Source organism: Cupriavidus pauculus, from assembly GCF_022179805.1.
Taxonomy (GTDB): Bacteria; Pseudomonadota; Gammaproteobacteria; order Burkholderiales; family Burkholderiaceae; genus Cupriavidus; species Cupriavidus pauculus_E.
The window spans coordinates 1-54245 of the sequence record NZ_BPUO01000018.1; the positions used below are offsets into that span (position 1 = coordinate 1).

The 54245-nt window shown below is 66.4% G+C and carries 60 protein-coding genes and 1 tRNA gene (1 of these 61 running past the window's edge); 27 read left to right on the forward strand and 34 right to left on the reverse strand.

Annotated elements, in window-relative coordinates:
• Nucleotides 1-147: 147 nt before the first annotated feature.
• The 5 genes from MFF62_RS26405 to MFF62_RS26425 all read left to right on the forward strand — a co-directional run bounded on the left by MFF62_RS26405 (nucleotide 148) and on the right by MFF62_RS26425 (nucleotide 3951).
• Nucleotides 148-567: a GNAT family acetyltransferase gene (locus MFF62_RS26405; RefSeq protein ID WP_238266103.1), complete on the forward strand. Its 420-nt coding sequence runs from the start codon at nucleotides 148-150 to the stop codon at nucleotides 565-567.
• An 18-nt stretch (nucleotides 568-585) separates the two neighbouring features.
• Nucleotides 586-936 carry a GFA family protein gene (locus MFF62_RS26410; RefSeq protein WP_238266104.1) on the forward strand — a complete coding sequence of 117 codons (351 nt, stop codon included), beginning with the start codon at nucleotides 586-588 and terminating at the stop codon, nucleotides 934-936.
• A 2-nt stretch (nucleotides 937-938) separates the two neighbouring features.
• A complete protein-coding gene (locus tag MFF62_RS26415; protein WP_238266105.1) occupies nucleotides 939-1349 on the forward strand; it encodes a VOC family protein in 411 nt (136 codons plus the stop codon).
• Between the two features lie 92 nt (nucleotides 1350-1441).
• On the forward strand, nucleotides 1442-2689 hold the full coding sequence (locus MFF62_RS26420; RefSeq protein WP_238266106.1) for an MFS transporter: 1248 nt from the start codon (nucleotides 1442-1444) through the stop codon (nucleotides 2687-2689).
• Nucleotides 2690-2838: 149 nt separating this feature from the next.
• Complete coding sequence (locus MFF62_RS26425; protein ID WP_238266272.1) at nucleotides 2839-3951, forward strand: MFS transporter; 1113 nt, start codon at nucleotides 2839-2841, stop codon at nucleotides 3949-3951.
• A 12-nt stretch (nucleotides 3952-3963) separates the two neighbouring features.
• Here the strand turns inward: MFF62_RS26425 and MFF62_RS26430 are convergent, their stop codons facing one another.
• Nucleotides 3964-4854 carry a DODA-type extradiol aromatic ring-opening family dioxygenase gene (locus MFF62_RS26430; protein WP_238266107.1) on the reverse strand — a complete coding sequence of 297 codons (891 nt, stop codon included), beginning with the start codon at nucleotides 4852-4854 and terminating at the stop codon, nucleotides 3964-3966.
• A 293-nt stretch (nucleotides 4855-5147) separates the two neighbouring features.
• Here MFF62_RS26430 and MFF62_RS26435 point away from each other — a divergent pair, with 293 nt between their 5' ends.
• The 4 genes from MFF62_RS26435 to MFF62_RS26450 all read left to right on the forward strand — a co-directional run bounded on the left by MFF62_RS26435 (nucleotide 5148) and on the right by MFF62_RS26450 (nucleotide 8753).
• On the forward strand, nucleotides 5148-5444 hold the full coding sequence (locus MFF62_RS26435) for a hypothetical protein (RefSeq protein WP_404990841.1): 297 nt from the start codon (nucleotides 5148-5150) through the stop codon (nucleotides 5442-5444).
• Nucleotides 5445-5620: 176 nt separating this feature from the next.
• A complete protein-coding gene (locus tag MFF62_RS26440; protein ID WP_238266109.1) occupies nucleotides 5621-6931 on the forward strand; it encodes an MFS transporter in 1311 nt (436 codons plus the stop codon).
• Between the two features lie 179 nt (nucleotides 6932-7110).
• Nucleotides 7111-7734 (forward strand): DNA-3-methyladenine glycosylase I, encoded by a 624-nt coding sequence (locus MFF62_RS26445; protein ID WP_238266110.1) that lies wholly within the window; start codon nucleotides 7111-7113, stop codon nucleotides 7732-7734.
• Nucleotides 7735-8123: 389 nt separating this feature from the next.
• Entirely contained in the window at nucleotides 8124-8753 is a 630-nt protein-coding gene (locus tag MFF62_RS26450; RefSeq protein WP_238266111.1) for a LysE family translocator, read from the forward strand.
• On the opposite strand, the gene MFF62_RS26455 is transcribed toward MFF62_RS26450, so the two are convergent.
• The 15 genes from MFF62_RS26455 to MFF62_RS26525 form a co-directional block, all read right to left on the reverse strand.
• Nucleotides 8745-9695, reverse strand: a complete 951-nt coding sequence (locus MFF62_RS26455) for a cation diffusion facilitator family transporter (RefSeq protein ID WP_238266112.1) — start codon at nucleotides 9693-9695, stop codon at nucleotides 8745-8747. The genes MFF62_RS26450 and MFF62_RS26455 overlap by 9 nt on opposite strands.
• Nucleotides 9696-9922: 227 nt before the next feature.
• A tRNA-Ala gene (locus MFF62_RS26460) sits at nucleotides 9923-9998 on the reverse strand.
• A gap of 71 nt (nucleotides 9999-10069) precedes the next feature.
• Nucleotides 10070-11794: a thiosulfohydrolase SoxB gene (soxB, locus tag MFF62_RS26465; RefSeq protein WP_238266113.1), complete on the reverse strand. Its 1725-nt coding sequence runs from the start codon at nucleotides 11792-11794 to the stop codon at nucleotides 10070-10072.
• A 110-nt stretch (nucleotides 11795-11904) separates the two neighbouring features.
• Nucleotides 11905-12552: a sulfur oxidation c-type cytochrome SoxX gene (gene soxX, locus MFF62_RS26470; protein WP_238266114.1), complete on the reverse strand. Its 648-nt coding sequence runs from the start codon at nucleotides 12550-12552 to the stop codon at nucleotides 11905-11907.
• A gap of 16 nt (nucleotides 12553-12568) precedes the next feature.
• Nucleotides 12569-13423: a sulfur oxidation c-type cytochrome SoxA gene (soxA, locus tag MFF62_RS26475; protein WP_238266115.1), complete on the reverse strand. Its 855-nt coding sequence runs from the start codon at nucleotides 13421-13423 to the stop codon at nucleotides 12569-12571.
• A gap of 127 nt (nucleotides 13424-13550) precedes the next feature.
• Nucleotides 13551-14006, reverse strand: a complete 456-nt coding sequence (locus MFF62_RS26480) for a DsrE family protein (RefSeq protein WP_238266116.1) — start codon at nucleotides 14004-14006, stop codon at nucleotides 13551-13553.
• Nucleotides 14007-14034: 28 nt separating this feature from the next.
• On the reverse strand, nucleotides 14035-14346 hold the full coding sequence (soxZ, locus tag MFF62_RS26485) for a thiosulfate oxidation carrier complex protein SoxZ (RefSeq protein ID WP_238266117.1): 312 nt from the start codon (nucleotides 14344-14346) through the stop codon (nucleotides 14035-14037).
• A gap of 63 nt (nucleotides 14347-14409) precedes the next feature.
• Nucleotides 14410-14865, reverse strand: a complete 456-nt coding sequence (gene soxY, locus MFF62_RS26490; RefSeq protein ID WP_238266118.1) for a thiosulfate oxidation carrier protein SoxY — start codon at nucleotides 14863-14865, stop codon at nucleotides 14410-14412.
• A 138-nt stretch (nucleotides 14866-15003) separates the two neighbouring features.
• Complete coding sequence (locus MFF62_RS26495) at nucleotides 15004-15333, reverse strand: c-type cytochrome (protein ID WP_238266119.1); 330 nt, start codon at nucleotides 15331-15333, stop codon at nucleotides 15004-15006.
• A gap of 309 nt (nucleotides 15334-15642) precedes the next feature.
• Nucleotides 15643-16536 carry an EamA family transporter gene (locus tag MFF62_RS26500; protein WP_238266120.1) on the reverse strand — a complete coding sequence of 298 codons (894 nt, stop codon included), beginning with the start codon at nucleotides 16534-16536 and terminating at the stop codon, nucleotides 15643-15645.
• 125 nt (nucleotides 16537-16661) lie between these two features.
• Nucleotides 16662-17927 (reverse strand): NAD(P)/FAD-dependent oxidoreductase, encoded by a 1266-nt coding sequence (locus MFF62_RS26505; protein ID WP_238266121.1) that lies wholly within the window; start codon nucleotides 17925-17927, stop codon nucleotides 16662-16664.
• Nucleotides 17928-17930: 3 nt separating this feature from the next.
• Nucleotides 17931-18329, reverse strand: coding sequence for a c-type cytochrome (locus MFF62_RS26510; RefSeq protein WP_238266122.1), 399 nt, complete (start codon nucleotides 18327-18329; stop codon nucleotides 17931-17933).
• Between the two features lie 30 nt (nucleotides 18330-18359).
• Nucleotides 18360-19205 (reverse strand): BON domain-containing protein, encoded by an 846-nt coding sequence (locus MFF62_RS26515; RefSeq protein ID WP_238266123.1) that lies wholly within the window; start codon nucleotides 19203-19205, stop codon nucleotides 18360-18362.
• 186 nt (nucleotides 19206-19391) lie between these two features.
• Nucleotides 19392-19979: a phosphoheptose isomerase gene (locus MFF62_RS26520; protein WP_238266124.1), complete on the reverse strand. Its 588-nt coding sequence runs from the start codon at nucleotides 19977-19979 to the stop codon at nucleotides 19392-19394.
• Between the two features lie 30 nt (nucleotides 19980-20009).
• Nucleotides 20010-20426: a YraN family protein gene (locus MFF62_RS26525; RefSeq protein ID WP_238266125.1), complete on the reverse strand. Its 417-nt coding sequence runs from the start codon at nucleotides 20424-20426 to the stop codon at nucleotides 20010-20012.
• Between the two features lie 15 nt (nucleotides 20427-20441).
• Between MFF62_RS26525 and rsmI the strand changes: the two genes are divergently transcribed.
• The gene (gene rsmI, locus MFF62_RS26530; protein WP_238266126.1) at nucleotides 20442-21377 is read left to right on the forward strand and encodes a 16S rRNA (cytidine(1402)-2'-O)-methyltransferase; all 936 of its coding nucleotides are present in this window, start codon (nucleotides 20442-20444) and stop codon (nucleotides 21375-21377) included.
• Nucleotides 21378-21495: 118 nt separating this feature from the next.
• Here rsmI and MFF62_RS26535 read toward each other — a convergent pair whose 3' ends face one another.
• Complete coding sequence (locus tag MFF62_RS26535; RefSeq protein WP_238266127.1) at nucleotides 21496-22257, reverse strand: septal ring lytic transglycosylase RlpA family protein; 762 nt, start codon at nucleotides 22255-22257, stop codon at nucleotides 21496-21498.
• A gap of 286 nt (nucleotides 22258-22543) precedes the next feature.
• Between MFF62_RS26535 and MFF62_RS26540 the strand changes: the two genes are divergently transcribed.
• From MFF62_RS26540 to MFF62_RS26550, 3 genes are all read left to right on the forward strand, one after another.
• Complete coding sequence (locus tag MFF62_RS26540) at nucleotides 22544-23194, forward strand: MBL fold metallo-hydrolase (RefSeq protein WP_238266128.1); 651 nt, start codon at nucleotides 22544-22546, stop codon at nucleotides 23192-23194.
• Nucleotides 23195-23197: 3 nt separating this feature from the next.
• A complete protein-coding gene (locus tag MFF62_RS26545; RefSeq protein ID WP_238266129.1) occupies nucleotides 23198-23893 on the forward strand; it encodes a 3'-5' exonuclease family protein in 696 nt (231 codons plus the stop codon).
• 134 nt (nucleotides 23894-24027) lie between these two features.
• Nucleotides 24028-24258, forward strand: a complete 231-nt coding sequence (locus tag MFF62_RS26550) for a hypothetical protein (RefSeq protein WP_238266130.1) — start codon at nucleotides 24028-24030, stop codon at nucleotides 24256-24258.
• A 95-nt stretch (nucleotides 24259-24353) separates the two neighbouring features.
• Here the strand turns inward: MFF62_RS26550 and arsC are convergent, their stop codons facing one another.
• The gene (gene arsC / locus MFF62_RS26555) at nucleotides 24354-24713 is read right to left on the reverse strand and encodes an arsenate reductase (glutaredoxin) (protein WP_238266131.1); all 360 of its coding nucleotides are present in this window, start codon (nucleotides 24711-24713) and stop codon (nucleotides 24354-24356) included.
• 186 nt (nucleotides 24714-24899) lie between these two features.
• Between arsC and MFF62_RS26560 the strand changes: the two genes are divergently transcribed.
• Nucleotides 24900-25481: a GNAT family N-acetyltransferase gene (locus MFF62_RS26560; protein ID WP_238266132.1), complete on the forward strand. Its 582-nt coding sequence runs from the start codon at nucleotides 24900-24902 to the stop codon at nucleotides 25479-25481.
• Nucleotides 25482-25487: 6 nt separating this feature from the next.
• On the opposite strand, the gene MFF62_RS26565 is transcribed toward MFF62_RS26560, so the two are convergent.
• Genes MFF62_RS26565 through MFF62_RS26575 form a run of 3 tightly spaced genes read right to left on the reverse strand, consistent with a single transcriptional unit; the run spans nucleotide 25488 to nucleotide 27041 of the window.
• The gene (locus tag MFF62_RS26565; protein WP_238266133.1) at nucleotides 25488-26111 is read right to left on the reverse strand and encodes an FMN-dependent NADH-azoreductase; all 624 of its coding nucleotides are present in this window, start codon (nucleotides 26109-26111) and stop codon (nucleotides 25488-25490) included.
• A gap of 7 nt (nucleotides 26112-26118) precedes the next feature.
• Nucleotides 26119-26583, reverse strand: a complete 465-nt coding sequence (locus MFF62_RS26570; RefSeq protein ID WP_238266134.1) for a GNAT family N-acetyltransferase — start codon at nucleotides 26581-26583, stop codon at nucleotides 26119-26121.
• On the reverse strand, nucleotides 26580-27041 hold the full coding sequence (locus MFF62_RS26575) for a carboxymuconolactone decarboxylase family protein (RefSeq protein ID WP_238266135.1): 462 nt from the start codon (nucleotides 27039-27041) through the stop codon (nucleotides 26580-26582). Before MFF62_RS26575 ends, MFF62_RS26570 begins: the two co-directional genes overlap by 4 nt.
• A gap of 58 nt (nucleotides 27042-27099) precedes the next feature.
• On the opposite strand from MFF62_RS26575, the gene MFF62_RS26580 reads away from it, so the two are divergent.
• Entirely contained in the window at nucleotides 27100-27627 is a 528-nt protein-coding gene (locus MFF62_RS26580; protein WP_238266136.1) for a MarR family winged helix-turn-helix transcriptional regulator, read from the forward strand.
• An 87-nt stretch (nucleotides 27628-27714) separates the two neighbouring features.
• On the opposite strand, the gene MFF62_RS26585 is transcribed toward MFF62_RS26580, so the two are convergent.
• Both MFF62_RS26585 and MFF62_RS26590 read right to left on the reverse strand, forming a co-directional pair.
• Entirely contained in the window at nucleotides 27715-28965 is a 1251-nt protein-coding gene (locus MFF62_RS26585; RefSeq protein WP_238266137.1) for a M20/M25/M40 family metallo-hydrolase, read from the reverse strand.
• Nucleotides 28966-29022: 57 nt separating this feature from the next.
• The gene (locus tag MFF62_RS26590) at nucleotides 29023-30279 is read right to left on the reverse strand and encodes an allantoate amidohydrolase (protein ID WP_238266138.1); all 1257 of its coding nucleotides are present in this window, start codon (nucleotides 30277-30279) and stop codon (nucleotides 29023-29025) included.
• A gap of 392 nt (nucleotides 30280-30671) precedes the next feature.
• Here MFF62_RS26590 and MFF62_RS26595 point away from each other — a divergent pair, with 392 nt between their 5' ends.
• Both MFF62_RS26595 and MFF62_RS26600 read left to right on the forward strand, forming a co-directional pair.
• Entirely contained in the window at nucleotides 30672-32075 is a 1404-nt protein-coding gene (locus tag MFF62_RS26595; protein ID WP_238266139.1) for a C4-dicarboxylate transporter DctA, read from the forward strand.
• Nucleotides 32076-32126: 51 nt separating this feature from the next.
• Nucleotides 32127-32819, forward strand: a complete 693-nt coding sequence (locus MFF62_RS26600; protein WP_238266140.1) for a GntR family transcriptional regulator — start codon at nucleotides 32127-32129, stop codon at nucleotides 32817-32819.
• Between the two features lie 326 nt (nucleotides 32820-33145).
• Here the strand turns inward: MFF62_RS26600 and MFF62_RS26605 are convergent, their stop codons facing one another.
• Together MFF62_RS26605 and MFF62_RS26610 are read right to left on the reverse strand one after the other, a co-directional pair.
• Nucleotides 33146-34060 carry a LysR family transcriptional regulator gene (locus MFF62_RS26605; protein WP_238266141.1) on the reverse strand — a complete coding sequence of 305 codons (915 nt, stop codon included), beginning with the start codon at nucleotides 34058-34060 and terminating at the stop codon, nucleotides 33146-33148.
• A gap of 113 nt (nucleotides 34061-34173) precedes the next feature.
• Nucleotides 34174-34842 (reverse strand): hypothetical protein, encoded by a 669-nt coding sequence (locus MFF62_RS26610; protein ID WP_238266142.1) that lies wholly within the window; start codon nucleotides 34840-34842, stop codon nucleotides 34174-34176.
• A gap of 285 nt (nucleotides 34843-35127) precedes the next feature.
• Between MFF62_RS26610 and gcl the strand changes: the two genes are divergently transcribed.
• The 6 genes from gcl to ypfJ all read left to right on the forward strand — a co-directional run bounded on the left by gcl (nucleotide 35128) and on the right by ypfJ (nucleotide 42955).
• On the forward strand, nucleotides 35128-36912 hold the full coding sequence (gene gcl, locus MFF62_RS26615) for a glyoxylate carboligase (protein ID WP_238266143.1): 1785 nt from the start codon (nucleotides 35128-35130) through the stop codon (nucleotides 36910-36912).
• 114 nt (nucleotides 36913-37026) lie between these two features.
• A complete protein-coding gene (gene hyi / locus MFF62_RS26620; RefSeq protein ID WP_238266144.1) occupies nucleotides 37027-37806 on the forward strand; it encodes a hydroxypyruvate isomerase in 780 nt (259 codons plus the stop codon).
• A 195-nt stretch (nucleotides 37807-38001) separates the two neighbouring features.
• On the forward strand, nucleotides 38002-38925 hold the full coding sequence (gene glxR / locus MFF62_RS26625) for a 2-hydroxy-3-oxopropionate reductase (protein ID WP_238266145.1): 924 nt from the start codon (nucleotides 38002-38004) through the stop codon (nucleotides 38923-38925).
• Nucleotides 38926-39016: 91 nt separating this feature from the next.
• Entirely contained in the window at nucleotides 39017-40339 is a 1323-nt protein-coding gene (locus MFF62_RS26630; RefSeq protein ID WP_238266146.1) for a glycerate kinase type-2 family protein, read from the forward strand.
• A gap of 44 nt (nucleotides 40340-40383) precedes the next feature.
• Complete coding sequence (gene pyk, locus MFF62_RS26635) at nucleotides 40384-41850, forward strand: pyruvate kinase (protein ID WP_238266147.1); 1467 nt, start codon at nucleotides 40384-40386, stop codon at nucleotides 41848-41850.
• Between the two features lie 217 nt (nucleotides 41851-42067).
• On the forward strand, nucleotides 42068-42955 hold the full coding sequence (gene ypfJ, locus MFF62_RS26640) for a KPN_02809 family neutral zinc metallopeptidase (RefSeq protein ID WP_238266148.1): 888 nt from the start codon (nucleotides 42068-42070) through the stop codon (nucleotides 42953-42955).
• A gap of 176 nt (nucleotides 42956-43131) precedes the next feature.
• Here the strand turns inward: ypfJ and MFF62_RS26645 are convergent, their stop codons facing one another.
• From MFF62_RS26645 to MFF62_RS26680, 8 genes are all read right to left on the reverse strand, one after another.
• Nucleotides 43132-43479 (reverse strand): hypothetical protein, encoded by a 348-nt coding sequence (locus MFF62_RS26645; protein ID WP_238266149.1) that lies wholly within the window; start codon nucleotides 43477-43479, stop codon nucleotides 43132-43134.
• A gap of 348 nt (nucleotides 43480-43827) precedes the next feature.
• Complete coding sequence (rnk, locus tag MFF62_RS26650) at nucleotides 43828-44241, reverse strand: nucleoside diphosphate kinase regulator (RefSeq protein WP_238266150.1); 414 nt, start codon at nucleotides 44239-44241, stop codon at nucleotides 43828-43830.
• A 420-nt stretch (nucleotides 44242-44661) separates the two neighbouring features.
• On the reverse strand, nucleotides 44662-45096 hold the full coding sequence (locus tag MFF62_RS26655) for a Cd(II)/Pb(II)-responsive transcriptional regulator (protein ID WP_238266151.1): 435 nt from the start codon (nucleotides 45094-45096) through the stop codon (nucleotides 44662-44664).
• A 71-nt stretch (nucleotides 45097-45167) separates the two neighbouring features.
• The gene (gene speD, locus MFF62_RS26660) at nucleotides 45168-45539 is read right to left on the reverse strand and encodes an adenosylmethionine decarboxylase (RefSeq protein ID WP_238266152.1); all 372 of its coding nucleotides are present in this window, start codon (nucleotides 45537-45539) and stop codon (nucleotides 45168-45170) included.
• 3 nt (nucleotides 45540-45542) lie between these two features.
• Nucleotides 45543-45689 carry a hypothetical protein gene (locus MFF62_RS26665; protein ID WP_238266153.1) on the reverse strand — a complete coding sequence of 49 codons (147 nt, stop codon included), beginning with the start codon at nucleotides 45687-45689 and terminating at the stop codon, nucleotides 45543-45545.
• A 13-nt stretch (nucleotides 45690-45702) separates the two neighbouring features.
• Entirely contained in the window at nucleotides 45703-47298 is a 1596-nt protein-coding gene (locus MFF62_RS26670; RefSeq protein ID WP_238266154.1) for a DUF4178 domain-containing protein, read from the reverse strand.
• 6 nt (nucleotides 47299-47304) lie between these two features.
• Nucleotides 47305-48339 (reverse strand): SPFH domain-containing protein, encoded by a 1035-nt coding sequence (locus MFF62_RS26675; protein ID WP_238266155.1) that lies wholly within the window; start codon nucleotides 48337-48339, stop codon nucleotides 47305-47307.
• A gap of 40 nt (nucleotides 48340-48379) precedes the next feature.
• Complete coding sequence (locus MFF62_RS26680) at nucleotides 48380-48766, reverse strand: DUF350 domain-containing protein (RefSeq protein WP_238266156.1); 387 nt, start codon at nucleotides 48764-48766, stop codon at nucleotides 48380-48382.
• A 172-nt stretch (nucleotides 48767-48938) separates the two neighbouring features.
• Between MFF62_RS26680 and MFF62_RS26685 the strand changes: the two genes are divergently transcribed.
• From MFF62_RS26685 to htpX, 4 genes are all read left to right on the forward strand, one after another.
• Nucleotides 48939-50450: a polyamine aminopropyltransferase gene (locus MFF62_RS26685; RefSeq protein WP_238266157.1), complete on the forward strand. Its 1512-nt coding sequence runs from the start codon at nucleotides 48939-48941 to the stop codon at nucleotides 50448-50450.
• A 12-nt stretch (nucleotides 50451-50462) separates the two neighbouring features.
• Nucleotides 50463-52130, forward strand: a complete 1668-nt coding sequence (locus MFF62_RS26690) for an FAD-dependent oxidoreductase (protein ID WP_238266158.1) — start codon at nucleotides 50463-50465, stop codon at nucleotides 52128-52130.
• Complete coding sequence (locus MFF62_RS26695) at nucleotides 52127-52594, forward strand: hypothetical protein (protein ID WP_238266159.1); 468 nt, start codon at nucleotides 52127-52129, stop codon at nucleotides 52592-52594. The genes MFF62_RS26690 and MFF62_RS26695 overlap by 4 nt, the downstream gene beginning before the upstream one ends.
• A 113-nt stretch (nucleotides 52595-52707) precedes the next feature.
• Nucleotides 52708-53586, forward strand: coding sequence for a protease HtpX (gene htpX / locus MFF62_RS26700; protein WP_238266160.1), 879 nt, complete (start codon nucleotides 52708-52710; stop codon nucleotides 53584-53586).
• Between the two features lie 28 nt (nucleotides 53587-53614).
• On the opposite strand, the gene MFF62_RS26705 is transcribed toward htpX, so the two are convergent.
• A protein-coding gene (locus MFF62_RS26705; RefSeq protein WP_238266161.1) for a GlxA family transcriptional regulator crosses the window boundary here: on the reverse strand, nucleotides 53615-54245 show its 3' portion. 425 nt of this gene lie beyond the right edge of the window; 631 of the gene's 1056 nt are visible here — the last part of the coding sequence; its start codon lies beyond the right edge, outside the window — the gene reads right to left on this strand; it ends in the stop codon at nucleotides 53615-53617.

Sequence of the window (54245 nt, forward strand, 5' to 3'; positions counted from 1 at the left end):
CGATCAGATCTTCGGGAATGGTCGGCAGCTCACGATCGGCGGCCTGGCTCGTCTTGGTTCTACGTGGCATGACATGCTCCTTGGCGACATGTTATGCCCTAAACACAAAATTTCTGACGGGCCCGGCCCTCCCCACAAGCCGTAGCCATGCAACTCCGCCCCTACCACCCCACCGACGAATCCATTGTTGTCGATCTCTGGCAAGCCTGCGGGCTGACCCGTCCGTGGAACGATCCGCGCAAGGACATCGCGCGCAAGATGACCACGCAGCCTGAGATGTTCCTCGTCGGCGAAGTCGATGGCCAACTCATGGCCACGGCGATGATCGGCTATGACGGCCACCGTGGCTGGGTCTACTACCTCGCCGTGCATCCGCAGTTTCAAGGGCGGGGCTACGGGCGTATGCTGATGGCTCGCGCCGAAGCCCTGCTGATCGAGCGCGGCTGCCCCAAGATCAATCTGCTCGTGCGCGACACCAATGACGCCGTGCTGGCGTTCTATGACCGGCTTGGCTACGGACGAGACGCGGCGGTCAGCCTGGGCAAGCGTCTGATCCCCGATCAATGACTCCAATCAGGAGACCCCATGACCACCTACCAGGGAAGCTGTCACTGCGGGCGCGTCGCCTTCGAGGCCGACGGCGAGATCACGCAGGTGCTGCAGTGCAATTGCACGATGTGCCGCCGTCGCGGCCATCTGCTCTGGTTCGTGCCGATGGCCAACTTCCGGCTGAAGACGCCTGACGCCAACGCCTCCACGTACCGCTTCAACACGATGAAGATCGCCCACCGGTTCTGCCCCACGTGCGGGGTCGGGCCGTACTCTGAGGCCAAGGACCCGCAGGGCAATCCCACCGCCGCCGTGAACGTGCGCTGCATCGAGAGCGTCGATCTGGCCAGCCTCAAGGTCATCGACTACGACGGTCTGCACAAGTAGCCATGCTGAAGATCCGGGGCATCGATCATCTGGTCCTGCGCACCGCCGACGTGGCGCGGATGGTGCGTTTCTACGTCGACGTCCTGGGCTGCACGCTCGAAAAAGAGCAGCCGGCCTTTGGCCTGACCCAGTTGCGCGCCGGCAGCGGGCTGATCGACCTGGTGTCGCTCGACGGCCCGCTGGGGCGTGCCGGTGGCGCCGGACCGGGCGCGGAGGGGCGCAATCTCGACCATTTCTGCCTGAGAATCGATAGCTTCGATATCGAAGCGATAAATCAGCATCTGCAAATTCATGCCGCGCATGGTAGTCCGGTGGAGCAGCGTTACGGTGCCGAAGGCACGGGTCCGTCGCTGTACGTGCAGGACCCCGACGGCAACACCGTCGAACTGAAGGGTCCGCCCACCCCCCCCTGACGTGCGCCTTCCCTCACTGAGGGTCACGCCGATACAATTTCCGCTTCACTGACCGCACCGCCACCGGCGCCCCCCATTGCGTCGGGCGCGCCATGACCGCTTCCACCGCCCCCGAGCCAATCGCTGCGTCCCGCGCCGCGCTATCGCCCCGCCAGATCGTCTGGACGCTTGGCATCACCGAGGTCATCAGCTGGGGCACGCTGTACTTCACCTTCACCGTCTTCATCGGGCCGATGCACGATGCGCTGGGCTTCAGCAAGCCGTTCCTGGCCGGTGGCTTCTCGCTGGGGCTGCTGGTCTGGGCGATGTGCTCGTTCGCGGTGGGTCGCCTGCTGGACCGCGTGCCGGCGCGCAAGGTCATGGGCATCGGGTCGGTGCTGGCAGCCATCGGGCTGGTGCTCTGGGCCTGGTGCCCATCTCCGGCGATGTTCCTGCTGATGTGGATTCCGCTGGGGCTGGCGATGGCGTCCACGCTCTACGAGCCGGCCTTCGTGGTGCTGCGGCAGGCGTTTGGCGACGGCTACCAGAAGCCCATCGTCCAGGTGACGCTGTTCGCCGGCTTTGCCAGCACGATCTTCATTCCGGTTGGCCAGTGGCTAGTGCTGCATCTGGGCTGGCGCGAGACGCTGCTGATCTTTGCGGCGCTGAACCTGTGCATCTGCGCGCCGCTCCACGCCAGGCTGCGCTACGCGCTGCACCCCACCTATTCGCACACCAGCGCCCCGCTGGCCGGCGCCACATCGCCCGGCATTGCCCGCGCCACGCTGCGCCAACCCGTGTTCTGGGCCGTGGTGCTGGCCTTCACCGCCACGGCCGTCATCGCGTCGCTGCTGGGCGCCCACCTGATTCCGATGCTGACCGAAAAGGGCCTGCCCGTGGCCCAGCAGCTGATCGTGGCGGCGCTGATCGGCCCGGCCCAGGTGGCGGGCCGGCTGGCCATGGCGCGGCTGCCCATTGACCAGCCGGTGCGGCTGTCAATGCCGGTCTACATCGTCATGAGCCTGGGCCTGCTGTGCCTGACGCTGGGCGATGGCTACTGGCTGATGTTCGCGGCAATCTGCTACGGTTGCGCCAACGGCGTGAACACCATGCTGCGCGCGATGGCCATGCCCGAACTGATCTCGCGTCATCACTATGCAACGCTGAACGGGTTAATGATGACCCCGGTGCTGCTGATGCAGGCCGCCGCGCCGTGGATCGGCGCCCTGCTCTGGCGCGTGGCCGGCGGCTACTGGCTCATGCTGTGGGTCATGGTGGCGCTGGCCGTGGGCGCGCTGGGCGCGTTTGCCTATGCGCTGCACCAGCGCGGCCTGCTGCGCCCCGGCGCGGCGCCCGCCTGAGCCTTTTATCCAGCCTCGGCACGCCAATCAGGCGTGCCCGGCCGTACCAGTCGTCCCCGATGTCCGATTATTCGTTCGAAACCGCTGCACCCTCCGCTCCCCCCCCTGCCGTATCCCAGTCGGCCGTGTCCCGCGCCACGCGCGGCACCATGGCGCTGTTCTTTGCCAACGGCGCCACGTTTGCCACTTGGGGTGTCCACATTCCCACCATCAAGGAACGCTTCGGCCTGTCCGACGCCATGCTGTCGCTGGCCATGCTGGCCGTGGCGGGCGGCGCCATCCTGATCATGGGGCCGGTGGGCCGCTGGGTGGGCAGGATGGGCAGCGCGCGCGCGTCGATGCTGGGCGGCGTGGCGTTTGCCTGCATGACGCTGGCCATCCTGGCCATGCCCAGCTTTGCGCTGCTGCTGCCCACGCTGCTGGTCTTCGGCATGGCCAACGCGCTGTTCGACGTCGGCATGAACGCGCAGGCCGCGACGGTGGAAGCCAGCCGCACCCGTCCCATCATGTCGGCGCTGCACGGTATGTTTAGCCTGGGCGGCATGGTGGGCGCGGCATTCGGTGGGTTGATGCTGAGCTTGGACGTGCCGCCGGTGGCCCACACGGCGATGATCGCGGCGCTGACCGCCGCCGTGGCACTTGGAAGCCATCGCGGGTTGCTGGCTGACCATCCGGTGCTGCCCAGCGCAGAGCATCACCGCGAGCATGCGTCACGCGCGCTGTGGCTGCTGGGCCTGATGGCATTCCTGGGACTGGTTGGCGAAGGCGCGATGTACGACTGGACCACCGTCTACATGCGCGAGGTGGCCATGGCGCCGCTGGCCTGGATCAGCTTCGGCTACGCGGCGTTCTCGGGCGGCATGGCCTGCGGCCGCTTTGGCGGCGACCGCCTGCGTGCGCGTTTTGGCGATGCTCGGACGCTGACCGGCAGCGCCTGGCTGGGCTTTGCCGGCATCGCGCTGGCCATCGCCGTGCCGTGGCCGCTGGCCGCGCTGGTCGGCTTCAGCCTGATGGGACTGGGCGCGGCCAACATGGTGCCGATCTTCTTCGTGGCCGCGTCGCGCCTGCCGGGCGTGAGCGCTGCCGAAGCCATCGCGCGCGTGGCGCGCTTTGCCTACGTGGGTCTGCTGATCGGCCCGGTGCTGATTGGCGGTGTGGCCCACCTGACCACGCTGCGCGTGGGCATCGCCGTGGTGGCGCTGACGATGGGCTACATCGCGCTGTTCGGCGCACGGGCCGTGCGCCGTTATCTGAAAACCTGACGCGGCGCCCGCTCAGGCGGCTTTCGGCAGCGGCGCGTGGCCAGTGCCCAGGCCGTCGAACACGAACGTATCCATCGCCAGCACGCCGTAGGTAACCTCGTCGGCCACGCGCGTCACGCTGGCATCGCTGCCCGCCGCGTTGTCCGCCCCCATCGCGGCGCCCAGCGTCACGTAGAACGGCAACAGGTGCTCGTCGGTGGGATGCGCGCGGCGTGCGAACGGCGCCTGGGTACGGTAGTCGGCAATCCGGCTCACGTCGCCAGTGGCCAGCGCCTCGTTCAGCGCGTCGGTCATCCAGCCACGGAAGGCATCGACGTACGGCTCGGTCTCGGGCCCGTGCTGGACCTTGCGGCCGCCACCGCCAAACACTTCCTGCAGGTTGTGGGTGAAGCTGCCCGAGCCGATCACCAGCACGCCTTCCTGGCGCAGCGGCGCCAGCGCGCGGCCGATCTCGATCTGCGTGGCCGGGCTCAGGTACGGGTTGAACGCCAGTTGCACGACGGGTACGTCGGCATCGGGGAAGAAATGGCGCAGCGGCATCCACGCGCCGTGGTCGAGCGGGCGCTCTTCGTCCTCGGCCACGAAGCCGGCGCCCTGAATGGTGGCCGCCTCGATCAGCTGCTTCACGCGGGCCGCCAGCTCCGGCGACCCCGGCGCGTCGTAGCGCAGCGCATACAGTTCGCGCGGAAAGCCGCCGAAGTCGTGCCAGGCTTCCTGCCGGGTGCGGGTGCTCACTGCCAGCGTGCTGTAGATCCAGTGTGCGGATATCACCAGCACGGCCTTGGGCTTCAGCGCGCGCAGGCGGGTGCCCAGCGCGTCGAACGCGGCGCCGGTGGGGCCGGGATCGATCGCCAGCATTGGCGAACCGTGGGACACATAGATGGCGGGGAGCGTGGTGGTCATGGCAATAAGCCGTATGGCGGATATCTCGATGCCTGCAGTCTGGCAAAGATGTCATGGCGTGACGCATGGCATTTGCGGACAAGTCCTGCAAAAAACTTGAAGGTTCGAGGCCGCCTGCATGCTGCGCGTTGGATACCGCACACAGCAGTGAGGTTTTCCCGTAACACCGACTGCAGCCGCAATATGAACGGCCTATGATGTGCTCAGAGATGCCACCGAGTGTTCGACAAGGCATCCGCCGGAGAAAGCCCGTGTCAAAGCGTTTCGATCCCCTGCACGCCCTGCCCCACGCGCTGTGGTGGCAGCCCGGCGTTTACGGCAGCGGCCCCGCCGTGCTGCTGTGGATCATCGCGCGCCTGCCCGCCGATCTGCTGACCGACGTGATCGGCACCCCCTACGCATCCGTCCTGCTCAACCACGCCGGCGACACCGTGTTCGTGGTGGGCTGGCTGGCCAGCGCCGCGTGGCTGTGGTTCACGCGCAAGCGGCCCGAGCCGGCCATGGCCCCGGCACGGCCCCCCGTCGTGCCAGACCTGACCGCACCCACCCAGACCTCTCCGACCAGCCGGCACGGCCACGGCGCCGGCTGAGCGCCAGCGTCTCATCGGACACTTTCGCCCCCGTTTTGCGTGACGCTGGCATAACCCGCCTGCCACCCGGCCATTACAGCCCGATGTAAGGAATCGCTTAAGATGTCGGCTTGCGCCATCGCCTGGGCACACGGGCGAGGGCATCCACCGGTTCATTCATCGTTGTAGCAAGCCACATGTCCGTTACCGCAACATCTGCCAACGAGCTGTCCAAAGCCACCCGACGCCGCGCGATCATCGCCGCCACCATCGGCAACGGCCTGGAATGGTTCGACTTCACCGTCTACAGCTTCTTCGCCGTCATCATCGCCAAGCTGTTCTTTCCCACTGGCAATGACCTGACGTCGTTCCTGCTCACCGTGGCCACGTTTGGCGTGGGCTTCTTCATGCGTCCGGTTGGAGCCATCGTGCTCGGCGTCTACGCCGACCGCGTGGGCCGCAAGGCGGCGCTGACGCTGACCATCCTGATGATGGCGCTGGGCACGGCCATCATCGGCCTGGCACCGACCTACGAATCGATCGGCCTCTGGGCACCGGCGCTGATCGTGCTGGCCCGCCTGATCCAGGGCTTCTCGGCCGGCGGCGAGGTAGGTGGCGCCACGGCGTTCCTGATCGAACATGCCCCGGACGAGGAGCGCGGCATGTACGCGAGCTGGCAGCAGGCCAGCCAGGGCATTTCGTTCATGCTCGGCGCCGCCATGGGCGCGCTGGTCACGAACGGCCTGGACCAGGCCCAGATCGATGCCTGGGGCTGGCGCATTCCGTTCCTGTTCGGCCTGCTGATCGGCCCGGTGGGCATGTACATCCGCTCGCACCTGGAAGAGCCGCCCGAGTTCGAGCAGCGCCAGGCCGAGCGCCGCGCCAAGAACGTCAAGTTCTCGCCGCTGTCGCAGGTGCTGCGCGACCATCCGCGTGAAGTGCTGGCCGGCCTGGGCGTGACCATCCTGTGGACGGTCTGCACCTACGTGCTGGTGTTCTACATGCCGTCGTACGCCAAGCAGCAGCTTGGCCTGCCGCTGGGCGCGACGTTCCAGTCGACGGCCATCTGCGGCGCCATCATCCTGGTGCTGTGCCCGCTGATGGGCATGCTGTCCGACCGCGTGGGCCGCAAGCGCATGCTGAGCGTGGTGGCCGTGGCCATCCTGGCGCTGGCGTACCCGCTGTTCCACTGGCTCAACGTGTCGCCCACCACCTCCACGCTGCTGCAGGTGCAGATCGTGCTGGGCATTCTGCTGGCCGCGTTCACGGGCCCGGCGCCTGCCGTGCTGGCCGAGCAGTTCCCGACCGAAGTGCGCTCCACCGGCCTGTCGCTGGCGTACAACTTCGCCGTGACGATCTTCGGCGGCTTCGCCCCGCTGATCGTGACGTGGCTGATCGAGTCGACGCAGAACAAGCTGGCCCCGGCCTACTACGTGATTGCCGCCGCGGCCATCAGCCTGGTCGCGCTGACGTTCATGCACGACCGCACGGGCAAGAAACTGGCCTGACCGGCACCTTCGAACCGCATCGCCAAGCCAACCTTCGGGTTGGCTTTTTTACGTCCGTCGCGTGCGGCTTTTGTCAGTTGGATGTCCGGATCCAGCCGGTTCCGGTCTTTACGCGGCTGGCGGCCGGGCGCATGATCGCTGCGGCGCAGCGCGCGCCATCGACAAAGGAGCGAATTGGAATGACGACGAAGCCCGTGCCGCAGACCCAGGTACGCTGCGGCTGGTGTGGCGATCTGGAGGACTACTGCCACTATCACGACAACGAATGGGGTTTTCCGGTGGACGACGACCGGCGCCTGTTCGAGAAACTGTGCCTGGAGGGATTCCAGTCCGGCCTGAGCTGGCTGACCATCCTGCGCAAGCGCGAAGCGTTCCGCAAGGCTTTCGCCAATTTCGAGATCGACAAGGTGGCCCGCTTCACCGAACGCGACGTGGAGCGCCTGCTTGGCGACGCCGGCATCGTGCGCCATCGCGGCAAGATCGAGGCGGCCATCCATAACGCCAGGTGCGCGCAGGAACTGCTGAAGACCGAGCCGTCGCTGGCCGCCTACTTCTGGAAGTTCGAACCCGATCCCAAGACCCGCCCAAAAAAGCTGACCCCCGAAGTGCTGCGCACGATGGCCATCAGCCCGGAATCCACGGCCTTGTCGAAGGATCTCAAGAAGCGCGGCTGGAAGTTTGTCGGCCCCACCACGATGTACGCGCTGATGCAGGCCATGGGGCTGGTCAACGACCATATGGACGGCTGCACGACCCGCCAGTCCGTGCTGCATGCCCGCAAATCGTTCAAGGTGCCGCGCTAGTTTGCTGTCCCGACAATGATCCGTTTACGTATACCGACATTGTTTACGTATACATGAATAGTAGTAGTAATGGTTAACACCGATGCCTGGCGGTGGATAACCCTACTTTCTCCTTTTGGATCAGGGAGTTGCAGAACAGATAACCGTATGGGCAAGCATGCGGCGCGGTCGTGGATGGGACTGGATAATCCGCGCGCCGCCGGGAGTCGGCCACGTATACGTCCCGAGTTATACGTATACATCCCACAGGCCGCCCCCAGCAGGGCCACAGGCTTGTTCACGCAGTTGTCCCCAGCCTTGGCGCAAGATGTCCACAGGAAGCGCGTGCATCCCCGGCCGAATCGGCTCACACTGGCGCCTCGCCTTTGCCGAACCCGCTGGAGCGTTCGATGGACAGCACGACCCTGTTTCTCTACCTGGTTGCCGTGGCCGCGGTCATGGTCACCCCTGGCCCGACGATGCTGCTGGCCCTGAGCAACGGCGCCACTCGCCCGATGCGCGTGGCCGCCTGCGGCATTGCCGGCGCGGCGCTGGCCGACCTGATCCTGATCGGCGCCGTCGGCTGCGGGCTTGGCGCGCTGCTGCAGGCGTCGGAACACCTGTTCACCGCCATCAAGTGGATCGGCGCGGCCTACCTGCTGTACCTGGCTGTCTCGATGTGGCGCGCGCCCACCCAGGCCCTGGTCGCCACGACCGACGCGACGTCATCCAGCGGCCGCGCCGCGTTCCTGCGCGCGCTGTTCGTGGCGCTGTCGAACCCCAAGACCATCCTGTTTACGTCGGCCTTCGTGCCGCAGTTCGTGCACGCGGACAAGCCCATTGCCATCCAGTACGTGATCCTGGCCGTGGTGGCTGCGGTGATGGATATCGTGATGATGGCGATCTACGCGTTCGGCGGCCGCCATGCCATGCGCACGCTGTCGGCGCGCGCCGTGCAATGGATCAATCGCGGCTGCGCCGGCATGCTGGCGTTCCTGGCGGTCGGCCTGAGCCTGTATCGCCGCAGCGACCTACGCTGATTCTGCCGCCGCCGGTTGCGAGCGTGGGACCCTGACCGGGTCCACGTGAGTCATCACGTTCAGGACGTCGTCGCGCTCCATCGCCCGGCGTCGCGCCTCGGTGGCAATCGCATGCCCCTGCTCGACGGTCAGGTCGGCCTGGATTTCCAAATGCACGTCGACCAGGATCATGTCGCCCATCTTGCGCGTCTTCAGATCATGCAGACCCAGCACGCCGGGCGTGTCCAGCATCGCCGCGCGCAACCCGGTCACCACCTCTTCGTCGGCGGCGCGATCCATCAGGTCGTTCATCGCATCCCAGCCAAATCGCAGCCCCATCCGCGACACCATCAACCCCACCACGATGGCTGCCACCGGATCCAGCACGTGATACCCCAGCAGGTTGCCGCCGATACCCAGCGCCACCACCAGTGACGACGCCGCATCGGACCGCGCGTGCCACGCGTTGGCCACCAGCATGCTCGACCTGACCCGCTCCGCCACCCGCAACATGTAGCGGAACAACGCCTCCTTGGCCGCCAGCGCGCCCAGCGCCACCCACAGCGCCACCGCCTGCACCGGCTGCGCCCCCTCCGGATGCTGGATCTTGCCAACCGCCGCCCACAACATCCCCACCCCCACCGACAACAACAACGCCCCCAACGCCAGCGACGCCGCCGTCTCGAACCGCTGATGCCCGTACGGATGATCGATGTCAGCCCCCTTGCGGCTGTGATGGCCAGCAAACAGCACCACGAAATCGGACACGAGATCGGAAAGGGAATGCAACGAATCGGCAACCAGCGCCTGGGAACCAGCGATGACGCCAATCACCCCCTGGGCAATTGTTAGGAAGATGTTGACGAAGACGCTGACGAGTGTGGAACGCCGACCGGCCTGGTGGCGGGCTTCGGCGTCGGGGGTGTCAGTGCCAACGGCGGGGGCGACTTGCGGTTCGCGCATGAGAGCTTTGGGTGGCGGGAGATAGGTGGAACGGTAACACTAAGACGCTGCATGTTCGGGGTCATCGCGTTCCGAGTAGGAGCCTGCCGCTGTACGCGTTCCGGCTTCCTCTACGCGACCGGATCAGACGAGCGCCAAGGGGCCGGCAACGTGTCGAATCCATCCCCCCAAAGCAAAACAACGCACCACATCTCTCGACGTAGTGCGTTGTTTCACAAGGAAAATCCTGGTGGACCGAAGGAGGATCGAACTCCCGACCTCTGCATTGCGAACGCAGCGCTCTCCCAGCTGAGCTATCGGCCCTTCGCGGACGATTCTAGCCGAACTTTGTGCGGCCTTTCAATCGCTTGGAGCCAACACTTATTCGATCCGGCTCAAGCGTTTGCCATGCCCGGGTTGCCGTCCATGCCGCGTACCGTGGGCAGGTTCAGTGGGCGGGCGCTGACTTCCTTGCTGGACCGCAGCCACTGGGCCATCACATCCCAGATCGGGGCGCCGCCGGTCTGGCGCGCTTCTTCTGAGACGGGGGCCCAGCCGGCTACCTTGTAGGTTTTGGCGGCATCGATGGGCTGTCCGGCCAGGCGCATGTCGGTGATGCGTTTGCCGATGGGCTGGGTCGGGTCGATCGTGTATTGCAGGCCGCCCACGCGCACCATGTCACCGCCTTGCTGGTAGTACGGGTCGGGGTTGAACAGGTTGTCGGCCACGTCTTCGAGGATGGTCTTGATCGTCTCGCCCGGCATCGCGGTCACGGTGGTGTAGGGATAGGTGATGGCGGTCTGGTCCATCAGCGCTTCCATCGTGATGTTCTCGCCCGGCAGCAGCGTGGTGCCCCAGCGGAAGCCTGGCGAAAATGCGATCTGGGCGTCTTGCACGGCCATCAGGCCGTCCAAGATCAGCTGGTCGAAGGTGCCGTTGAAGTTGCCCCGGCGATACAGCAGGCCGCGGTTCACGGCCAGCACTTCGCTGAGCTTGCTTTCGTACGGCGCGCGGACCTTCTTGATCAGCGCGCCCATATTCGGATCGGCGGGCAGGTAGTTGGCAAGGACCGGCAGCAGCTTGTACCGGAAATCGGTCACCTTGCCGTTGCGCACGTCGAAGTCCAGCACGCCCAGGAACTTGCCGTTGGACCCCGCGTTGGTCACCAGCGTCACGCCGCCGGCGTTCTTCACGGGCACCGGCACGGGCACGCCGTCGTGCGTGTGGCCGCCCAGGATGGCGTCGAGGCCGCGCACGCGCGATGCCAACTTCAGGTCGACGTCCATGCCGTTGTGCGACAGCAGCACCACTACCTTGGCGCCCTTCGTGCGCACCTCGTCGATCACCTGCTGCAGGCTCTCTTCCTGGATGCCGAAGGTCCAGTCGGGCACCAGGTAGCGCGGGTTGGCGATGGGCGTGTACGGAAATGCCTGGCCGATGATGGCCACGGGTACGCCGTTCATCTCGCGCATCACGTAGGGGTCGAAGACCGGGTCGCCGAAGTCGTTTGTCTTGACGTTCTGCGCCAGGAACGACACCTTGCCCTTGAAGTCGTTGTCGACGATCTGCTTCACGCGCTCGGCGCCGAGCGTCATTTCCCAGTGCGGCGTCATGACGTCGACGCCCAACTGCAGCGCGGCGTCGACCATGTCTTGCCCCTTGGTCCACAACGCGGTGGCCGATCCCTGCCACGTGTCACCACCATCGAGCAGCAGCGCGCCGGGACGGCTGGCCTTCATGCGCTGGACCAGCGTCGACAGATGGGCAAACCCGCCCACCTTGCCGTAGCGGCGCGCGGCTTCCGTGAAATCGAGATAGGTGAATGCATGCGCCGTGGCGCTGCCGGGGGCAATGCCATATTGGCGCAGGAACGCGTCGCCCACCAGGTGCGGCGGCTTGCCGGCCCACTCGGCCACGCCCAAGTTCACGCTGGGTTCGCGGAAGTGCACGGGCTTGAGCTGCGCGTGGCAATCGGTGAAGTGCAGCAGATGGACGTTGCCGAAGCGCGGCACGTCGTAGAGACGCGCGCTGGCCTGTGCGGCCTGGGCATCGCCAGTTGGGAATGTCATGCCTCCGGCGCCGGCTACGGCCAGCACCTGCAGGAACTCGCGTCGGTTCATGCTGTTATCCGTTTGGAGTTGTCGCCAGGTGATGGCATGCATCCATGCCGGGGAAGGCTCCCCTCTCCCGCCGTGCGGGAGAGGGGAGCAAACATACAGGGCTGGATGAGTTACTCGTTCACCGGAGACGCCGGGTCCAGCAGCAATGCCATCACGTCGCGGATCTGTTGTTCGGTCAGGATGCCCTTGTGGCCGAAGCGCGGCATGTTCGAGCAGGCGCTGTACGCGTTCGAATCCCAGATCTTGCCCCACGTGTAGCGCACCACGTCCGGCGAGTTGCCGCGCAGTTTTCCGTAGTTGTAGAGCGATGGGCCGATATTGCCGAACGAGATCTCGGCCTTGGTCAGCTGGTGGCAGGCGTAGCAGTTGGCGCCGTTCGGCGTGCCGACCTGGTCGGAGAACTGCATGCCGCGGCCGTTTTGCGCGATCTTCTCGCCTTCCTTCCAGTCGCCCAGGAAGTTGTTGTCGGCCGGGTACTTCACCTGCTTCAGTTCGGCCGCTTCCACCTTCTTGGCCACGGCCGCCGGCACATGCAGGCGGTCCGGGTACTGGCTGCAGGCCTTCTGCGTGGCGTCCTGGTTGATCACGCCCTCGACCGTTGCCGGGCCTTTCGACGTGAACGACGATTCAATCATCTGGCGCACGTCGGCGTCGGTGACGCGCGTGGTCTTGCCGGCTTTTGCGGCGGTCTGGGCGGATGCGCCCGAGGCGGCCAGCAGCACCAGCGATGCCAGCGCCATCTTGTGGAGTGTCTTCATGTTCTTGTCCCCCTGCTCAGCGCTTCATGTTCGGGCCGTCGTACGTGCCACCGTTGGCATTCTTCGCCAGGAACATCGTCAGCGCGGTGATCACGTCGGAGCCGTAGGCCGGTTCGGGAAAGCGCTGCTGGCGCAGGCAGTCGTACAGGCGGTGCTGCATCGTGCGGACCTCGCCCTGCGACACGCGATAGGCCGGCCACGTGGTGTACGCGGCCTGGGCGCCCTTCTGCGTCATCAGGTTCGGCAGGTCCTGCAGGCGGATGCGCTGGCCGTCCACGGCATGGCACGTGGCGCAAGCAAAGTCGTAGGCGCCGCCGCGATAGAAGAACATCTTCTGGCCCAGCGCGTAGACGCGCTTTTCCTCGGGGTGGGCCAGTTGGACGTTCATCTTCACGCCGCGCGATTCGCCGGTGACAAAGGCGGCCAGGCGCTCGATGTCAGACGGCTTGCCCTGCGACGAGAACGGGTTCTTCATCGCCTCTTCCTGCGTCAGGCCCTGCAGCGTCACGCGGCAGTACGCCAGGCGCTGTTCCAGGTCCATGACCTTGTTGGCGTCCTTGAAGTAGCGTGGCAGCTCGGCATAGGCGCCCTTGGTCACGCCCGGGCCCTTGCCCAGGTCGCACTGTTCGAGCGATGCGTTCTTCGGACCGGCCGGCTTCTTCCACATTTCCTCGCCGGCGGCTTCCCACAGCTCGGCGGGATTGCCCTCGGCCAGCATCTGGCGGTACTTGGCGATTTCCTCGGCGGTCTTGTCCTGTGCCAGCGCGGGGCCGGACAGCGTGGCGGTGGCGGCGGCAGCCACGGCGCCCAGCGCCACGAGCGCGGGGGCCACGGTGCGGCGCAGACGGCGGATGTTGCGCACGGTAACCATTGGGGGATTCTCCTCGCCATCGCGCCGCATGGCTGGCGGACGGATGGCCTTCTTGTGCGGGTCCGGCGGCTCGTTGCCGGACGGCTTGTCTACCGATGGGGCGACGCGTTGCCGGCCGCCCTGTCGATCACGGCTTGATGTAGGCGTAGCCTTCTTCAAACTGCAGGCGCGCGATCTCCACTACGCCGGCCTGCACGACCTTGGCATCCATCAGCAGGCTTTGCTCCGAGATGCGGCGCGCGGTCAGCGTGTTGCGGCAGGCGCGGAATTCCACGCCCGACGAACTCAGCGCCGCCACGGGCGACTCGAACGTATTGCCGCGCGAGTCCTTGGCGCCTTCCACCAGGAAGTCCACGCCATAGCCGAACGCCACGACCACGATCTTGGTGTCGGGCGCGCCGTTCAGATGGTTGCGCAGGTTGGCCATGGCGCGCACGGCCTGGTCGATGCCATCCGACAGTTGGTACACCACCTTGACGCGGCCCTTGCCCGACGATGCTGCCGGGGCCTGCTGGGCCGCCGCCTTGGCGGTCAGCCCGATGGCGGCCAGGGCCGCCGTGGCGCGAATGAATGCTCGGCGCATGCTGCTTCTCCTTCGCCTGCTCAGGCCGTCAGGCGATGGTGGCTTCGTCGGTACGCTTGTCGCCGCGGTTGTCGACCCAGGTCACGGTGACCTTGTCGCCCTTGGCGCCGCCCTTGAACTTGAAGTTCAGGAACGGATCTTTCGAGATCGCGGCGCCAAACTGGGCGTTGAACACTTCCTTGCCCTTGCACGATGCAATCACGGTCTGGATGTGCCAGGCCGGAATGGTCTTGCCGGCCGAATCCTTGCGCTGGCCGGTTTCCATGTCGTGCTTCATCAGAATCTTGACGTCAACGACGCCGGCGTTTTCAGTGGCGCGAACGCGCATCGGGTCTGCCATGTGCTTCTCCTGTCAGCAGTTTGTCTGGAAATCTGGTCTTGAACGTGGGGATGACGGGGGCGTTTAGCCGCCGCAACCGCCCAGCGTGACCTTGATTTCCTTCGATGCCACGTACCACTTGCCGCCAGCCTTGACCGCGGCATGCACCACGGACGTCTGGCCCATCTTCACGCGCGTGGACACGAACGGCTCGGTGCCGGCCGGGATCGTGAAATCCGCCGCCAGCGTGTTCGGGTTCTTTTCCACCAGGATCGCGATCTGCTCGGTGTCCGGGATATTGCTGGTCACCGCCACGGGCACCACGGCGCCGTTCTCGGCGATGTCGGGCGCGTTGAAGACAATGGCGCTGCTCTTCTCGGTGCCAGTGCCGCCCAGGGCCTTGATCACGTCAGCCACGCTCTTGCCGTCAAAGGCGGTCTTGTTCCATTCGGCGGCTTGCGCCTCGCTGATCAGGCCGGTGGCGGCCATCAGCGACAGCACGGCGGTCATCCGCAGTACATCTCGTCGTTTTGCGTTCATCTTGCTCTGTTCCCGTACTACCCGGTTTCCTGTCGACCCCTGCCGTGCCGGTGCGTCGCCGGCCCATGCGTCATGAATTCGATATCGCCGTGCTCGCGGCAGGCCATCGGATAGACGGCCCGCGCGTGCAAGTCGAGATTACTTGGCCGGTGCGCCGGCCAGGATCCACTCGACCACGGTCTTGATGTCGGCATCGCTCACGGCGGCGTTGGCCGGCATCGGCACCGGGCCCCATACGCCCGAACCACCGTTCTTCACCTTGGCCGACAGCTTGGCCACGGCGTCCTTGTCACCCTTGTACTTGGCGGCCACGTCCTTGTACGCCGGGCCCACCAGCTTCTTGTCGACCTGATGGCAGCCCATGCAGGCGTTCTTGTTGGCGATGGCCTGCGCCTTGGCGGCGTCGACGGCGGCATGCGCCGATGCGGCGGCGGCCAGCAACGCGGCGGCGATGACAAACTGCTTCATGTGTTGTGCTCCAAACTGAATGAGAGCCGTGGGGACGGCAAATGGCCGCGCTCTGGAATACTTCCGCGGCGCGGCACGCGCTGGCCGCCGTTGGGGCGGGCTTCTCAGGAGCGCCCTGCGGTGATCGGTGAGGGCTCCCGGGCATATGCGGCCAGTCCGCTATTTTGCCTGAAGTCAAGCCGCGTATACGGACGCGACAGTGATAACCATATGCACAAAACCGAGGGGAAATGTCGCCTTATTGCGGGTTAACCCTCGAATCGACCGATGCCTGGTCCACGATTGATCCGCATGACCCACAGGTGGACGTTATCGGCGTGCCAGCGCCCTGCCCGCCCACAGCCGGTTACCGAAAACGTTCAGCAGCAGCCCGGCCATCACCACCACGGCGCCTACCCATTGCGCTGCCGCCAGGTCCTCGCCCAGCAGCACGTGTGCCGACAGCAGGCCCACCACCGGCACCAGCAGCGTCAGCGGCGCCACCTTGCTGGCCGCGTAGCGCGTCAGCAGGCGCCCCCACATCGTGTAGCCGAACAGCGTGGCGGCGAATGCCAGGTAGCAGACCGCGAACACGCCCTTGCCGGACACATGGGTCAGGGCGTCGGCGATGCGTGCCGGCCCCTCGAACCACAGCGACAGCAGCGCGAACGGCACGATCGGAATCAGCGCGCCCCACACCACCAGGCCCAGCAGGTCCACCGGCCCGATCTTCTTGCTGACGATGTTGCCAGTGGCCCAGCACAGCGCTGCGCACAGCGTCAGCAGGAAACCTGCCGCCGTCATGCCGCCGGGGCCATGCGCGGCGGCGCTGCCGATCAGCGCCAGTCCGGCGGCCGCAATCGCCATGCCGGCCAGGTTGTGCCAGCGCAGCGGTTCGCCCAGCCAGAACGCGGCAATTGCCACGGTGAAGAACACCTGCGACTGCAGCACCAGCGACGCCAGCCCGGCCGGCATGCCCACGGCCATGGCATAGAACAGGAAGGCGAACTGGCCCAGGCTGATCGACGCGCCGTACGCCACCAGCATGCGCAGCGGAATGCGCGGGCGCGGGATGAAGAAGATCGCCGGAAAGGCCACCAGGCAGAAGCGCAGCGTACCCAGCAGCATGGGCGGCATGCCGACCAGCCCTACCTTGATGACGACGAAATTGACGCCCCAGACCACGATGATGGCCAGGGCAAGCAGACGGTCTTTGGCTTGCATGATCGATGAGGAGGGAGCCGCGTCCCGGGGGGCTGGGACGTCCGGCACCAGCTAGGGTACCAGCCGCTGCGGCCGTTGCGGCCGCAGCATTGCACGACCGTGCTTTTTAATTTGTGGCGAGGACGCTACGCCAGCATGTCAGCCCAGATGCTCCGCGCCCACGCAAAGCCGTACTGGCCTTCCAGTGCATTGGGCTCTTTCGACAACCCGCCCGAGCCCGGCACCGTCACCATCGTCTTCTGGGCCGGATCGTAGCGATGCACGCTGGCGATATGGATGGCCTCGGTCGACGAGGTAAAGCTGTAGCAGGTGTTCGTATATAGCGGTGTGGGATCGGGCGCGCGCCCGGCGAGCTGGTTCAGGATAGCGGCGGCGGCCACCTTGCCGTGCTGGTTGGCCATGGTGCCGGACTTTGGCATCAGCGGCGCGATCTGCACGGCATCGCCCAGCACGTGGATCTCGGGCGCCACCTTCGAGGCCATGGTCAGGAAATCCACCTCGCACCAGCGCCCGTTGGCCGTGGCCAGACCGGCCGCCACGGCAATGGCGCCGGCCCGCTGCGGCGGCAGCAGGTTGATGACGTCGGCTTTCTCGTCGTCCTGCACGTCGAAGCGGATCGTGCGGCTGGCCGCATCCACGCCCACGGTCTCGTGCTGCGGCCGGTACTCGATCATGCCCTTGTAGCGCGATTCCCAGACCTGCCGGAACAGCGCGCCCTTCGATGTGATATCGGGATTCGCATCGAACACCAGCACCTTGCTGCGCGGCTTGTGCTGCTTCAGGTAGTCCGCCACCAGGCATGCGCGCTCGTACGGGCCGGGCGGGCAGCGGTATGGCGCCAGCGGGATGGTGATGGCAAAGGTGCCACCGTCGCGCATGGCGGCCAGTTGCCGGCGCAGCGTCTCGGTCTGCGGGCCGGCCTTCCAGGCGTGGACGATCTGGTCGCCCGCCTCCGGCAGCCCGGCAATCGCGCTGGCCTGCATTTCCACGCCGGGCGACAGCACCAGCCGGTCAAAGGGCAGCGTGGTGCCGCCGGCCAGCCGCACCGTGCGCTTGGCAGCGTCGATGGCCGTGGCCGTATCGCGCACGTGCTTCACGCCATGGCGCCTGACCAGCGCGTCGTAGGGCACCGTGATATCGGCCATCTGGCGATACCCGGCCACCACGAGGTTCGAAAGCGGGCACGACACGAACGCGGCATCGGGTTCCACCAGCGTCACGTCCACGGCGCCGTGGCTCCACGTGCGCAGGTAGCGCGCCACCGTGGCGCCGCCGTACCCACCGCCAATCACCACTACCCTGGCCGGGGCGGCGGCACGCGCCTGGCGTACGGTCAGCCCGCCCAGGGCCGTGGCGGCCAGCGCCGCCTTCAGCATGGATCGTCGATGCATGGATTATTTCTGGTCGGCGAACCAAGCGGCCATGGCGATGATCTCGGCATCGCTGTAGCCCTTGGCGATCTGCGGCATCACCGTTCCCGGGCGCTTGCCGTTCTTGTAGTCGAGCATCATCTCGACCAGCTCGGCCGACGCGCGACCAGCCAGCCGGGGCACCGGGCTGTCGGCGGGCGGCCGTCCGTCGGGGCCGTGGCACACCGCGCACGACGCCGCCTGGTTGCGCGCCTGCTCGGTGCGGGCACGCTGGACCTCGATCGACAGCTTGCCTGGATCAGCCGGGCCAGCGGTCATCGGGGCCGAAGCCGCCGGTTGGGCCAGCAGCGGGGCGGCACAAAGCCCCAGCGCGATGCCAACCATCCAGGACGGGAAGTACGGCAGTCGCTTTTGGGGCTTCATGGGGCGCTCCTTAACGGATGCTAGGGATGCTTACGGAAGGTTGCGGCCCGGCGGCAGCGCCACCGGCGACGACTGCGGCGCGGTGACCGGGCTCGACGTGGCGCCCGAGCTGCCCATCGATGCCGGGGCGTCGGACGTGACAGGCGCGTTCGGCTGGCTGCCCGGCACGGTCTGCACCGGCGCCGGCGTACCCACCGCATCGCTACCCGCATTGCCGTTCTGCGACGACGCGGCCTGGTCCAGGCGTGCGCGCTCGGCTTCGCTCACGTAGTCGAACACCTTTACCACCTTCTGCACGCCGCTGGCATTGCGGGCCACGTCGGTGGCCTTGTCGCCCTCGCCCGTGGTGACCACGCCCAGCAGGTACACCACGCCCTTCTCGGTGGTGACCTTGATCGAGTTGGCCGGCACGCCGTCAGCCGTCACGAGCAGCGTCTTGACCTTGCTGGTCAGGTACGTGTCGTTGCTGCGGGTCATGAAATCGGGCGACGCCTTGAGTTCGATCTCGTTGATCACTTCGCGCGTATTCGGCAGGCCGCGCACGTACTGCTCGATCTGCTGCTTGATCTGCGCGTTGGCTGCCTCGCCGGTCAGCAGCACCTTGCGGTTGAACACGGTGGTGTTCACACGGGCCTGGGTGTCGCTGTAGCGCTGGTTCAGCGTGCTGTCGATTTCTACCTGCAGGCCGCGGTCGATGGCCTGGGTGCCGGTGGGACGGCGGTCCGTGGCCATCACCACGCCGGTGCCCACCGCGCCTGCCAGCACGGGAAAGCAGCCGGCGAGCTGGGTGGCGGACACCAGCAGTGCGGCCACGGTAACAGCGGTGCGGGCCAGGCGGGCGGGAGAAGTCTTCTTTTGGATGGTCACGTTCGTCATGCGGTTCTTGGTTTCTGGGTGGATGCCGAAATGATGCGTGAAACAGGTTGCAGATTCGCGTTGCAGATCCGGCTGGGGCGCCGCGTCTGTGGATAACCCTGTGGAAGACGCGGCGATTCCTGTGTACAGGTTGTGGGTAGCCTTGTGGATATCCGGGGATAACTCCCCCCGCGCGGCCACCCGCCTTCATGCTTCGCCCAGCAGCGCCTCGTCGATCCCGTCGCACAGGCAGTGCAGTGTCAGCAGATGCACTTCCTGGATGCGTGCGGTGCGATCGCTCGGCGCGCACAGGTGGATGTCGAATTCGTCGAGCAGCGTGGCAATCCGGCCGCCGCCCTTGCCGGTCAGCGCCACCACGCCCATATCGCGCTGGTGGGCCGCCTGGACGGCTGCCGCCACGTTGGCCGAATCCCCGGACGTGGACAGCGCCAGCAGGATGTCGCCGGGCTGCCCCAGCGCCTCTACCTGCTTCGAGAACACGACCGAGAAATCGTAGTCGTTGCCGATGGCCGTCAGGATCGAACTGTCGGTGGTCAGCGCAATGGCGGCCAGCCCCGGCCGCTCGCGCTCGAAGCGGCCGATCAGCTCGGCGGCAAAGTGCTGGGCGTCGGCGGCCGACCCGCCATTGCCGCAGACCAGGATCTTGTTGCCACTGGTCAGCGCCGCCACCATCCGCTCCACGGCGGCATCGATATGCGGCGCCATCAGCGACGCGGCATGCCGCTTGGTCTCGGCACTGTCCAGGAAATGCTGCTCGATACTTTCAATACTCATGATCTGGTGACATCTGCACTATCCCGCGCATTATGACGCAGCGCCCGCGCCGTCGTTCGCATCCGTGAGGTCGAACGCGGCTGGCAGCCAGTCGATCCGGCCCGGTTCCATCGTCACCACGTCCATGCGGCAGGGCGGCACGTCGTCCAGCGTGGCCAGGTAGTGCGCCGCCGCATGCAGCAGGCGCCGCTGCTTGGCCGGCGTCACGCTCTGCGCCGCACCGCCAAACCCCCGGCCACGGCGCTGCCGCACCTCCACGAACACCAGCGTTCCGTCGCCGGTGCGCATGACCAGGTCGATTTCGCCGCCTTTGCAGCGATAATTGCGCACAACCACCGCCAGCCCCTGCCGCTGCAGGTACGCCAGCGCCCGGTCTTCGGCCAGCGCGCCGCGCTGCGTCGCGGTTTGCGTGGCGCCTTGCGTGGTGGATTTGAATGAGCGATTCAACGGAAGTTCTCAAGCATGAGTGACTGGACCCAGCTGGCCGCCGGCCAGACGTACCCCGCCGGCACGCTTTACGTGGTGGCCACGCCCATCGGCAACGTGGCCGACCTGTCCCTGCGCGCGCTGCACGTGCTGGGCCTGGCCGACGCCATCGCCTGCGAAGACACCCGCAACACGGGCCAGTTGCTGTCCCGCGTGGGGCTGCAACGGCCGCTGGTGGCGGTGCACGAGCACAACGAGCGCGAGGCGGCGGTGCGTATCGTCGAACGGTTGACGGCAGGCGAGCGCATTGCGTACGTATCCGACGCCGGCACCCCGGGCATTTCCGATCCCGGGGCTCGGCTGGTGGAGGCGGTACGCGCGGCCGGACTGAAGGTGGTGCCGCTGCCGGGCCCCAGCGCCGCCGTCACCGCGTTGTCGGTGGCGGGCGACATGCTCGAATCGGGCGAGGGGCGCTTCACGTTTGTCGGCTTCCTGCCCGGCAAGGCCAAGGCACGCCAGGACGCCATCGCCAAACTGGCCGCGCTGGACCACGCCTGGGTCTTCTACGAGGCACCGCACCGCATCGCCGAAACGCTGGCCGCCCTGGCCGACGGCCTGCCCGGCACGCGCCGGTTGCTGATCGGCCGCGAGCTGACCAAGCTGTTTGAGGAAACGCCGGTGCTGACGGTGGCCGAAGCGCCCGCATGGCTGGCTGCCGAAGCTACGCGTGGCAAGGGTGAATTCGTACTGGTGGTGGAAGGCGCGGGCCGGGCCGAAGCGGCCGATGACGGCGCGCCCAACCCCGAAGCCGAACGCGTGCTGAAGCTGCTGCTGCCCGAGCTGCCGGCCAAGCGTGCCGCCAAGCTGGCGGCGGCGATAACCGGCGCCAAGACCGATGCGCTGTACAAGCTGGCCCTTGCCCAGCGGGCGGACAGGGGCGACGAGGGCGACGAGAACGACGGGGAAGACTGAAAACAAAAACGGCACGCCTGGACAGGTCGTGCCGTTTGAGAAAATTCTTAGCGGGGAGAGCAGCAGCGGGCGGGAGATCGGAGGCGGGACAAGCTGTTGCCAACCGTTCCGCATCGCCTTACTTGCGCTTGTGCTTGACGGTGGCGGCGCGGCTCTTGGCCTTCTTGACCGGCACCAGCGTGTTGGCGGTGTCCGGTACCTCGTCGGCACCGCTGCCGTCACCGGCTTCATTGCCGCCAGCCTCGATGTTCGGACCCAGCGCTGCCACTTCGGTACGCGACAGCCGGCGGATTTCCACCTGCGTCGCACCGTGGTCGACAAAGCTCAGGCGCTTTGCCGCCGCATAGGACAGATCGAGAATCCGGCCGCCATGGTACGGGCCACGATCGTTGATACGCACCACGGCCACCTTGTTGTTGCGCAGGTTGCGCACCAGCACCCAGCTATCGAGCGGCAGCGACGGGTGCGCGGCCGTCATGGCGCGCATGTCGAAGCGTTCGCCATTGGCGGTCTTGCGGCCGTGGAAGCCCTTGCCGTACCACGACGCCATGCCGCGCTGCTCGAACGTACCCATGTCGGCGCGCAGGCCGTCGATCGACGACTGCGACGGCGCGTTGTCGTCCTGAAGGCCGAACAGGTTCCAGTTACCGCGATCGTCGGCCTTGGCCGAACCCGCGCCGGCACGTGCCGGCTTTGGTTTGGCTGACTTCGTGGAAAGCGCGGTGCTGGTATCTGTGGAATCCGTGTCGGTGCCTGGCGGCGTCGCGCACGCAGCCAAAGCCAGCGCAGACGCGATGATCGCGCACTGACGCAGGAAGCGATTGGAGCCGGGCGCTGCCTCGCGCACGGACCCCGGGCGGAAGAGGGTCAAGCTGAACATGGCGCGAGTCTAACACTGGTCGTTTTAAGCTAGTGCCTTGATTTTGTTACGAAATCTGTTACAACGCCGGCGAATTTCCCGCAATCCACCACTGGGCAAGGGATTGCGCCGATTACAAACAATGACCAAACGGGTGCGCGATGACCCACTTTCGGAAAAGTCTCAGCCCGGATTCAAACGTTTCACAGACAGTTTTTCGTCCGGGTCGGCCGTTACAATGGACCCGCCTTTCGGGCGACCGTCCCGCTCCGGCAACGGCCCTGAAACAGCCTTGCAGATCACAATAATGAAAGTCCTCCTGATCCCCGTCACGCCGTTCCAGCAGAACTGTTCGCTGCTGATCGACGAAACCACGCAGCGCGCCGCCGTGTGCGATCCCGGTGGCGATCTCCCCCGCATCACCGCCGCGCTGGACGAACACGGGGTCACGCTGGAAAAGATCTTCCTGACGCACGGCCACGTGGACCACTGCGCCGGTGCGGCTGCGCTGGCGCGCCAATACGGCGTACCCATCGAGGGGCCCCAGGAAGACGAGCGCTTCTGGATCGAGCAACTGCCCGAGCAGACCCGCAGGTTCGGGTTCGGGCATGCCGAAGTATTCGAGCCGCAGCGCTGGCTGCAGAACGGCGACACGGTGACGTTCGGCAACGAGACGCTGGAGGTCTACCACTGCCCCGGCCATACGCCCGGCCACGTGGTGTTCTTCTCGCGCGCCAGCCGGCTGGCCATCGTGGGCGATGTGCTGTTTGCCGGCTCCATTGGCCGCACCGATTTCCCGCGCGGCAACCACGCCGACCTGATCCGCTCGATCCGCACCCGGCTCTGGCCGCTGGGCGACGATGTCACGTTCGTGCCCGGCCACGGCCCGGCCTCGACGTTTGGCGACGAACGCCGCAACAACCCGTTCGTGGCCGACCACCTGATCGACGCGGCCTGACGCATGGCCAAGAAACAGCAGCCCGACAAGCGTCCCGAGATCTACGTCAGCACCGACGTCGAAGCCGACGGCCCGATCCCGGGCCCCCATTCGATGCTGTCGTTCGCCTCGGCCGCGATGCTGGAGGACAAGACCGTCATCGGCACGTTCTCGGCCAACCTCGAAATCCTGCCCGGCGCGGCCGGCCATCCGGTGCAGATGGAATGGTGGAAAACCCAGCCCGACGCCTGGGCCGCCTGCCGGCGCGACCTGGAGCGGCCCGAGGACGTGATGCCCCGCTACGTCGACTGGGTGGAGAAATTGCCGGGCAAGCCGGTCTTCGTCGCGTTTCCGGCCGGGTTCGATTTCACCTGGATGTTCTGGTACATGATGCGTTTTGCCGGCCGCTCGCCGTTTGGCTGGGCCGCGCTGGACATCAAGACGCTGGGCTTCGCGCTGACCGGGCGGCCCTATCGCAAGTCGGTCAAGGCCGCCTTTCCCGAGCACTGGCATGACCCGCTGCCGCATACCCACGTGGCGCTGGACGACGCGCTGGAACAGGGTGCGCTGTTTTGCAACATGCTGGCGGAACTGCGCACGCGTGAAGCGCGGCTGGCCGAACTTGCTGCATCGGCAGACACCGCGCCAGGGGCGGATGCCAGCCAAAGCGATGCCTCACATCCGGCCGCGCCGGCCGCGCCGGGCGGATCGGTGCGCTAGCCCACCGGTGTCAGCGTCACACCGACATTACTTCCGGTGCGGCGTCTCCTATATTGGAATGGTGAGAGTGGCCCGTCCGGGCCAGCCGAGCGGGCCGGCCAGAACGCGGCGGGCACGCCCAAGGAGGTGCGACCATGCGTTTCCATCCAGACCTTCATATCAAGGACCTGTCCGGCAGGCTGCACTGGCCGCATCGATCTCATGCCCGCACCAACGTCGTTTCGCATTTCCATTCCTCAACGGAAGATGCTGAAGTCGCCAAGGCGCTGATCTATGCGAGCGCGGTCACCGCGATCGTCCTGCTGTTCGTATTGGCTGGCATCAGTTTCGGTCAGGAGGCCATGCACTGGCTGGGTGTTGAATAAACGACGACTCGCCTGAAGCGAATCGCCAACTGACCGGCCGGCCTCCCTTGGGGAGGCCGGTTCTATTTTGTGCAGCGCAACAGCTTCGATTGGCGTCAGGCCAGCAGCGGCGCCACGTTTTCCGGCGGGCGGCCGATCACTGCACGGCGGTCGCGCACCACCACCGGACGCTGCAGCAGAATCGGGTTGTCCGCCACGGCCGCCAGCAGTTCGGCATCGGTCAGGCCGGAATCGGCCAGGTCCAGTTCCTTGTAGACGGCCTCGCCGTCGCGGATCATGTCGCGCACCGGCACGCCCAGCATCGTGTGCAACTGGCGCAGCGTGGCCAGCGTGGGCGGCGACTTCAGGTATTCGACGATCTCCACCGGCTCGCCCAGACGCTGCGACGCCGATTCCACCAGCGCCAGCGTTTCGCGCGATTTGGAGCAACGGGGGTTGTGGTAGATCGTGATCATGGCGGCTCCTCCTGCCTGCTTTCGGTGCTTTCGAATATTCCGCACTATACAGCCGCCCCCTGTCGCGCACCACGGTGGCGCGGTAAGGTACGGGGCGGTACGGCATGCATCGTGCTTGGGCATGTCCGTTGCTGTTTCCGGGCCACCGGCACCCCGCCGGGGCCGTCCTGCCAAACCTGAAAAACCGTGTCCAGACCTGAAGCTGCCCCTGCCCGCCAGCCGTTCGCGCTGCGCGATGCCACACCCGACGATGTTCCGGCCATCCAGGCCATCTACGCCCATCACGTCCAGCATGGCCGCGCCTCGTTCGAGGAAGTCGAGCCAACGGTCGACGACATGCGGCTGCGTTTTGCCGAGGTGTTGAAGAAGGATCTGCCGTACATCGTGGCCGAGCGCGACGGCGAGATCCTGGGCTATGCCTACGCATCGACCTACCGCGCCCGCAGCGCCTACCGCTTTGCCATCGAGGATTCGATCTACATCGACCATCGCCATACCGGCGAGGGGCTGGGCCGCGCGCTGCTGGCCGAGCTGATCGCGCGCTGCGAAGGCGGCCCGTGGCGCCAGATGGTGGCCGTGGTGGCGCTGACGTCCAGCGGCGAAGGCGCGGGATCGGTGGCCGTGCATGAGCGGCTGGGTTTTCGTACCGTCGGTCGGCTCGAATCGGTGGGACTCAAGCACGGCCAGTGGATCGACACGCTGTTGATGCAACGCCCGCTGGGCGTGGGCGATACGACGCTGCCCGACCCGGACGCACTGCGCCGGTAGATTCCCCTACGCCAGTAGCGCCGGCACGGCCGTAGCGCACCAGGACGCGAGCTTGTCGTAGGCGCGCGCCACATGCTCGGGGCCGCGCGCGGTGCTTTCCATGCGCAGGATTTCCAGGCGCGTCAGGCCGATGGTCTCCAGCACGTAGGTCAGGTACGGCGAGAAGAAGTCGCGCTGGCTTGCCGCGTCGTCCGAGAACCGTCCGCCGCACGACACCACGGTCAGCACCGGCCGGTCGCGCAGCAGGCCCTCTTTTCCCTGCGGCGTGCTGGTGAACGTACGCTCCGGGCGCACCACCAGGTCGATCCACGTCTTCAGCGTGGCCGGCACCGTGAAGTTATGCATCGGCGTGGTGATCAGGACCACGTCGGCGGCCTGCAGCTCGGCGATCAGCGTTTCAGACAGCGCCAGCGCTGCGGGGTCCGCGTCGTGGCGCTTTGCCGCGACGACCATGTTGGCATGGGTGAATGCCGCGTCGATGGGCGGCAGCGGGTTGGCGGCCAGGTCGCGCTCGATCACGGTCAGTTCGCCATGGTGCGCGGCCAGTTGCTCGCGCACCATTTGGCCGGCGCGCCGGCTGATGGAGGTTTCGCCACGCGGGCTGACGTTCAGGTGAAGCAGGGTTGCCATGTTTCGCTCAGGTCGTGGGAATGCGATTCGTCGGGTAGTAGAAGCGCAGTGCGCGCGCCAGCAGGCCGTTACGGTAGTAGAAGCGGTGTCCCAGCACGTTGGTCAGCGGGGTATCGAGCACAAGCTCGGTGCAGCCGGCCGCTTCGGTCTCGGCCTTGAGCCAGGCCATCAGCTGGCGGCCGTACCCACCGCTGCGCGCGTTGGCGTCGGTCACGAGGTCATCCACATACATATGGTGGCCGACGATCAGGTTGTCGGCAAAGCGATAGCCGGCCAGCGCCACCAGCTTGCCGTCGTCATACAGACCGGCCAGGTGGTAACCGTCGCCGGTCTGGCGGCGCCAGCGCGTCACCAGTTCGGCGGCATCGGCCAGGTGCGGGCGTAGCTGGTGCATCAGCGGGAAGGCGTCCGCCACTTCGGCGGCCGTCTCCAGGCGGCGAATTTCGATCTGCTGGGCGATGGTCGTGCTCATGCTTGGCTCCTGATGGGTTCGGCGGACGGCGGCGGGAAATGCAGGCCGATGGCGATGCGGTTCCAGGCGTGGATCGCCGCAATGGTGGCCGCCAGGTAAGCCAGTTCCTTTTCGTCGAACACGGTGCGCGCCTGTGTATAGGCGGCGTCGCGCGCCACCGGGTCGGTGAGCTGGGTCAGCGCCTCGGCCCATCCCAGCGCGGCGGTCTCGCGTGCGCTGTAGATGCCGGCATCACGCCAGGCGGCCAGCAGGTCGAACTTGCGCGGATCGATGTCGAGCTTGCGGGCGATGTTCAGGTGGAATTGCAGGCAGAAGGCGCAGCCGTTGATCTGCGAGACGCGCAGCTTGACGAGTTCGGTCAGCGCCTTGTCCATGCCGGACGCGGCAACCGCCTTGCTGACGCCGCCCAGCGATGCATACACATCGGGCGCGGCCTGTGTGAAAGCCTGGAAATCCATATCGACTCCTTCGGGTAAGATGTCAGAGTTCGAAGATTAATATAAGAGCTCTGACATTATGGCAAAGACCCCATCGCCCAAAGGGAAAAAGGAAGCGAAGAAGGAAGGCAAGCAGGCCGATGCCGTGCCGATTCCGGCTCCCGGCGAAGGCAAACGTGGCGAAAGCGGCTACCTGGCCTACTTGCTGCGCCAGGCCAGCGCAGCCAACCGCCTGAACATGGAGCGCGCGCTGGCCGACCTGGGCGTCACGCTGCCGCAGTTCTTCGTGCTGACGATGCTCGGCGCCTACCCGGGCATTTCGGGTGCCGATGTGGCACGGCTGGCGCTGCTGACGCCGCAGACCGTCAGCGTGATCATGGGCAACCTGGAGAAGATGGCCGCCATCGAGCGCCAGCCGCACCCCGTGCACGGCCGCATCCAGACCATCGCCCTGACCGATGCCGGCAAGGCGCTGCTGGCGCAGTGCAAGGTACGCGCCACCGCCCTCGACAAGCAGTTGCGCGCGGGCCTGACGCCCGACGAGGAAACCATCGTGCGGCGCTGGCTGGTCAGCCTGGCGGTGCCTGGCGACGTCGTGGCCGAATGAAAAAAGGCCCGCTGGCAAATGCCATGCGGGCCATCATCACAACAAGGGGGTACTACAAGGTCCCGGTTCGGTGCCGGACCCGGTGGCTCAGGCCATCAGGTCCGACAGTGCCAGCGCCACGACCTTGGTGGCACGGTTCAGGTCGTTCAGGCGCAGGTTTTCATCGGAGTTGTGGCCGCGCGCTTCCATCAGCGTGCGCGGGCCAGCGCCGTACAGCACGGTGGGAATACCGCGGCTCGTGTAGTGGCGAGCGTCGGTGTAGAGCGGCACGCCCTGCACCGGGATTTCCACGCCGAACACGGCTTCCGCACGCTGCTTGAGCGCGCCGATCAGCTTGTCCACGCCGGGCAGTTCCGACAGCGGCTCGGCCAGGATGATGCGCTCCACCTTGACCTCGATACCCGGGCGTTCCAGCGCGGCCTTTTCCACCACGGCGCGCAGTTCGCCTTCGGCGTCGAAACCAATCTCTTCCGGAATCATGCGGCGGTCCACGCGGAACGTGACCAGATCAGGCACCACGTTGGTGTTGATGCCGCCCTTGATCAGGCCGACGTTCAGCGTGGCGGTGTCGATGCCCGGCACCTTGCTCTTGCGCGTGGCCAGCTCGGCGCGCAGGCCGTAGACCGCGTGCAGGATGTGCGTGGCGGCCTCGATGGCGTCCACGCCGGTGTGCGGCATGGCGGCATGGCCCTGCTTGCCCTTGACGGTCACTTCCACGTGCAGGCAGCCGTTGTGCGCCGACGTGATGCCGTACGAGAAGCCGGCCGAGATCGCGTAGTCGGGCTTGGTCAGACCTTCGTCGAGCAGGAACTTCGGGCCGATGTCGCCGCCGGTTTCCTCGTCGTACGTGAATTGCAGTTCCACGGTGCCGTTGATCTTCGCGCCCTGCTTCTCGGCTTCCATCAGTGCCAGCACGGCGTACGCGTAGGTGGCGAAGTCCGACTTCGACACGGCCACACCGCGACCGTACATGACCGGGCCGTGCTCGCTGTCGGCGATCTCGCCGCCGTACGGGTCCTTGGTCCAGCCCAGGCCCGGGGGCACCACGTCGCCGTGTGCGTTCATGGCGATGGTGGGGCCGCCGTTGCCGAACGTCTTGCGCACCAGCAGGTTCGTGGCGCTGATCATGCCCGCGGCCTTGACCATGTCATCAGGCACCTTGTGCGCTTCCACCTTGAAGCCCAGACCTTCCAGCAGTTCGCGCGCGCGCTTGCCGTGGGCCTCGCAATCGCCGGACGGGTTGTCGGACGGCACCTTGACCAGTTCCGCCAGGAACGCTTCCTGTTGCGGACGGTGCGTGTCGATGTACTGGGTCAGCGTGGTTTCGATCGGGTTCATGTTGTCTCGTGCGGTCATCTTGGTATCTCTGATTTTCTGGTCTGTTGCCCGGCGGGCTTACTGGGGACGGTGGAAGTGTTCGACGAAGTCCGCGAACACGCGCGCCGCGGTCTGGGCGTCTTCGGCCGTCATGATTTCGGTGGGGTGGTGGCTGATGCCGCCGTTGCCGCAGCGAACGAACAGCATGGCCACATCGGCGATGGCGGCGATGGCCATGGCGTCATGACCAGCGCCCGAGGGCAGGTGGCGAACCGGCACGCCCTGGCGCTCCACGGCCGCCGCCCATTGCGACTGCAGCCACGGCGCGCACGGCACGCTCGATGCCTCGTGCGTCTTGCGGATCTGGTTGCGCACATTGCGGCGTGCGCAGATCCGCTCGATTTCGGCCAGCACGTCGTTGACGGCCGCCTCGCGCTCGGCATCGACGCCGGCGCGGATATCGATCGAGAACGTTGCCCGGCCCGGCACCACGTTGGTGGCGCCGTTGGGCACGTTGAACTGGCCAACCGTGCCCACCAGGCCCGGCTTGCCGCCGCAGCGCTTCTCGATGAACAGGCCGATCTCGGCGCCGGCCATCGCGGCGTCTCGGCGCATGTCCATCGGCACCGTGCCGGCGTGGCCCGCCAGGCCTTCCAGTTCGACGATGAAGCGCGTGGCGCCGGAGATGGCCGTCACCACGCCCACGGGCAGTCCTTCGTTCAGCAGCACCGGGCCCTGCTCGATATGCACTTCGATGAAGCCCAGCACCTGGCTGCGGTCGTGCTTGGCGACGGGCAATTGCGCGGCGTCGAAGCCGGCGGCCTGCATCACCTCGCGCATGGTCTTGCCCGAGTCGTCCACGTTGTCGAGCACGTTGGTATCGAACGTGCCGGCGATGGCGCGGCTGCCCAGCAGCGTGGCCTTGAAGCGCACGCCCTCTTCCTCGGCAAACCCCACCACTTCCAGCGCAAACGGAAAGCGGCGGCCCTGGCGGTTCCATTCGGCCACGCAGGCAATCGGCAGGATCACGCCGAGGTTGCCGTCGAAGCGGCCGGCGTCGCGCACGGTGTCGAAGTGCGAACCGGTGAGCAGCGCCGGCGCGTTCGGCTCGGTGCCTTCGTAGCGGCCGATCACGTTGCCGGCCGCGTCGCGGCGCACCGTCATGCCGGCCGCCTGCATCCATTCGGTCAGCTGCTTGGCAGCGCCGTGATGGGCATCGGTCAGGTAGGTGCGGGTGAGCAGGCCGGGCTGCTCGGTGTGGACGGCCAGGGCGTCTGCCCAGGCCATGATTTGGGTGCCGGTCTCAGCGGACAACGGCGTAGGGGTTGCTGCCATGCGTGTCTCTCCTGCTGGTGGTGCCGAGCTCGGTCTGGGAGGTCTGTCCGGGCGGGCGCCCGGGTACTGCCGTGCTCTATTCTGTGCGATTCATGTTAGCACAGTGAATTCAAAAATTGCATACAAAAATGATATGCACTATATTGGCCTGCACGCACCGACAATCTGCCCCGGACAATCCGGTCCGGACAAGTGGATTGCGTGGATTCCGCCTCAACAGGGGGGCTTTCCGCGTGGGGCAAGGCGGGCCGGCGATTCTGGCGGCGTGTCCTTCCAAGGTGCATCCGGCCCAGTAGTCACGACCATGTGACGGCGGGCATCCCTGAATCAGATCAGGGCCGGCCGATGGCGTCACCGATGCGCCACGGACCAGGCCCGGCACGGAGACAACGATGCAGCACGTCGTACCCCCGCAGCGCGCCGCTGGCGCTCGCCTGCACACCCGCTTCACCCGTTCCCTGTTTGGCCAGGTGCTGATTGCCCTGGCGCTTGGCACCATCCTCGGCCTGGTCTTTCCGGAATTCGCGGCCAAGCTCAAGCCGCTTGGCGATGGCTTCATCAAGCTGATCAAGATGCTGATTGGCCCCGTGGTGTTCTGCGTGGTGGTGGCCGGCATCTGCGGCGCCGGCGAACTCAAGAAGGTGGGCCGCGTCGGCATCAAGGCCGTGGTCTACTTCGAGATCGTCACCACCGTGGCGCTGGCGCTGGGCATCGTGCTGGCCTATGTGTTCCAGCCCGGCGTGGGCATGAACGTGAACCCGCACAGCCTCGACGCCTCGGCCATGGCCGCCTACGTGGAATCGGCCGACAAGGTGAAGAGCGCGGGCACCGTCGACTTTCTGATGAAGCTGATCCCTAACACGATCCTGGGGGCCTTCACCAGCGGCGACGTGCTGCAGGTACTGCTGGTATCGGTACTGTTCGGCTGCGCGCTGTCGGTGGTGGGCGAACCGGCCCGTCCGCTGGTGAAGCTGATCGACAACTTCTCGGCCACGCTGTTCAAGATGATGGGTTTCATCATCAAGCTCGCCCCGCTGGGCGTGCTGGGTGCGGTGGCGTTCACGGTGGGCAAGTACGGCATCGGGTCGCTCAAACAGCTTGGCTTCCTGGTGATCCTGTTCTACGGCGCCGTGGCGATCTTCGTGCTGGGCGTGCTGGGACTGATCATGCGCCTGTGCGGCTTCTCGGTGCTCAAGCTGATCCGCTACCTGCGCGCCGAACTGCTGGTGGTGCTGGGTACCGCATCGTCGGACAGCGTGCTGCCGCAGGTCATGAAGAAGCTTGAGTTCATGGGCATCAAGAAGTCGGTGGTGGGCCTGGTGATTCCCACCGGCTACTCGTTCAACCTCGATGCGTTCTCGATCTACCTGACGCTGGCCGCCGTGTTCATCGCGCAGGCCACCAACACGCCGCTGGCGCTGGGCGACCTGCTCGGCATCCTGGCCGTGGCGCTGGTCACGTCCAAGGGCGCGCACGGCATTCCGGGCTCGGCCATCGTGATCCTGGCCGCCACGTTGTCGGCGCACCCGGCCATTCCCGCCATCGGCCTGGTGCTGGTGCTGTCGGTGGACTGGTTCATCGGCATCGCACGGGCCGTGGGCAACCTGATCGGCAACTGCGTGGCCACCGTGGTGGTAGCCGCCTGGGAGCGCGATATCGACCGCGAACGTGCGCATGGCGTGCTCAACGGCAGCATCCCCACCGGTGACCTGGACGAGGGGCTGTCGGCGTCGGTGGATGGTCTCGGGGAAGTCCCGGTGGCGGCGCCGCTGCCTGGCGCGGCGTCGGGGCGGTAGAATCGCGCATCCCAGTCACCGCGCAGGTCCGGAAAGAGACGCGCGCTCACCATGCCCGAGCATATCGATCCCGACATGACCGCCGAGGCGATCGCCGACGATATCGTCGCGGCCATCGTCTCGCACCGGCTGCCGCCCGGCACCAAGCTGCGCGAGGAAGCGCTGGCCAGCGTGTATCGCGTCAGCCGTACCAAGGTGCGGGCGGCGCTGCTGATGCTGTCCAAGGACAAGGTGATCCAGATCGTGCCCGATAAGGGCGCCTTCGTGGCCAAGCCCAGCGCCGAGGAAGCGCGCGAGGTCTTTGCCGTGCGCCGCATCTTGGAAGCCGCACTGGCGCGCGAGTTCGTGGCGCGCGCCAGTGCGGCCGACTACAAGCGCATCGAAAAGCATCTGGTGGCCGAGCGCAAGTCGCTGGCCGGCAACGACGCGCAGACGCGCACGCGGCTGCTGGGCGACTTCCATATCGTGCTGGCCGAGGTGGCGGGCAACAACGTGCTGACTGAAATCATGCGCGAGCTGTCGATGCGCAGCGCGGTGATCACCATGCTGTACCAGAGCCGGCGCGATGCCACGTGCTCGTCGGACGAACACCGCGCCTTTATCGAGGCCGCCAAGGCGGGCGACACCGAACGCGCCGTGGCGCTGATGGTGGAGCACCTGAACCACGTGGAAAGCGCGTTGCACTTCGAGGAAGTACCGGCCGCGACGCGCAGCAAGGACCTGGTGACCGCACTGCTTGCGTGAGCATTGCAACCAGGTTGATCGCCATCAAGGACGAAGACGGGGTGCGAGGCGCATCATTCCTCTCGCCATGAAGTTGCGGGGGCGCACTTCATGAGCTCTCCCCGTCCTTCGCAAGAAGGACTGCCCGCAGACCGCAATGGCTGCGGGCTTTTTCTTTTCTGGGTCTGAAGTTTTCTTTGCTCCCCTCTCCCGCGAAGTGGGAGAGGGGCTGGGGGTGAGGGCCCGGAGGTTCTGCTTGCCGACAAGTCGCAATTTGGACCGCTATGCCCTCACCCCCGACCCCTCTCCCGCAATGCGGGAGAGGGGAGCACCCCCAAAAAGCAATCTCACTTCACCCGCTCACTCCAATACCCCGGCCTTGAAAAAGCCTGCTTCAGATGTTCGATGAAGAAGCGGATCTTGGCCGGCACCGGACGCTGCTGCGGGTACACCGCCAGGATGTCGTAGTCGGGCAGCGCGAACTCGTCGAGTACCGTGATCAGCTCGCCGCTCTCCAGCTGGGGCAGGATTTCCCAGGTCGAGCGCCAGCCCAGGCCCAGGCTTTCGCCGGTCCAGCGGTGCAGCAATTCCCCATCGTTGCAGTCGAGGTTGCCGCGCACGCGCACCGTCACCGTCTTGCCGTCCTGCTGGAAGTACCAGCCACGCTGCTGCCCCCCTTGCAGGTTGAACGCTAGGCAGTTGTGCCGTTCGAGGTCCTCCAGCGTATGGGGCACGCCGTGCTGCGCAAAGTACGCGGGCGTGCCGCACACCACGCGCTTGTTCGTCGCCAGCTTGATCGCCACGAAGTTCGGGTCGATGGCGCCGCCGATGCGGATGCCCACGTCGTAGCCTTCGCGCACCAGGTCCACCACGCGGTCGGTCAGGTTGAACGAGATCTGGACTTCGGGGTTGGCGGCCAGGAAGGCCGGCGCGTGCGGCGCGACGTGCTTGCGCCCGAATGCAGCAGGTGCCGAGACGATCAGGTGGCCGGTGGCCTTGTGCTTGCCCTCGGCAATCAGCATCTCCGCGCGGTCCAGGTCGGACAGCGCCTTCTTGCATTGCTCCATGAACGCCGCGCCCTGCTCGGTCACGACGATGCGCCGGGTGGACCGGTGCAGCAGCTTCACGCCGATGCGCGCCTCCAGCGCGTTGATGCGCCGGCCAATCATGACCGGCGTCACGTCCTGGGTCAGGGCGGCCGCGGCCATGCTGCCATGTTCCACCACGGCGATGAATGCTTCGATTTGTTTGAGTTTGTCCATAACGCCATTTGTCTCCTGCCGCCACATTGTGAGGCATCGACGCCATGGTGCGATATCCCCGCGCGGCGATGCTGCGCATGACGGGGCCGCAATGAACCGGCCGGGAAAGCGCGCTAGCGGCCCAGCTTCTCGCTGATCTCGGCCGCCTCGCCCAGCACGTAGGCCAGCCGGCGCAGCGGCGCGCTGCACTGCAGCTGGGCGAACAGCGCCAGCGCCGCGCCACCCACCAGCACTGCGCCGTAGATGGCCACCAGCGCGGGCGCATGGCCCGGCTTGACCACCGCCAATCCGTCGGCCAGCACTGCGGCGGCGGGGGCCAGGGCCAGCACCAGCGCCACGGTGCGCGCCCCGCCCTCCCAGAGCCGCGCCTGCAGCAGCACGCGGCGCTCCCGGGCCCGCAACTGCAGCGCGGGAATGCGGCCCAGACGCAGCAGCAGCGCGTTCTCGACCTCGTTCTGGGTATCGACCCGGCGGGACAACCAGTGCATCGGATGACGCAGTGCATCACGGCGCGCCAGCAGGCGCGCGAACCAGGCCGCCACGTAGAACACGCCGCTCACGGCCAGCAGCACGTGAAACGCCTCGGGCAGCCAGGCCGGAGGCGGCTGCAGCAAGATCTGGTGCCACCAGACCAGGCCGCCGCCGGCCACCAGAGAAGGCACCAGCGCCAGCACGAAGCCTGCCCACAACACCATTGCCAGCCGGCTGTCCGGCGACTTCTCGGCCGGCGCCGTCTGCAACGCTTCCATCAGTTCATAGGTCGTCGGCAGCCGCGTGTACATGGCAGGGGCAAGGCAATTCCAAACCCGCTATTTTGACCCGGTCAGCGCTGACGCCGATAGGGGAAAAGCGCCCTAAATGGCCCTCCCCCCTCGGATCGGGGGAGTACCCCGACGTCACTCCGCACGTATCGAAAAATGCACTTTGCAGGCACCTCTGCTGCGCGATTGCATACGTGCAGTATCGAATCAAGTGATCGCCCTTCTGTTTATCCACAGGCTCCCCGGGCATAGGATCGATCCCAGAACAAATCCCACCCATTCTTTTTGAGCGTATTGGAGACAGACATGCCGAAGATGAGAGCAGTTGACGCGGCCATCGCCGTACTGGAAAAAGAAGGCATCACCACCGCGTTTGGCGTGCCCGGCGCCGCCATCAACCCGTTCTATTCGGCCATGCGCCGCGCTGGCACGATCCGCCACCTGCTGGCCCGCCACGTGGAAGGCGCCTCGCACATGGCCGAGGGCTACACCCGTGCCGAGCCGGGCAACATCGGCCTGTGCGTCGGCACGTCGGGCCCCGCCGGCACCGACATGATCACGGGCCTGTACTCGGCCTGGGCTGATTCGATCCCCATTCTCTGCATTACCGGCCAGGCACCGCGCGCCCGCCTGTACAAGGAAGACTTCCAGGCCGTCGATATCGAATCGATCGCCAAGCCCGTGACCAAGTGGGCCGTGACCGTGCGTGAGCCGGCACTGGTGCCGCAGGTGTTCCAGCAGGCGTTCCACCTGATGCGCTCGGGTCGTCCGGGCCCGGTGCTGATCGACCTGCCGTTCGACGTGCAGGTGGCCGAGATTGAATTCGATCCGGAAACGTACACGCCGCTGCAGCCGTACAAGCCGGCCGCATCGCGCGCCCAGATCGAGAAGGCCATCAGCATGCTGAACCAGGCCGAGCGTCCGCTGATCGTCTGCGGTGGCGGCGTGATCAATGCCAATGCCAACGAACTGCTGGTCGAGTTTGCCGAGCTGGTCAACGTGCCCGTGGTGCCGACGCTGATGGGCTGGGGCGTGCTGGCCGACGACCACCCGCTGCAGGCCGGCATGGTGGGTCTGCAGACGTCGCACCGCTACGGTAACGCCACGATGCTGGCATCGGACTTCGTGATGGGCATCGGCAACCGCTGGGCCAACCGCCACACCGGCAGCGTCGACGTCTACACCAAGGGCCGCAAGTTCGTGCACGTCGACATCGAGCCCACGCAGATCGGCCGCGTTTTCGGCCCGGATCTGGGCATCGTGTCCGACGCCAAGGCCGCGCTGGAACTGTTCGTGGAAGTGGCGCGTGAAATGAAGATGGCCGGCCGCCTGCCGTGCCGCAAGTCGTGGGTGGCCGACGTGCAGAAGCGCCGCCGCACCATGCAGCGCAAGAGCGATTTCGACAACGTGCCGGTCAAGCCGCAGCGCGTGTATCGCGAGATGAACCAGTACTTCCCGCGTGACGTGCGCTACGTGACAACGATTGGCCTGTCGCAGATCGCCGCCGCGCAGTTCCTGTCGGTGAACCAGCCGCGCCACTGGATCAACTGCGGCCAGGCCGGCCCGCTGGGCTGGACCATTCCGGCTGCCATCGGCGTGAAGACCGCCTCGCCGGACTCCGACGTCGTGGCCATCTCGGGCGACTACGACTTCCAGTTCATGATCGAGGAACTGGCCGTGGCCGCGCAGTTCAAGGTGCCGTACATCCACGTGGTGGTGAACAACTCGTACCTGGGCCTGATCCGTCAGGCGCAGCGCAACTTCGAGATGGACTACTGCGTACAGCTGGCCTTCGACAACATCAACGCGCCGGAACTGGAAGGCTACGGCGTTGACCACGTGAAGGTGGTGGAAGGCCTGGGCTGCAAGGCGATCCGCGTGTTCAAGCCCGAAGACATCGCACCGGCCTTTGCCGAAGCGCGTGACCTGATGGCCGAGTACTCGGTGCCGGTGGTGGTTGAGGTGATCCTGGAACGCGTGACCAACATCGCGATGGGCACCGAGATCGACAACATCAACGAGTTCGAGCCGATCGAAGACCTCACGGACACCGAGGAAGCGATCCTGGTCGAAGAGACCACCACCGCTTGAAGCCTTAAAGCCTTGAAGCCTTAAGCCGCGGCGACACCCCGCGGCTTGCCCCTCGCCCCGCTCCACCGGGGCGGCGGGGCACCGTTTTTCCCCAACACCGAGAGAGACATCACAATGCCAAAGCTCGCAGCCAATCTGACGATGCTGTTCAACGAAGTCGGTTTCCTGGATCGCTTCGAGGCCGCCGCCCGCGCCGGCTTCCGTGGCGTGGAGTTCCTGTTCCCGTACGCGTTTCACGCCGACCAGATCGCCGACCGCCTGAACCGTTTCCAGCTTGACCTGGTGCTGCACAACCTGCCGGCCGGCAAGTGGGATGCGGGCGAGCGCGGCATTGCCTGCCATCCGGATCGCGTTGGCGAATTCCAGGACGGCGTGGGCGAGGCCATCAAGTACGCAAAGGTGCTGGGTGTGCGGCAGCTGAACTGCCTGGTCGGCATCCTGCCGCAGAACGTCAAGCGCGAGCAGGCCAATGAAACGCTGGTCGAGAACCTGCGCTTTGCTGCCAACGCGCTGGCCGCCGAGCAGCTCGACCTGCTGGTCGAACCGATCAACACGTTCGACATCCCCGGCTTCTTCCTGTCGCGCACGCAGCAGGCCATCGACCTGATTGGCCAGGTCAACGCGCCCAACCTGTACGTGCAGTACGACATCTATCACATGCAGCGCATGGAAGGCGAGATCGCCAACACGATCAAGGCCAACCTGCCGAAGATCCGCCACGTGCAACTGGCCGACAACCCGGGCCGCAACGAACCGGGCACGGGCGAACTGAACTACCAGTACCTGTTCCGCTTCCTCGACGAAGTGGGCTACCAGGGCTGGATCGGCTGCGAGTACAAACCGAAGACCACCACCGAGGAAGGGCTGGGCTGGCGCAAGGCACACGGCCTGTAAAGCTCCCCTTTCTGTTTTCGCTCCCCTCTCCCGCCGCGCGGGAGAGGGGTTGGGGGAGAGGGCCAGCGCCTCAAGACGCGATAGCGGCCATTTGCACCGCACCGCCCTCACCCCCGCCCCTCTCCCACTGCATGGGAGAGGGGAGCAAACCATCAGCAGTTTGAAACGAATTCATTCATCAGAGGAGACATCAACATGGCAAATCAACGCAACGTCGGCTTTATCGGCCTGGGCATCATGGGTGCGCCGATGGCGGGCCACCTGCGCGCCGCCGGTCACACGCTGTTCGTGCATGACGTGAACCCTGCCCCGCAAGTGCTGGTCGATGCCGGCGTGACGGTCTGCACCAGCGCCGAGGAAGTGGCCAAGCGTGCCGACATCATCGTCATCATGGTGCCGGATACCCCGCACGTGGAAGCGGTGCTGTTTGCCGACAAGGGCGTGGCTGCCGCGTTCAAGACGGCTGGCAAGGAAGCCACCTACGGCAAGATCGTGGTCGACATGAGCTCGATCTCGCCCATCGCCACCAAGGACTTTGCCGCGCGCATCAACAAGCTGGGCGCGTCGTACCTGGACGCTCCGGTGTCGGGCGGCGAAGTGGGTGCCAAGGCTGCGTCGCTGACGATCATGGTCGGCGGCCCGTCGGAAGCCTTCGACGAAGTGAAGCCGCTGTTCGACCTGATGGGCAAGAACATCACGCTAGTGGGCGGCAACGGCGACGGCCAGACCACCAAGGTGGCCAACCAGATCATCGTGGCGCTGAACATCCAGGCCGTGTCCGAGGCGCTGCTGTTCGCATCGAAGGCCGGCGCTGATCCGGCCAAGGTGCGCCAGGCGCTGATGGGTGGCTTTGCCGCGTCGCGCATTCTCGAAGTGCACGGCGAACGCATGGTCAAGCGTACGTTCGATCCGGGCTTCCGCATCGAGCTGCACCAGAAGGACCTGAACCTGGCGCTGCAGGGTGCCAAGGCGCTGGGCGTGGCGCTGCCGAACACGGCCACCGCGCAAGAGCTGTTCAACACCTGCTCGGCGAACGGCTTCGGCAAGCAGGATCACTCGGCGCTGTGCCGTGCGATCGAAATCATGTCGAACCACGAGATCGCCAAGGGCTCGAAGTAAGCCCGGCGCGCGGCCGCTTTCCATGTGGAAGGCGGCCGCCTGATTCTTCCGCAAGCATTTCCCGCATTCCCGCATTTCATCAGGACCCCGCATGTTCGCCACAGACGCCAATGCCGCCCCGCTGTCGCCCCAGCGGCAACCCGACTACCGCCACCCCACCCAGGCCCGTGCGCTGTTGCGCGACCTGTTCGATACGGCAGTGGCCGCCGTCAGTGCCAGCCACTGCCTGCCGCCGCACCTGCCGCGCCCGCCGAAGGGCCGCACCGTGGTGATTGGCGCGGGCAAGGCCGCCGCCGCGATGGCGCAGGCCGTGGAGTTGCACTGGCAAGGCGAGCTGTCGGGACTGGTGGTGACGCGCTACGGGCACGGTGCCGCCTGCAAGCGCATCGAGGTGGTCGAGGCCGCGCATCCCGTACCCGATGCAGCGGGCCAGCAGGCCGCGCAGCGCATGGTGGAGATGGTGCAGGGCCTGGGTCCCGACGACCTGGTGCTGTGCCTGATCTCTGGTGGCGGTTCCGCGTTGCTGGCCGCGCCGGCGCCGGGTCTGACGCTGGCCGACAAGCAGGCCGTGAACAAGGCGCTGCTGCGTAGCGGCGCCAGCATCGGCGAGATGAACTGCGTGCGCAAGCACCTCTCCGCGCTCAAGGGCGGACGCCTGGCGCTGGCGTGCGCACCGGCACGCGTTGAAACGCTGCTGATTTCCGATATTCCCGGCGACGACCCGACGCTGATCGCCAGCGGCCCCACGCTGCCCGACGCCACCACGTGCGCCGATGCGCTCGCGGTCATCGCCAAATACGACATCGAAGTACCGGCCAACGTGCGCGCGCATCTGGAGTCCGGTGCCGGCGAAACGCCCAAGCCTGGCGATGCGCGCTTCGAGGGCCATCGCAGTGTGACGCTGGCCAGCGCCCAGCAGTCGCTGGAAGCCGCCGCCGCACGTGCCCGCGAACTTGGGCTGACCGCACACATCTTGTCCGACAGTATCGAAGGCGAAGCGCGCGACGTGGCCGAAGTGCACGCCGCCATCGCCCGCCAGGTGGCGGCCCATGGCCAGCCGTTCCAGAAGCCTTGCGTGATCCTGTCCGGTGGCGAAACCACGGTGACCGTGCGCGGCGAAGGACGCGGCGGCCGCAATGCCGAATTCCTGCTGGCACTGGCCGTGGCGCTCGACGGCCTGCCCGGTGTGCACGCCATTGCTGGCGACACCGACGGCATCGATGGCTCCGAGGACAACGCCGGCGCGCTGCTGGGCCCCGACACACTCACGCGCGCCGCCGCGCGTGGACTGTCCGCCCGCGCGCACCTGGACAACAACGACGGGTACGGTTTCTTTGCCGGTATCGACGACCTGATCGTCACCGGCCCGACCCGCACCAACGTCAACGATTTCCGCGCGATCCTGATCATCTGAGATCGCGAGTCGCAGCACACAAGAGGATGGAGAAGGAGACTTTCATGAGACGCCAGCGCAAAGCCAAGATCTTGGCCACCCTGGGCCCGGCCAGCTCGGACATCGCGGTGATCCGCGAGTTGTTCGATGCCGGTGCCGACGTGTTCCGCCTGAACTTCAGCCACGGCACCCATGACGATCACCGCGTGCGCTACGACGCCGTGCGTCAGATCGAAGCCGAGACCGGCCGGCCGATCGCGATCCTGGCCGACCTGCAGGGCCCGAAGCTGCGCATCGGCACGTTTGCCGTGGGCAAGGTGGCGGTACGCGCCGGTGACCCGTTCGTGCTCGACAGCGATCCCACGCCCGGCGACGCCACGCGCGTGTACCTGCCGCATCCGGAACTGTTCAAGGCAGCCAGCGCGGGCCAGTCGCTGCTGATCGACGATGGCAAGGTGCGCCTGAACATCGAGGCAGTGTCGAGCGGCAGCATCACAACGCGCGTCGCCAACAACGGCACGCTGTCCGACCGCAAGGGCGTGAACGTGCCCGATGCCGTGATTCCGATCCCGGCACTGACCGAGAAGGATCGGCGCGACCTGGCCTTTGCGCTGGAGCTTGGCGCCGACTGGATCGCGCTGTCGTTTGTGCAGCGTCCGTCGGATATCGTCGAGGCGCGCGAGATCATCGGCACGCGTGCCGGTGTGCTGTCGAAGATCGAGAAGCCGGCCGCGCTGCAGCAGCTTGACGAGATCGTGCGCGTGTCCGATGCCGTGATGGTGGCCCGTGGCGACCTGGGCGTGGAACTGCCGCCCGAGCGCGTGCCCGGCGTGCAGAAGCGCATCCTGCGTGTCTGCCGCCAGCTGGGCAAGCCGGTGGTGATTGCCACGCAGATGCTGGAGTCGATGATCGACTCGCCGGTGCCCACGCGCGCCGAGGCATCCGACGTGGCCGCGGCCATCTACGACGGTGCCGATGCCGTGATGCTGTCGGCCGAGTCGGCCAACGGTCGCCATCCGGTGGCTGCAGTGTCGATGATGGACCGCATCATCGCCGAGGTGGAGCGTGATCCGCTCTACCGCAACATGATCGATGCCCAGCACGAGATGCCGCTGTCGACGCGCCAGGATGCAATCTGCGCCGCGCTGCGCGAAGTGACGCACATCATCGGCGCCAAGGCCACGGTGACCTACACGTCGTCGGGTGCCACTGCGCTGCGCGCGGCACGCGAACGGCCGTGCGCGCCGATCGTCAGCATCACGCCGAACGTGGACATTGCGCGCCGTCTGGCCATTGCCTGGGGCGTGCACTCGACGGTCAGCCCCGACGTGCAAAGCGTGGACGAGATGGTGGAAGCCGCCGCACGCGCCGCGCTGGTGGAAGGCTACGCGGCACCGGGCGATCAGATCACTATCGCGGCCGGCATGCCGTTCGGACAAGGTGGTACGACCAACCTGCTGCGTGTGGCCGAGGTGGGTGCGGAAGTGGCGGCGCTGGATATCGGCAAGGTGCCGGCGGCGGCGGTTGTCTGATTTGTTTTTGCTTCCCTCTCCCGCAAGGCGGGAGAGGGGCTGGGGGTGAGGGCATGGCGGCTCTGCTTGCCGACAAGTCGCGGATTGAACCGCTGGCCCTCACCCCCAACCCCTCTCCCACTGCGTGGGAGAGGGGAGCAAACCAGCGAGAAGGGATCAATCCGCAGCCGTTGCTATACTCCATCGGCATATAAGACCCCCGACGGAGCGTAACAACATGCGTCTCGATGACGAAGCCGAAAGCCAGAACGTGGAGGATCGCCGCGGCGGCGGTGGCGGAGGATTCGGCCTGCCCATCGGCGGCAAGTCGATCGGGATTGGCACGGTGGTCATTGCGCTGGCCGCGTCGTACTTCTTCGGCATCGACCCGGCGGTGATCTTCCAGGGCGCCTCGGTGATCCAGGGCCAGCAGCAGTCGGCGCCGCCGTCGCAACAGGCCCAGCGCCCGCCCGCCAACGACCAGCTATCGGTGTTCACGCGCAAGGTGCTTGGCAACACCGAGCGCACGTGGGAACACATCTTCGAAACCGACCTGAACCGCCGCTATGCGCCACCCACGCTGGTGATGTTCAGCGGCGCCACGCCCACCGCGTGCGGTACGGGCCAGTCGGCCATGGGTCCGTTCTATTGCCCGGCCGACCAGAAGGTCTATATCGACCTGGCGTTCTACAACGAGTTGCGCCAGCGTTTTGGCGCGGGCGGTGACTTTGCCCAGGCATACGTGATCGCACACGAGATTGGCCATCACGTCCAGAACCTGCTTGGCGTGTCGGGCAAGGTCGACAGCGCGCGGCGCCGCATGAATGAAGCGCAGTCCAACCAGTTGTCGGTGCGCATGGAACTGCAGGCCGATTGCCTGGCCGGTGTCTGGGCCGCCACGGCGGGCAAGTTGAATCAGCAACTGCTGGAACCAGGCGATGTGGAGCAAGGGTTGAAAGCGGCGGCCGCCATTGGCGACGACCGGCTGCAGCGGCAGGCGCAGGGCTACGTGGTGCCCGAGGCCTTCACGCATGGCACCAGCGAACAGCGCGTGAAATGGCTGCGCCAGGGACTATCGACCGGCGATATCCGCAAATGCGACACGTTTGCCGCGCGGCAACTGTAGGCGAACCCGGGGAAGCTTGAGGAAGGAAAGCGGAACTGCGGGGGAAAAATCACCTGCGCGACGGAGAGAGAAGGAGGAGGTCGGTCGCGCAGGTGGGAGAGAAACCGGAAATCAGAATCGGCGGCCCAGCGGATGGCGGGGGCCGCCGATTTGCGCTCTGGCGGGCTGACAGGTCATCAGACCTTGTAGCCGTACAGATCGCCGTTGCGCGAGTTGTCGAGCGCCGAGCCGGAGATCTCGCCGCTGAATGCGCGCGAGCCTTCGCTGAAGCTGTCGAACTTGCCGGTGCGCGCACCTTCACCGAACGTGTCGAACTTGCCCTGGCGGGCGCCGTCCGTGAAGGTGTCGTACTTGCCACCAATCTTCGAACCTTCACTGAACGTGTCGAACTTGCCGGTGCGCGCGGCGTCGGCATACACGTCGAACTTGCCGACCTTCTTGGTGGCGGCGGGCGCGGCGAAAACGGCCGACGCGGCAAACGCCGCGAGCACGAGAGCGCCGCCAACGATACGTTTGGCGTTCATCTGGGACTCCTTCAACTGATTCACTACCTTTTTATGGATACAGCTGACTGCTGCCCGGATACGCCATCTGTGTAGCGATGCGAGCACGGACTGAAGGTTAGTGGCTAGCACTTCTACGAGAAATACCGCTGCGACGAATGGTGCGTTGCACGCCGTGAAACGCTGGACTTGTGGATGAACGGTTCGGGTGGGGCGCCGAATGGCGGCATGGTGGTCATTCTGCAGCGTGGAATAGTCCACCTACCTGGCGGTACAGGGGAGGAGAGGCATTCGCGCTCTCCCGCGTGGTGCGGGAGAGCGGTGGAGCGCGGCGCGCGAATGCGGCCGGCAGGCGTGGGCGCAGCAGGCTTAGAGCGTGTACTGGCCGCTGGCTTCGGGCTGAAACGCGATGCTGACGATGGTCATGCGCTGGGCGCTGCCATTGGGCAGCCGATAGTCGACCGTCTTGCCGGCGCGCGCGCCCAGCAATGCCTGGCCAATCGGCGACAGCACCGACAGGCGGCCGGCGGCCAGGTCGGCATCGTCGGGGTAAGCCAGTGTCCACTCACGCGGCGCGGCTTCGCCTTCCAGCGTGCAGACGACACGCGAGTTCATCGTCACCACGTCCTTGGGAATGGCATCGGGCGCCACGATGGCCGCGCGCGCCAGCAGGTCGTCGAGCATTTCGTCCAGCTCGGCGGTGCCGGCGCGGCTGGCAATGCCTTCCAGGCGCGTGACGTCGAGTTCGGTCAGGTAGAGGGTCGGGTTCTTGATCTTTGCCATGGCAGTGCCTTTCGCAAAAGCGGCAGCCGCGGCACCGGTACAACAGTCCGGCGCAGGCGGAAAGCCTTGCAGGGAAATCGGGACCGGCGCAAATCGCGCGCCGGCTGGGTTACAGCGGAAATGCGTGGTGGTGGCTAGAGCCCGGTTCGGCACCGGACCCTGGCTATTCAGAAGTGGGGTCGGTCAGGCCGGGAACCGGGCAGGATCAAGCGGGGCGTTGATCCGGCGGCTGGCGGTGATGGGCTGCGCCACCATGCGCGCGCGCGCCGGTCGCATGGTGCGAACCTGGACTGGAGCGGCGGACGGAAGGTGGCGAGTCATCGTAAGAATTTTCTGAAACGTCGGGCTGAGATATGGCGTAAATGCTACGCGAACGGCCATGCTAGCACAGCCCTGCGGCGTTGGCGCCGCGTTGCCGGATCAATGCCGTGGGTGGCACTCGCACGCGGCACCTTCCGCCGCCTGCTGCAGATTCTGCAGGATGCCGCACTCGCTGGCCGGATGCGGGTTCGGGTTCTCGCAGGTATGGCGCAGCGCGCGCAACTGCCCTTCCAGCGCTTCCAGCGCCACGCGCTGGGCGTGGATCTGTTCGATCTGGCGGTCCAGCAGCGTGTCGATATCGTCGCAGGCCAGCGACGGATTGCGCTGGAAGTCGCGCAGCCGACGCACATCGGCCAGGCTCATGCCCAGCGAGCGGCAGTGGCGCACGAAATTCAGCTGCACCAGATGACTGTCGCCATAGCGGCGGTAGCCGTTGTCTTCGCGCTGCGGGGCGTCGAGCAGCCCTTCGCGCTCGTAGTAGCGGATGGTTTCCACGTCGCAACCGGTATGGCGCGACAGTTCGCCGATGCGCATGCCGAATCTCCGTTGAATCCTGAAGGTTTGAATCCTGTAGTCGTTACAGGGTTAGCGCGAGTGTAGTCCTGTCAGGCGGAACGCGCAAAACCCGGGCCGCGCGCATGGTCTCGCACGTGCCAGTGGGCCGGACGCAGCGCTTGCACCAGCACATCGACGCCCAGTTCGGGACGCGACGTGCCGCACATGAAGATGTCGACGGCCGCATAGCCGTACTCGGGCCAGGTGTGGATGCTGATATGCGATTCCTTGAGCAGCAGCACCCCGGTGACGCCCAGCCCCGGGCCGAAATGATGGAGCCGCGCGTCCACCGGCGTGGCGCCGGCCGCGTGCGCGGCATCGCGCAGCACGCGCTCGATCTGCTCGGCATCGGTCAGCAACGGCGCGGCCACGCCCTGCATGTCGAGCAGCAGGTGGCGGCCAAGGGTGGATGGCGCGTTCATCGCTTACTTGTGACCGCCGCCCGACGACCAGCCGCTGCCGCTGGATCCACCCCAGCCGCGCGACGACGAATAGTTGCCCATTGAAGCCATGGTGAAGAACGTGACTCCGAACAGGATGATGACGCCATAGACCAGGAACAGGAATCGCACTTGTCAGCCTTTATCAATCACCGCCACCACCATCTCCACCGTCCCCACCATCGCTATCTCCGCCATCGCCGCCACCATTCCCGCGACGATCGTTTTTGTTCGTATCCTGATCGTTGACGTACTGCACCACCCACAGCGGCAGCCACAGCAGCAGCGTGCCAATGACCAGCCCCGTGAGATGGCCGCGCCCGAACAGCGCCATGGGCCCGTTCAGCAGCCACATCACGATGACCACGCCCCATGCGATCTTGCGGCAGTAGGCCATGTCGCCCGTGGGCGCGGCGCGCTTGCCGTCGCGCTGGCTCTTCACCGCCGCCAGCGCCTTGTTGCCCTTGAACCACTGCGACAACTGCATGCGGCTGACAGTGGTGGAACGCGTCCAGACGATCTCCGTCGGCGATGCCTCGCGCGTCAGGCGCCGCACCGGCGGGCCGAATTCGGTCAGCCACGTGACATCGCCGGCCTGCACGCGCCAGTTGAACGTGCCGGCCGCGTAGAGCACGGTGCTGCGGTAGTGAAAGCCTTTGTCGTAGCGCTGGCCAGCCAGCGTCACGAACGCCGGCTTCGACACGTCGGGCCAGTCGTCCAGCACCTGCACGCGGTCCCACCCGGCATCCTGCTCCACCAGCCAGATGAGTCCGGCCTGCTCGTTGAACAGCAGGTACTCCACCCACGTCGACGATTCCTCGTCGTCATCGTCGATGCACTGGACCAGCCCCAGCACCGTGTACGGCTTGCCGTCGATGTTGCCCACCTCGCCCGGCGTCAGGCTGGTCTGCAGCGCCTCGATCTCGGCATGCTTCTCCAGCACGATCGCGGTCGACGTGGTGCAGTCCACCTCGCTATGGCAGCTCGGGCACACCACGAAGTTGGCCACGCCGGGATGCCAGTTGATGGGGCTACCGCAGTTGGGGCACGACAGCGGCACGGCGCGGCCGCGATAGCGGTCGGCGGTGCTGCTGATGGCATCGGCCTCGCGCAGGAACTGCGCCTTGAGCTGCGGCAGCGTGACCGCGTGCCCCGTGTAGAGCGCCGGGGGATAGCCATCGGCGTAGTCGAGCGTCAGGAACTGGTCGGCAGCGCGGAAGTCGGCCACCTGGGCCGTCCAGCCCGCGCCCACCTTGAACGGCAGCTCGCCCTCGCCTGCCGTGCAGCGCGCCGTGCGCACATCGCTGGCCTCGAAGCGGTGATTGCCGTAGTACATCGGCTCGCCGGGCCGCAGATGCTCGAATGCCGGCGCGCGGCCCACCGACGCCTTCTTGGCATCGTCGTCCGCCACGCGCCGCGTGAGCATGTACTGCGCGGATGCATCGGCCAGCCAGCCGTCGGTGCCGTCGTCGAACAGCAGGTACCACTCGTTCCACAGCCCCGCGTCGTAGCGTAGCTGGATGCGGCCCACGAGCGTGAAACCCTGCCCCTGCCACGTGCCGCTGGTGTTGAGCTGCAGCGGCGTGTAGTCCTCCAGCACGGCCGACATCTTGCCGATGTCGCGCACCTGGTCGGCCTCGCGCAGCAAGGTACTGTGGCAGTACTCGCAGACCGCCATGACGGCGGCGGATGAACGAAAGCTGACCTCCGCGCCGCAGCCCGGACAGTTGACCGTTTGCATCCGGAATCAGCCGACCAGTTTCTTCAGGATCTCCGCCTTGGCCGAATCGAATTCCACCTGCGAGATCAATCCCTTGTCGAGCAGTTCCTTGAGCTTGCCCAGCCGCGCGGCCGGGTCGTCGGCTGCCGGAGCAGCGGCGGCCGCAGGCGCGGGTACGCCAGGGGTACCCGGTGCGCCGGCAATGCCGCCCACCAGCCCGCCCGCCATGGCCTGCCCCATCACGGCACCGGCCGCCAGGCCCGCGCCCAGGCCGGCCACGCCGCCTTCGTTCTGCGCGGCAAGCGGAATCGAGCTGGCCACCTGGTACTGCGTGTACTTGGCCATATCGCCCATCATGCCCATCGAGATGCGGGTGTCGATGGCCTTTTGCAGTTCCTCGGGCAGCGACACGTTGGTCACCGCGAAGTTGTCCAGCGCCACGCCATAGCGCGCAAACTCTGGTACCAGCTTCTCGCGGATGGCCTGCGCCATCAGCGCCTGGTTGGCCGCCATGTCCAGGAACGGAATCGACGACGCGCCCAGCGTGCTGGTCATGGTGGCGATCAGCAGGTTGCGCAGCTGCTCTTCCACCTCGTCACGCGTGTACTCGGCGCGCGTGCCGCTGATCTCGGTGTAGAAGAGCTTCGGGTCGGCAATCTTGTACGAGTACAGGCCGAACGCACGCAGCCGCACCATGCCGAAATCGGCGTCGCGGATCGTGATCGGCTGGGCCGTGCCCCATTTGCGGCCGATCTGCAGACGCGTGCTGAAGAAGTAGACGTCCGACTTGAACGGCGATTCGAACAGCTTGTCCCAGTTCTTCAGGTACGTCAGCACCGGCAGCGTCTGGGTGGTCAGCTTGAACATGCCGGGCCCGAACACGTCGGCGATCTTGCCCTCGTTGACGAACACCGCCATCTGCGATTCGCGCACGGTCAGGCTGCCGCCGTACTGGATCTCCATGTCCTCCATCGGATGGCGCCAGGCCAGCACGCCGTCCGTGTCCTCGGTCCACTGGAGGATGTCGATGAACTGCTTCTTGATGAATGACCCGATACTCATTGCAGCACCTCTCGAAGGGTGAATGGCTTGGTTCCCGGCCTCAGGACAGGCAGGCGGCGTTGAGCACGCCCACCGCGACAGACATCGTCCCCATCAGGCCGCCCATGGCGATGTTGTTCGATTCGATGGCCGCGTCCATGTCGGGCAGCGCCCGCGCTAGCGCGGCGTAGACCACGGCCTGCACCACCATCGCCCCCAGCGACCACACCAGGAACATCAGGAAGGTGTCGTTATGCTGGATGCTCGACGACAGCGTGAAGCAGAAGCCCAGCGTGCTGCCACCCAGCGACAGCGCCGCCGCGACGTTGCCCTGACGGATCAGCGTGAACTCGTGGAACGGTGTGATCCTGGTGTAGACTCCGACGAACGCAACCAGCAGCACAAGGCTTGCCAATAGATGCTCGGCGTAGGCATAGATAGGTTGCATGTTCGGGTCGTTCTAGACGTGTGGTTGGGTTGTCCCGTCCTGCCGTTCTGCGATGCGCGATATGGTTGCGGCGCAGTATATCCGCAGTCGCATTTTTCCCAATAGCTGTATTGATGACAATGTCGGCCGCTGTTGCGTGCCGACCCCAACGCCTGCCGCCCGCCGCCGCCCCATGCGCGACCGTACCCTTGTCCTGTCGGTGTTGATCGTAGCCTCCTGCGGGCTTGGCTACGAACTGATTGCCGGCGCCCTGTCCAGCTACCTGCTGGGCGATTCCATCTTCCAGTTCTCTTCCATCATAGGCTGCTACCTGTTCGCCATGGGCGTCGGCTCGTGGTTGTCCCGGTATGTGAAGGACGAAGACGTACTGGCACGCTTCATCGACATCGAGATCCTGGTGGGCCTGCTCGGCGGCATCTCGGCGGCACTGCTGTTCGTGGTGTTCGCGTGGCTGTCGGCGCCGTTCCGCACCGCGCTGTATGCGCTGGTGTTCGTGATCGGGATGCTGGTGGGCATGGAGATTCCGCTGGTGATGCGCGTCTTCAACGCGCGCCGGGCCCAGTTCAGCGACCTGGTCAGCCGCGTGCTGACGTTCGACTACCTGGGCGCGCTGGCCGTGTCGCTGGTGTTCCCGCTGGTGCTGGCACCGCGCCTGGGGCTGTCGCGCACGGGCTTCCTGTTCGGCATGCTCAACGTGGCCGTGGCACTGTTCACGCTGCGCATCTTCCGCGACGAGATCAAAGGTACCACCCTACGCACGCTGCGCGCGGGCATCGTGTTCGCGCTGCTGACCGCCGGCTTCGCGGGTTCCACGCACCTGACGCGCTGGGCCGAGCGCGGCATGTTCGGCGACGAGATCATCCATAGCGAAACCACGCCGTACCAGCGGCTGGTCATCACGCGCTGGAAGGACGACCTGCGCCTGTACATCAATGGCAACCTGCAGTTCTCGTCGCGCGACGAGCACCGCTATCACGAGGCGCTGGTCCACCCGGTGCTGCAGGCGCTGCCGTGGGCGCGGCGCGTGCTGGTGATTGGCGGCGGCGACGGCCTCGCGCTGCGCGAGATCCTCAAATACCCCCGCATCGAACACGTGACGCTGGTGGACCTTGACCCGGCCATGACCACGCTGTTCACACGCAGCGAGCCGCTGCGTGCGCTGAACCACGGGTCGCTTGCCGATGCACGTGTGACCGTGGTGAATGCCGACGCTGCGCAGTGGCTGGAGCAGAGCCAGGACAGCTTCGACGCGATCATCGTTGACCTGCCCGATCCGTCCAACTTCGGCCTCGGCAAGCTCTACTCGGTGCCGATGTACCGCCTGCTGTCACGCCACCTGGCCGAGAAGGGCTACGCGGTGGTGCAGTCCACCTCGCCGTACTATGCGCCGCGCTCGTTCTGGGACATCGCGGCCACGCTGCGCGAGGCTGGACTGCACACGTGGCCGTACCACACCTATGTGCCGTCGTTCGGCGAGTGGGGCTTCATCATCGCCGGCAAGCGCGACGACTACGCGCCGCCCACGCGCTACGAGGTGCCACTGAAGTTTCTCGATGCCGATAGCACGCGGCTGATGTTCAGCTTCCCGGCCGACATGGCGCCGCGCGCCGGCCAGCCGAACCGGCTCAACGAGCAGACGCTGGTGCACGACTTCGAGCAGGACTGGCGCAATGTCATCCGGTAGCGACTGACGGACATGGATCGACGGCGCTTCCTGATCGCGGCGGCGGGCACCGCGCTGGCCGGCTGCGAACGGCTGGGCGACGACGCGGCGCACTTCCTGGCCGGCCTGGGCCTGCACGAACCCGACCCTGTGGTGCTGCGCCCCGGCATGGCCGAAGGCCACGCGCTGCGCGACGCGCACCGCTGGCCGCAGCCTACCGGTGAGCGGCGCGTCGATGTGCTGATCCTGGGCAGCGGCATTGGCGGCCTGTCGGCGGCCTGGCAACTGTCGCGTGCCGGCCTGCGCGACTTCGTCATGCTGGAGGGTCCGGAGTTTGGCGGCAACGCCTCGGGCGGGCGCTTTGGCGAGATCGGCTATCCGCGCGGCGCGCACTACCTGCCGCTGCCTTCGGCCGAATCCACCCACGTGCGCGAGATGCTGGCGGACGTCGGCGTCATCGAGCGCGATCCGTTCGATGCGCGGCCGCGCTTCGACGAAGCCGCGCTGGTGCATGGGCCCGAGGAACGGCTGTTCCACGACGGCGCCTGGCAGGACGGCCTGCTGCCCGACAGCGACATCCACCACGACCAGCACGCGCGCTTTCTGGCCCACGTCGACCGGCTGCGCACCACGCTCGGCAACGATGGCCGCAAGGTGTTCGCGATTCCGCTGGCGCAGTCGTCGCGCGACCCGGCATGGCTGGCGCTCGACCGCCAGACCTTCCGCCAATGGCTCGACGCCAACGGCTACACGGCACCCACACTGCGCTGGTACGCCGACTACTGCTGCCGCGACGACTACGGTGCCGGCGCCGACGTGGTGTCGGCCTGGGCGGGGCTGCACTACTTTGCCAGCCGTGACGGGCACGCCAGCAACGCGGCCGACGGTGCCGTGCTGACGTGGCCCGATGGCCTGCATGGACTGGTGACGCGGCTGACCGCCGGCATCGACCGCCGCATGGACGCCCAGCGCCCGTGGCGGCAGCGCGGGATGGCAGTCAGGATCGAGCCCGATGGCAAGAGCGTGCTGTGCGTGGAATGGCCCGACGGCATCACCCGGCCGCCGAAGCTGTCGCGCATCGTGGCGCGCCGCGTGATCTGCGCGATGCCGCTGCACGTGGCCGCGCGGCTGACGCCGCTTCAGCCGTTCGGCTTCGACGCCACCAAACACCTGCAGCACCACGCGCCGTGGCTGGTGTCGACCTTCCGCCTGCGCGGCTTTCCGCAAGAGCAGGCCGGTGTGCCGCTGGCGTGGGACAACGTGGTGTACGGGGCCCGCGGTCTTGGCTACGTGGTGGCCACGCATCAGTGGATCCGGCAGGCCCGGCCGGCGCAAACCGCATTCACCGCCTACTGCCCGCTCGACGCGCAGGCCGGCGTGCCGGGCGACAGCCATCCGGACGCCGTGCGCCGCTGGCTGGTCGACGCTTCACCGGCCGCGCTGATGGAACTGGCCGTCACCGACCTGCGCGCCGTCTACGGCCGTGAATTCTGGCGCCATGCCGATGCCGTGGAGATCACCGCGCGCGGCCACGCGATGGCCACGCCCGTGCCCGGCTTCCTGGCGAATGCGGGGCTGGCTGCGTTACGCGGTGCCGACGGCCCGCTGCTGTTCGCGCACGCCGATCTGTCCGGGCTGTCGGTGTTCGAGGAAGCCGCGTGGTGGGGTACGCGTGCCGCGCTGCGCATCGTCGGCACGTGACCCTGAACGTGATGCAGCACGCCCTGCCGGCCAATGCGGCATCCTGTAGAATCGTCGCCATCGTCCCTCATGCATCACTCGCCCCCGTGCAACCGCTTCGGCTCCTGTTGATGATCGTGCTGCTTGCCTTCCTGCCTCTGCAGGCCTGGGCTGGCATTGGCACGTCCGCAGCAGGCATCGATATGGTGCAGACGGCGCATGTGGCGACCGTCGGCAACGTGGCCATCGCGGCCGATCAGGCTGATCTTGGCGCTCTTTCGGACGCATCCGATTCGCAAGACTCGTCGATGCCCGCCGACAATGCCGACCCCACTCCGCCCGGCGCCGACTTTGCCGAGCAACTGCTGCCCGCGCCCTTGCCGCGCGGTGTGACATCGGCGGCGCGCAGTGCCGTGCCGCGCTATGCGGCGGCCGTGCCGTCCGACCCCGACCTTCCCCTGCTGCCGCGCCCACCGCGCGTCTGATCCCCTTTCGCGCGGACGTCTTGTGCCGCGCCTACCCTAGTCGAGCGGTACGCCTGCGTGCGGACCGCGCGCGCTTGCGGCTCGTCCGCGTTCACTTGTTCTGCCCCACAACCATGAAACGAATCTTCCTGTTCCTGGCGACCAACATCGCCGTCATGCTCGTACTCAGTATCACGGCCAGCCTGCTGGGCGTGAACCGGTTCCTCACCGCCAACGGACTCAACCTCGGCATGCTGCTGGTGTTTGCGGCGCTGATGGGCTTTGGCGGCTCGTTCATCTCGCTACTGATGTCCAAGACCATTGCCAAGTGGTCCACTGGTGCACAGGTCATCACGCACCCCAGCACCAGCACAGAGCTGTGGCTCATGCAGACCGTGGAGAAGCTGGCCATGCGCGCCGGCCTGCCGATGCCAGAAGTGGCCATCTATGACGGCGAGCCCAACGCCTTTGCCACCGGCGCGTCGAAGAAGGGTTCGCTCGTGGCGGTATCCACGGGCCTGCTCCAGTCGATGTCGCACGACGAGGTGGAAGCCGTGCTGGCCCACGAGGTGGCCCACATCGCCAACGGCGACATGGTCACGCTGACGCTGATCCAGGGCGTGGTCAACACGTTCGTGATCTTCATGGCGCGCGTGGTCGGCTACTTTGTCGACTCGTGGCTGCGCCGTAACGACGAGGAATCGAGCGGCCCCGGCATCGGCTACATGATCACGGTGGTGATCTGCGAGATCGTGTTCGGCATCCTGGCCAGCATCATCGTGGCGGCGTTCTCGCGCCATCGCGAGTACCGTGCCGACGCGGGCGCGGCGGGCCTGATGGGCACGCCCACGCCGATGGTGGCCGCGCTGCGCCGCCTGGGCGGCCTGGACGCCGACGGCCTGCCGCAGAACATGCAGGCCATGGGCATCTCGGGCGGCAAGTCGTGGATGGCGCTGTTCTCCAGCCACCCGCCCATCGAGTCGCGTATCGCCGCGCTGCAGAACGCCCGCTAAGGCTCCAGCCGTGCGGGTTGGGCTGGCGCTAGGCCGCCAGCCCGCCTTCCTCATCCGGGCCGTCGAAGCCATCGGGGCCATCAGCCCCGTCGGCCCGGAATGCCGCCCGATATCGTTCGGGCGTCGTCTGCACATGGCGCAGAAATGCCTGCCGCATGACATCGGCATTGCCGAATCCCGTGGCATGCGCAATCGCTTCCAGCCTGCGGTCGCTGCCTTCGAGCAGCCGCCGCACGGCCTCCACACGCAGCCGCTCCACGTAGCGCGCCGGCGTGTCTCCCACCTGCCTGGCAAACACACGCGCGAAGTTGCGCGGGCTCATGGCCGCCTTTTCGGCCAGCGAACCTACGGACAGGTCACGCGCGAGGTTGTCGGCGATCCAGGTCTGCAGCGCGCGCAGCTCGGGGTTCTGCGCGGCCTGCGCGCGGAGCACTGTGGAAAACTGCGCCTGGCTGCCGGGGCGGCGCAGGAACATCACCAGTTCGCGCGCGACTTCGAGCGACACGGCATGCCCGAGATCTTCCTCGACCAGCGCCAGCGACAGGTCCATGCCGGCCGTGACGCCGGCCGATGTGTAGAAGCGTCCGGCGCGAATCCAGATCGGATCGGCATCGACGGTCAATTCCGGATGGCGCTGCGCCAGACGTTCGGCATGGCGC

Excerpts from the sequence above, each read along its gene's own strand:
- MFF62_RS26405 (WP_238266103.1), top strand. The coding sequence starts at position 148 with ATGCAACTCCGCCCCTACCACCCCACCGACGAATCCATTGTTGTCGAT.
- MFF62_RS26410 (WP_238266104.1), top strand. The coding sequence starts at position 586 with ATGACCACCTACCAGGGAAGCTGTCACTGCGGGCGCGTCGCCTTCGAG.
- MFF62_RS26415 (WP_238266105.1), top strand. The coding sequence starts at position 939 with ATGCTGAAGATCCGGGGCATCGATCATCTGGTCCTGCGCACCGCCGAC.
- MFF62_RS26420 (WP_238266106.1), top strand. The coding sequence starts at position 1,442 with ATGACCGCTTCCACCGCCCCCGAGCCAATCGCTGCGTCCCGCGCCGCG.
- MFF62_RS26425 (WP_238266272.1), top strand. The coding sequence starts at position 2,839 with ATGGCGCTGTTCTTTGCCAACGGCGCCACGTTTGCCACTTGGGGTGTC.
- MFF62_RS26430 (WP_238266107.1), bottom strand. The coding sequence starts at position 4,854 with ATGACCACCACGCTCCCCGCCATCTATGTGTCCCACGGTTCGCCAATG.
- MFF62_RS26440 (WP_238266109.1), top strand. The coding sequence starts at position 5,621 with ATGTCCGTTACCGCAACATCTGCCAACGAGCTGTCCAAAGCCACCCGA.
- MFF62_RS26445 (WP_238266110.1), top strand. The coding sequence starts at position 7,111 with ATGACGACGAAGCCCGTGCCGCAGACCCAGGTACGCTGCGGCTGGTGT.
- MFF62_RS26450 (WP_238266111.1), top strand. The coding sequence starts at position 8,124 with ATGGACAGCACGACCCTGTTTCTCTACCTGGTTGCCGTGGCCGCGGTC.
- MFF62_RS26455 (WP_238266112.1), bottom strand. The coding sequence starts at position 9,695 with ATGCGCGAACCGCAAGTCGCCCCCGCCGTTGGCACTGACACCCCCGAC.
- soxB (WP_238266113.1), bottom strand. The coding sequence starts at position 11,794 with ATGAACCGACGCGAGTTCCTGCAGGTGCTGGCCGTAGCCGGCGCCGGA.
- soxX (WP_238266114.1), bottom strand. The coding sequence starts at position 12,552 with ATGAAGACACTCCACAAGATGGCGCTGGCATCGCTGGTGCTGCTGGCC.
- soxA (WP_238266115.1), bottom strand. The coding sequence starts at position 13,423 with ATGGTTACCGTGCGCAACATCCGCCGTCTGCGCCGCACCGTGGCCCCC.
- MFF62_RS26480 (WP_238266116.1), bottom strand. The coding sequence starts at position 14,006 with ATGCGCCGAGCATTCATTCGCGCCACGGCGGCCCTGGCCGCCATCGGG.
- soxZ (WP_238266117.1), bottom strand. The coding sequence starts at position 14,346 with ATGGCAGACCCGATGCGCGTTCGCGCCACTGAAAACGCCGGCGTCGTT.
- soxY (WP_238266118.1), bottom strand. The coding sequence starts at position 14,865 with ATGAACGCAAAACGACGAGATGTACTGCGGATGACCGCCGTGCTGTCG.
- MFF62_RS26495 (WP_238266119.1), bottom strand. The coding sequence starts at position 15,333 with ATGAAGCAGTTTGTCATCGCCGCCGCGTTGCTGGCCGCCGCCGCATCG.
- MFF62_RS26500 (WP_238266120.1), bottom strand. The coding sequence starts at position 16,536 with ATGCAAGCCAAAGACCGTCTGCTTGCCCTGGCCATCATCGTGGTCTGG.
- MFF62_RS26505 (WP_238266121.1), bottom strand. The coding sequence starts at position 17,927 with ATGCATCGACGATCCATGCTGAAGGCGGCGCTGGCCGCCACGGCCCTG.
- MFF62_RS26510 (WP_238266122.1), bottom strand. The coding sequence starts at position 18,329 with ATGAAGCCCCAAAAGCGACTGCCGTACTTCCCGTCCTGGATGGTTGGC.
- MFF62_RS26515 (WP_238266123.1), bottom strand. The coding sequence starts at position 19,205 with ATGACGAACGTGACCATCCAAAAGAAGACTTCTCCCGCCCGCCTGGCC.
- MFF62_RS26520 (WP_238266124.1), bottom strand. The coding sequence starts at position 19,979 with ATGAGTATTGAAAGTATCGAGCAGCATTTCCTGGACAGTGCCGAGACC.
- rsmI (WP_238266126.1), top strand. The coding sequence starts at position 20,442 with ATGAGTGACTGGACCCAGCTGGCCGCCGGCCAGACGTACCCCGCCGGC.
- MFF62_RS26535 (WP_238266127.1), bottom strand. The coding sequence starts at position 22,257 with ATGTTCAGCTTGACCCTCTTCCGCCCGGGGTCCGTGCGCGAGGCAGCG.
- MFF62_RS26540 (WP_238266128.1), top strand. The coding sequence starts at position 22,544 with ATGAAAGTCCTCCTGATCCCCGTCACGCCGTTCCAGCAGAACTGTTCG.
- MFF62_RS26545 (WP_238266129.1), top strand. The coding sequence starts at position 23,198 with ATGGCCAAGAAACAGCAGCCCGACAAGCGTCCCGAGATCTACGTCAGC.
- MFF62_RS26550 (WP_238266130.1), top strand. The coding sequence starts at position 24,028 with ATGCGTTTCCATCCAGACCTTCATATCAAGGACCTGTCCGGCAGGCTG.
- arsC (WP_238266131.1), bottom strand. The coding sequence starts at position 24,713 with ATGATCACGATCTACCACAACCCCCGTTGCTCCAAATCGCGCGAAACG.
- MFF62_RS26565 (WP_238266133.1), bottom strand. The coding sequence starts at position 26,111 with ATGGCAACCCTGCTTCACCTGAACGTCAGCCCGCGTGGCGAAACCTCC.
- MFF62_RS26570 (WP_238266134.1), bottom strand. The coding sequence starts at position 26,583 with ATGAGCACGACCATCGCCCAGCAGATCGAAATTCGCCGCCTGGAGACG.
- MFF62_RS26575 (WP_238266135.1), bottom strand. The coding sequence starts at position 27,041 with ATGGATTTCCAGGCTTTCACACAGGCCGCGCCCGATGTGTATGCATCG.
- MFF62_RS26580 (WP_238266136.1), top strand. The coding sequence starts at position 27,100 with ATGGCAAAGACCCCATCGCCCAAAGGGAAAAAGGAAGCGAAGAAGGAA.
- MFF62_RS26585 (WP_238266137.1), bottom strand. The coding sequence starts at position 28,965 with ATGAACCCGATCGAAACCACGCTGACCCAGTACATCGACACGCACCGT.
- MFF62_RS26590 (WP_238266138.1), bottom strand. The coding sequence starts at position 30,279 with ATGGCAGCAACCCCTACGCCGTTGTCCGCTGAGACCGGCACCCAAATC.
- MFF62_RS26595 (WP_238266139.1), top strand. The coding sequence starts at position 30,672 with ATGCAGCACGTCGTACCCCCGCAGCGCGCCGCTGGCGCTCGCCTGCAC.
- MFF62_RS26600 (WP_238266140.1), top strand. The coding sequence starts at position 32,127 with ATGCCCGAGCATATCGATCCCGACATGACCGCCGAGGCGATCGCCGAC.
- MFF62_RS26605 (WP_238266141.1), bottom strand. The coding sequence starts at position 34,060 with ATGGACAAACTCAAACAAATCGAAGCATTCATCGCCGTGGTGGAACAT.
- MFF62_RS26610 (WP_238266142.1), bottom strand. The coding sequence starts at position 34,842 with ATGTACACGCGGCTGCCGACGACCTATGAACTGATGGAAGCGTTGCAG.
- gcl (WP_238266143.1), top strand. The coding sequence starts at position 35,128 with ATGCCGAAGATGAGAGCAGTTGACGCGGCCATCGCCGTACTGGAAAAA.
- hyi (WP_238266144.1), top strand. The coding sequence starts at position 37,027 with ATGCCAAAGCTCGCAGCCAATCTGACGATGCTGTTCAACGAAGTCGGT.
- glxR (WP_238266145.1), top strand. The coding sequence starts at position 38,002 with ATGGCAAATCAACGCAACGTCGGCTTTATCGGCCTGGGCATCATGGGT.
- MFF62_RS26630 (WP_238266146.1), top strand. The coding sequence starts at position 39,017 with ATGTTCGCCACAGACGCCAATGCCGCCCCGCTGTCGCCCCAGCGGCAA.
- pyk (WP_238266147.1), top strand. The coding sequence starts at position 40,384 with ATGAGACGCCAGCGCAAAGCCAAGATCTTGGCCACCCTGGGCCCGGCC.
- ypfJ (WP_238266148.1), top strand. The coding sequence starts at position 42,068 with ATGCGTCTCGATGACGAAGCCGAAAGCCAGAACGTGGAGGATCGCCGC.
- MFF62_RS26645 (WP_238266149.1), bottom strand. The coding sequence starts at position 43,479 with ATGAACGCCAAACGTATCGTTGGCGGCGCTCTCGTGCTCGCGGCGTTT.
- rnk (WP_238266150.1), bottom strand. The coding sequence starts at position 44,241 with ATGGCAAAGATCAAGAACCCGACCCTCTACCTGACCGAACTCGACGTC.
- MFF62_RS26655 (WP_238266151.1), bottom strand. The coding sequence starts at position 45,096 with ATGCGCATCGGCGAACTGTCGCGCCATACCGGTTGCGACGTGGAAACC.
- speD (WP_238266152.1), bottom strand. The coding sequence starts at position 45,539 with ATGAACGCGCCATCCACCCTTGGCCGCCACCTGCTGCTCGACATGCAG.
- MFF62_RS26670 (WP_238266154.1), bottom strand. The coding sequence starts at position 47,298 with ATGCAAACGGTCAACTGTCCGGGCTGCGGCGCGGAGGTCAGCTTTCGT.
- MFF62_RS26675 (WP_238266155.1), bottom strand. The coding sequence starts at position 48,339 with ATGAGTATCGGGTCATTCATCAAGAAGCAGTTCATCGACATCCTCCAG.
- MFF62_RS26680 (WP_238266156.1), bottom strand. The coding sequence starts at position 48,766 with ATGCAACCTATCTATGCCTACGCCGAGCATCTATTGGCAAGCCTTGTG.
- MFF62_RS26685 (WP_238266157.1), top strand. The coding sequence starts at position 48,939 with ATGCGCGACCGTACCCTTGTCCTGTCGGTGTTGATCGTAGCCTCCTGC.
- MFF62_RS26690 (WP_238266158.1), top strand. The coding sequence starts at position 50,463 with ATGGATCGACGGCGCTTCCTGATCGCGGCGGCGGGCACCGCGCTGGCC.
- htpX (WP_238266160.1), top strand. The coding sequence starts at position 52,708 with ATGAAACGAATCTTCCTGTTCCTGGCGACCAACATCGCCGTCATGCTC.